This window comes from Thermococcus sp. LS1 (assembly GCF_012027395.1).
GTDB lineage: Archaea > Methanobacteriota_B > Thermococci > Thermococcales > Thermococcaceae > Thermococcus.
This window is the reverse complement of record NZ_SNUJ01000002.1, coordinates 1-54,038: the sequence shown is the minus strand read 5'-3', so window position 1 is coordinate 54,038 and position 54,038 is coordinate 1. Positions and strand designations below refer to the sequence as shown.

General features: G+C 53.4%; 63 protein-coding genes and 2 tRNA genes. 32 read left to right on the top strand and 33 right to left on the bottom strand.

Translation table 11 applies throughout. The features are described from left to right. Positions 1–553 precede the first annotated feature (553 nt). The 8 genes from E3E26_RS04710 to E3E26_RS04675 are packed head-to-tail and all read left to right on the top strand — an operon-like array spanning position 554 to position 9,945. Positions 554–802 (top strand): DNA-directed RNA polymerase subunit H, encoded by a 249-nt coding sequence (locus E3E26_RS04710; RefSeq protein WP_167900222.1) that lies wholly within the window; start codon positions 554–556, stop codon positions 800–802. A gap of 16 nt (positions 803–818) precedes the next feature. Beyond that, positions 819–4,181 carry a DNA-directed RNA polymerase subunit B gene (locus E3E26_RS04705; protein WP_167900221.1) on the top strand — a complete coding sequence of 1,121 codons (3,363 nt, stop codon included), beginning with the start codon at positions 819–821 and terminating at the stop codon, positions 4,179–4,181. Positions 4,182–4,186: 5 nt separating this feature from the next. Continuing rightward, positions 4,187–6,904: a DNA-directed RNA polymerase subunit A' gene (locus E3E26_RS04700; protein WP_167900220.1), complete on the top strand. Its 2,718-nt coding sequence runs from the start codon at positions 4,187–4,189 to the stop codon at positions 6,902–6,904. Between the two features lie 5 nt (positions 6,905–6,909). Then, a complete protein-coding gene (rpoA2, locus tag E3E26_RS04695) occupies positions 6,910–8,085 on the top strand; it encodes a DNA-directed RNA polymerase subunit A'' (protein WP_167900687.1) in 1,176 nt (391 codons plus the stop codon). Between the two features lie 13 nt (positions 8,086–8,098). Beyond that, on the top strand, positions 8,099–8,401 hold the full coding sequence (locus E3E26_RS04690) for a 50S ribosomal protein L30e (RefSeq protein WP_012571178.1): 303 nt from the start codon (positions 8,099–8,101) through the stop codon (positions 8,399–8,401). Beyond that, positions 8,401–8,838, top strand: coding sequence for a NusA-like transcription termination signal-binding factor (locus tag E3E26_RS04685; protein ID WP_167900219.1), 438 nt, complete (start codon positions 8,401–8,403; stop codon positions 8,836–8,838). The genes E3E26_RS04690 and E3E26_RS04685 overlap by 1 nt, the downstream gene beginning before the upstream one ends. A gap of 10 nt (positions 8,839–8,848) precedes the next feature. Next, positions 8,849–9,292: a 30S ribosomal protein S12 gene (locus tag E3E26_RS04680; RefSeq protein WP_012571180.1), complete on the top strand. Its 444-nt coding sequence runs from the start codon at positions 8,849–8,851 to the stop codon at positions 9,290–9,292. Positions 9,293–9,297: 5 nt separating this feature from the next. Continuing rightward, on the top strand, positions 9,298–9,945 hold the full coding sequence (locus tag E3E26_RS04675; protein WP_167900218.1) for a 30S ribosomal protein S7: 648 nt from the start codon (positions 9,298–9,300) through the stop codon (positions 9,943–9,945). A 56-nt stretch (positions 9,946–10,001) separates the two neighbouring features. On the opposite strand, the gene E3E26_RS04670 is transcribed toward E3E26_RS04675, so the two are convergent. After that, positions 10,002–11,285 (bottom strand): FAD-dependent oxidoreductase, encoded by a 1,284-nt coding sequence (locus E3E26_RS04670; RefSeq protein WP_167900217.1) that lies wholly within the window; start codon positions 11,283–11,285, stop codon positions 10,002–10,004. Positions 11,286–11,473: 188 nt separating this feature from the next. Between E3E26_RS04670 and E3E26_RS04665 the strand changes: the two genes are divergently transcribed. Then, positions 11,474–13,972 (top strand): glycoside hydrolase family 57 protein, encoded by a 2,499-nt coding sequence (locus E3E26_RS04665; protein WP_167900216.1) that lies wholly within the window; start codon positions 11,474–11,476, stop codon positions 13,970–13,972. 11 nt (positions 13,973–13,983) lie between these two features. Here E3E26_RS04665 and E3E26_RS04660 read toward each other — a convergent pair whose 3' ends face one another. Both E3E26_RS04660 and E3E26_RS04655 read right to left on the bottom strand, forming a co-directional pair. Then, on the bottom strand, positions 13,984–15,105 hold the full coding sequence (locus E3E26_RS04660; protein WP_167900215.1) for an alkaline phosphatase family protein: 1,122 nt from the start codon (positions 15,103–15,105) through the stop codon (positions 13,984–13,986). 66 nt (positions 15,106–15,171) lie between these two features. Further along, complete coding sequence (locus tag E3E26_RS04655) at positions 15,172–16,437, bottom strand: Nre family DNA repair protein (RefSeq protein ID WP_167900214.1); 1,266 nt, start codon at positions 16,435–16,437, stop codon at positions 15,172–15,174. A 111-nt stretch (positions 16,438–16,548) separates the two neighbouring features. Here E3E26_RS04655 and E3E26_RS04650 point away from each other — a divergent pair. The 4 genes from E3E26_RS04650 to E3E26_RS04635 all read left to right on the top strand — a co-directional run bounded on the left by E3E26_RS04650 (position 16,549) and on the right by E3E26_RS04635 (position 18,758). Continuing rightward, positions 16,549–16,634: transfer RNA gene (locus E3E26_RS04650), tRNA-Ser, on the top strand. Positions 16,635–16,654: 20 nt separating this feature from the next. Continuing rightward, positions 16,655–16,729 (top strand) — tRNA-Cys (locus E3E26_RS04645). Between the two features lie 475 nt (positions 16,730–17,204). Then, positions 17,205–17,408 carry a MoaD/ThiS family protein gene (locus tag E3E26_RS04640; RefSeq protein ID WP_012571186.1) on the top strand — a complete coding sequence of 68 codons (204 nt, stop codon included), beginning with the start codon at positions 17,205–17,207 and terminating at the stop codon, positions 17,406–17,408. A 432-nt stretch (positions 17,409–17,840) separates the two neighbouring features. Then, a complete protein-coding gene (locus E3E26_RS04635) occupies positions 17,841–18,758 on the top strand; it encodes a hypothetical protein (protein WP_167900213.1) in 918 nt (305 codons plus the stop codon). A 47-nt stretch (positions 18,759–18,805) separates the two neighbouring features. Here the strand turns inward: E3E26_RS04635 and E3E26_RS04630 are convergent, their stop codons facing one another. After that, positions 18,806–20,005, bottom strand: a complete 1,200-nt coding sequence (locus E3E26_RS04630; RefSeq protein ID WP_167900686.1) for a pyridoxal phosphate-dependent aminotransferase — start codon at positions 20,003–20,005, stop codon at positions 18,806–18,808. Positions 20,006–20,233: 228 nt separating this feature from the next. Between E3E26_RS04630 and E3E26_RS04625 the strand changes: the two genes are divergently transcribed. The 12 genes from E3E26_RS04625 (at position 20,234) to E3E26_RS04570 (ending at position 26,380) form a co-directional block, all read left to right on the top strand. After that, positions 20,234–20,482, top strand: a complete 249-nt coding sequence (locus E3E26_RS04625; protein WP_167900212.1) for a hypothetical protein — start codon at positions 20,234–20,236, stop codon at positions 20,480–20,482. Further along, positions 20,479–21,060: a lysine exporter LysO family protein gene (locus tag E3E26_RS04620; protein WP_167900211.1), complete on the top strand. Its 582-nt coding sequence runs from the start codon at positions 20,479–20,481 to the stop codon at positions 21,058–21,060. The genes E3E26_RS04625 and E3E26_RS04620 overlap by 4 nt, the downstream gene beginning before the upstream one ends. A 55-nt stretch (positions 21,061–21,115) precedes the next feature. Then, positions 21,116–21,301 carry an HTH domain-containing protein gene (locus E3E26_RS04615; protein WP_234394333.1) on the top strand — a complete coding sequence of 62 codons (186 nt, stop codon included), beginning with the start codon at positions 21,116–21,118 and terminating at the stop codon, positions 21,299–21,301. Between the two features lie 218 nt (positions 21,302–21,519). After that, on the top strand, positions 21,520–21,804 hold the full coding sequence (locus E3E26_RS04610; RefSeq protein ID WP_012571193.1) for a 50S ribosomal protein L44e: 285 nt from the start codon (positions 21,520–21,522) through the stop codon (positions 21,802–21,804). A gap of 3 nt (positions 21,805–21,807) precedes the next feature. Then, positions 21,808–22,005 (top strand): 30S ribosomal protein S27e, encoded by a 198-nt coding sequence (locus E3E26_RS04605; protein ID WP_012571194.1) that lies wholly within the window; start codon positions 21,808–21,810, stop codon positions 22,003–22,005. A gap of 96 nt (positions 22,006–22,101) precedes the next feature. After that, the gene (locus tag E3E26_RS04600; protein WP_167900210.1) at positions 22,102–22,929 is read left to right on the top strand and encodes a translation initiation factor IF-2 subunit alpha; all 828 of its coding nucleotides are present in this window, start codon (positions 22,102–22,104) and stop codon (positions 22,927–22,929) included. Positions 22,930–22,940: 11 nt separating this feature from the next. Next, the gene (locus tag E3E26_RS04595) at positions 22,941–23,117 is read left to right on the top strand and encodes an RNA-protein complex protein Nop10 (protein WP_012571196.1); all 177 of its coding nucleotides are present in this window, start codon (positions 22,941–22,943) and stop codon (positions 23,115–23,117) included. A gap of 4 nt (positions 23,118–23,121) precedes the next feature. Further along, positions 23,122–23,922, top strand: coding sequence for a proteasome assembly chaperone family protein (locus tag E3E26_RS04590; protein ID WP_167900209.1), 801 nt, complete (start codon positions 23,122–23,124; stop codon positions 23,920–23,922). A gap of 140 nt (positions 23,923–24,062) precedes the next feature. Then, positions 24,063–24,677, top strand: coding sequence for an energy-coupling factor ABC transporter permease (locus E3E26_RS04585; RefSeq protein WP_167900208.1), 615 nt, complete (start codon positions 24,063–24,065; stop codon positions 24,675–24,677). Next, positions 24,674–24,922 (top strand): PDGLE domain-containing protein, encoded by a 249-nt coding sequence (locus E3E26_RS04580; RefSeq protein ID WP_167900207.1) that lies wholly within the window; start codon positions 24,674–24,676, stop codon positions 24,920–24,922. The genes E3E26_RS04585 and E3E26_RS04580 overlap by 4 nt, the downstream gene beginning before the upstream one ends. Position 24,923: 1 nt before the next feature. Continuing rightward, positions 24,924–25,583, top strand: a complete 660-nt coding sequence (locus E3E26_RS04575; RefSeq protein WP_167900206.1) for a CbiQ family ECF transporter T component — start codon at positions 24,924–24,926, stop codon at positions 25,581–25,583. Beyond that, the gene (locus tag E3E26_RS04570) at positions 25,580–26,380 is read left to right on the top strand and encodes an energy-coupling factor ABC transporter ATP-binding protein (RefSeq protein WP_167900205.1); all 801 of its coding nucleotides are present in this window, start codon (positions 25,580–25,582) and stop codon (positions 26,378–26,380) included. The genes E3E26_RS04575 and E3E26_RS04570 overlap by 4 nt, the downstream gene beginning before the upstream one ends. Here the strand turns inward: E3E26_RS04570 and glmM are convergent. The 12 genes from glmM to E3E26_RS04510 form a co-directional block, all read right to left on the bottom strand. Then, positions 26,370–27,737 carry a phosphoglucosamine mutase gene (gene glmM / locus E3E26_RS04565; protein ID WP_167900204.1) on the bottom strand — a complete coding sequence of 456 codons (1,368 nt, stop codon included), beginning with the start codon at positions 27,735–27,737 and terminating at the stop codon, positions 26,370–26,372. The two genes, E3E26_RS04570 and glmM, sit on opposite strands and share 11 nt — an antisense overlap. Positions 27,738–27,750: 13 nt before the next feature. After that, a complete protein-coding gene (locus E3E26_RS04560; protein WP_167900203.1) occupies positions 27,751–30,132 on the bottom strand; it encodes a hypothetical protein in 2,382 nt (793 codons plus the stop codon). A gap of 4 nt (positions 30,133–30,136) precedes the next feature. Further along, positions 30,137–31,012: a DMT family transporter gene (locus E3E26_RS04555; protein WP_167900202.1), complete on the bottom strand. Its 876-nt coding sequence runs from the start codon at positions 31,010–31,012 to the stop codon at positions 30,137–30,139. A gap of 10 nt (positions 31,013–31,022) precedes the next feature. Then, positions 31,023–31,427 (bottom strand): hypothetical protein, encoded by a 405-nt coding sequence (locus E3E26_RS04550; RefSeq protein WP_167900201.1) that lies wholly within the window; start codon positions 31,425–31,427, stop codon positions 31,023–31,025. A 2-nt stretch (positions 31,428–31,429) separates the two neighbouring features. Beyond that, positions 31,430–32,812, bottom strand: coding sequence for a mannose-1-phosphate guanylyltransferase/mannose-6-phosphate isomerase (locus E3E26_RS04545; protein WP_167900200.1), 1,383 nt, complete (start codon positions 32,810–32,812; stop codon positions 31,430–31,432). Positions 32,813–32,887: 75 nt separating this feature from the next. Further along, on the bottom strand, positions 32,888–34,249 hold the full coding sequence (locus tag E3E26_RS04540; RefSeq protein WP_167900685.1) for an ADP-specific glucokinase: 1,362 nt from the start codon (positions 34,247–34,249) through the stop codon (positions 32,888–32,890). Between the two features lie 74 nt (positions 34,250–34,323). Beyond that, positions 34,324–34,893, bottom strand: coding sequence for a glucose-6-phosphate isomerase (gene pgiA / locus E3E26_RS04535; protein WP_167900199.1), 570 nt, complete (start codon positions 34,891–34,893; stop codon positions 34,324–34,326). Between the two features lie 65 nt (positions 34,894–34,958). Beyond that, positions 34,959–35,555 carry a site-2 protease family protein gene (locus E3E26_RS04530; protein WP_167900198.1) on the bottom strand — a complete coding sequence of 199 codons (597 nt, stop codon included), beginning with the start codon at positions 35,553–35,555 and terminating at the stop codon, positions 34,959–34,961. Continuing rightward, positions 35,552–35,731, bottom strand: coding sequence for a KH domain-containing protein (locus tag E3E26_RS04525; RefSeq protein ID WP_167900197.1), 180 nt, complete (start codon positions 35,729–35,731; stop codon positions 35,552–35,554). The genes E3E26_RS04530 and E3E26_RS04525 overlap by 4 nt, the downstream gene beginning before the upstream one ends. Before the next feature lie 49 nt (positions 35,732–35,780). Continuing rightward, positions 35,781–35,957 (bottom strand): zinc ribbon domain-containing protein, encoded by a 177-nt coding sequence (locus tag E3E26_RS04520; RefSeq protein WP_238516413.1) that lies wholly within the window; start codon positions 35,955–35,957, stop codon positions 35,781–35,783. Between the two features lie 5 nt (positions 35,958–35,962). Beyond that, on the bottom strand, positions 35,963–36,664 hold the full coding sequence (locus tag E3E26_RS04515) for a TraB domain-containing protein (protein ID WP_167900196.1): 702 nt from the start codon (positions 36,662–36,664) through the stop codon (positions 35,963–35,965). After that, complete coding sequence (locus tag E3E26_RS04510) at positions 36,661–37,596, bottom strand: ribonuclease Z (protein WP_167900195.1); 936 nt, start codon at positions 37,594–37,596, stop codon at positions 36,661–36,663. Before E3E26_RS04510 ends, E3E26_RS04515 begins: the two co-directional genes overlap by 4 nt. A gap of 89 nt (positions 37,597–37,685) precedes the next feature. Between E3E26_RS04510 and E3E26_RS04505 the strand changes: the two genes are divergently transcribed. Further along, a complete protein-coding gene (locus tag E3E26_RS04505) occupies positions 37,686–38,645 on the top strand; it encodes a tetratricopeptide repeat protein (protein ID WP_167900194.1) in 960 nt (319 codons plus the stop codon). On the opposite strand, the gene E3E26_RS04500 is transcribed toward E3E26_RS04505, so the two are convergent. Genes E3E26_RS04500 through E3E26_RS04485 form a run of 4 tightly spaced genes read right to left on the bottom strand, consistent with a single transcriptional unit; the run spans position 38,613 to position 42,262 of the window. Beyond that, complete coding sequence (locus E3E26_RS04500; protein ID WP_167900193.1) at positions 38,613–39,389, bottom strand: ABC transporter ATP-binding protein; 777 nt, start codon at positions 39,387–39,389, stop codon at positions 38,613–38,615. The two genes, E3E26_RS04505 and E3E26_RS04500, sit on opposite strands and share 33 nt — an antisense overlap. Then, positions 39,386–40,420 (bottom strand): iron ABC transporter permease, encoded by a 1,035-nt coding sequence (locus E3E26_RS04495; protein WP_167900684.1) that lies wholly within the window; start codon positions 40,418–40,420, stop codon positions 39,386–39,388. The genes E3E26_RS04500 and E3E26_RS04495 overlap by 4 nt, the downstream gene beginning before the upstream one ends. A 5-nt stretch (positions 40,421–40,425) precedes the next feature. Then, positions 40,426–41,562 (bottom strand): iron ABC transporter substrate-binding protein, encoded by a 1,137-nt coding sequence (locus tag E3E26_RS04490; RefSeq protein WP_167900192.1) that lies wholly within the window; start codon positions 41,560–41,562, stop codon positions 40,426–40,428. Position 41,563: 1 nt separating this feature from the next. Further along, positions 41,564–42,262, bottom strand: coding sequence for an FmdE family protein (locus tag E3E26_RS04485; protein ID WP_167900191.1), 699 nt, complete (start codon positions 42,260–42,262; stop codon positions 41,564–41,566). Between the two features lie 119 nt (positions 42,263–42,381). On the opposite strand from E3E26_RS04485, the gene E3E26_RS04480 reads away from it, so the two are divergent. Further along, a complete protein-coding gene (locus E3E26_RS04480; protein ID WP_167900190.1) occupies positions 42,382–42,756 on the top strand; it encodes a NifB/NifX family molybdenum-iron cluster-binding protein in 375 nt (124 codons plus the stop codon). A gap of 58 nt (positions 42,757–42,814) precedes the next feature. Next, a complete protein-coding gene (gene tdt / locus E3E26_RS04475) occupies positions 42,815–43,840 on the top strand; it encodes a tellurite-resistance/dicarboxylate transporter (RefSeq protein ID WP_167900189.1) in 1,026 nt (341 codons plus the stop codon). A gap of 337 nt (positions 43,841–44,177) precedes the next feature. Here tdt and E3E26_RS04470 read toward each other — a convergent pair whose 3' ends face one another. After that, the gene (locus E3E26_RS04470) at positions 44,178–45,065 is read right to left on the bottom strand and encodes a cation diffusion facilitator family transporter (RefSeq protein WP_167900188.1); all 888 of its coding nucleotides are present in this window, start codon (positions 45,063–45,065) and stop codon (positions 44,178–44,180) included. Between the two features lie 151 nt (positions 45,066–45,216). On the opposite strand from E3E26_RS04470, the gene hypA reads away from it, so the two are divergent. From hypA to E3E26_RS04450, 4 genes are read left to right on the top strand one after another with little or no spacing between them, the layout of a single operon-like run. After that, positions 45,217–45,636, top strand: coding sequence for a hydrogenase nickel incorporation protein HypA (hypA, locus tag E3E26_RS04465; RefSeq protein ID WP_167900187.1), 420 nt, complete (start codon positions 45,217–45,219; stop codon positions 45,634–45,636). Then, entirely contained in the window at positions 45,633–46,379 is a 747-nt protein-coding gene (locus E3E26_RS04460; RefSeq protein WP_167900186.1) for an Mrp/NBP35 family ATP-binding protein, read from the top strand. The genes hypA and E3E26_RS04460 overlap by 4 nt, the downstream gene beginning before the upstream one ends. Positions 46,380–46,404: 25 nt before the next feature. Beyond that, positions 46,405–46,881: a hydrogenase 3 maturation endopeptidase HyCI gene (locus E3E26_RS04455; protein WP_167900185.1), complete on the top strand. Its 477-nt coding sequence runs from the start codon at positions 46,405–46,407 to the stop codon at positions 46,879–46,881. After that, positions 46,882–47,115, top strand: a complete 234-nt coding sequence (locus E3E26_RS04450) for a hypothetical protein (RefSeq protein WP_167900184.1) — start codon at positions 46,882–46,884, stop codon at positions 47,113–47,115. Here the strand turns inward: E3E26_RS04450 and mobA are convergent. Genes mobA through E3E26_RS04390 form a run of 12 tightly spaced genes read right to left on the bottom strand, consistent with a single transcriptional unit; the run spans position 47,096 to position 53,920 of the window. Continuing rightward, positions 47,096–47,677: a molybdenum cofactor guanylyltransferase MobA gene (gene mobA / locus E3E26_RS04445; protein ID WP_167900183.1), complete on the bottom strand. Its 582-nt coding sequence runs from the start codon at positions 47,675–47,677 to the stop codon at positions 47,096–47,098. The two genes, E3E26_RS04450 and mobA, sit on opposite strands and share 20 nt — an antisense overlap. Further along, entirely contained in the window at positions 47,674–48,114 is a 441-nt protein-coding gene (locus E3E26_RS04440; RefSeq protein WP_167900182.1) for a nucleotidyltransferase, read from the bottom strand. The genes mobA and E3E26_RS04440 overlap by 4 nt, the downstream gene beginning before the upstream one ends. A gap of 25 nt (positions 48,115–48,139) precedes the next feature. Beyond that, positions 48,140–49,705, bottom strand: coding sequence for a proton-conducting transporter membrane subunit (locus tag E3E26_RS04435; protein WP_167900181.1), 1,566 nt, complete (start codon positions 49,703–49,705; stop codon positions 48,140–48,142). Between the two features lie 10 nt (positions 49,706–49,715). After that, positions 49,716–50,201: a Na+/H+ antiporter subunit E gene (locus tag E3E26_RS04430; RefSeq protein ID WP_167900180.1), complete on the bottom strand. Its 486-nt coding sequence runs from the start codon at positions 50,199–50,201 to the stop codon at positions 49,716–49,718. Next, positions 50,198–50,590, bottom strand: coding sequence for a sodium:proton antiporter (locus tag E3E26_RS04425; RefSeq protein ID WP_167900179.1), 393 nt, complete (start codon positions 50,588–50,590; stop codon positions 50,198–50,200). Before E3E26_RS04425 ends, E3E26_RS04430 begins: the two co-directional genes overlap by 4 nt. Further along, positions 50,587–51,360, bottom strand: a complete 774-nt coding sequence (locus E3E26_RS04420) for an MnhB domain-containing protein (RefSeq protein ID WP_167900178.1) — start codon at positions 51,358–51,360, stop codon at positions 50,587–50,589. The genes E3E26_RS04425 and E3E26_RS04420 overlap by 4 nt, the downstream gene beginning before the upstream one ends. Continuing rightward, positions 51,361–51,615 (bottom strand): hydrogenase subunit MbhD domain-containing protein, encoded by a 255-nt coding sequence (locus tag E3E26_RS04415; protein WP_167730531.1) that lies wholly within the window; start codon positions 51,613–51,615, stop codon positions 51,361–51,363. Then, on the bottom strand, positions 51,608–51,964 hold the full coding sequence (mnhG, locus tag E3E26_RS04410) for a monovalent cation/H(+) antiporter subunit G (RefSeq protein ID WP_167900177.1): 357 nt from the start codon (positions 51,962–51,964) through the stop codon (positions 51,608–51,610). The genes E3E26_RS04415 and mnhG overlap by 8 nt, the downstream gene beginning before the upstream one ends. Further along, complete coding sequence (locus E3E26_RS04405; RefSeq protein ID WP_167900176.1) at positions 51,961–52,245, bottom strand: monovalent cation/H+ antiporter complex subunit F; 285 nt, start codon at positions 52,243–52,245, stop codon at positions 51,961–51,963. The genes mnhG and E3E26_RS04405 overlap by 4 nt, the downstream gene beginning before the upstream one ends. 4 nt (positions 52,246–52,249) lie before the next feature. After that, positions 52,250–52,516, bottom strand: coding sequence for a hypothetical protein (locus tag E3E26_RS04400; protein WP_167900175.1), 267 nt, complete (start codon positions 52,514–52,516; stop codon positions 52,250–52,252). Next, entirely contained in the window at positions 52,506–53,306 is an 801-nt protein-coding gene (locus E3E26_RS04395) for an NADH-quinone oxidoreductase subunit B family protein (protein ID WP_012571232.1), read from the bottom strand. The genes E3E26_RS04400 and E3E26_RS04395 overlap by 11 nt, the downstream gene beginning before the upstream one ends. Continuing rightward, positions 53,303–53,920: an NADH-quinone oxidoreductase subunit I gene (locus E3E26_RS04390; RefSeq protein WP_167900174.1), complete on the bottom strand. Its 618-nt coding sequence runs from the start codon at positions 53,918–53,920 to the stop codon at positions 53,303–53,305. The genes E3E26_RS04395 and E3E26_RS04390 overlap by 4 nt, the downstream gene beginning before the upstream one ends. Positions 53,921–54,038: the final 118 nt, after the last annotated feature.

The following is a 54,038-nucleotide window of genomic DNA, read 5'->3' as shown; positions in this document are numbered from 1 at the left end:
CTAATGAAAGGTAACACTTCGATCAACCTTTGCTTGGCAAAGGTTGTTCGCCTGCGCGAAGTTTGATCAAATCTAGCAGGATAAAGCTTGTTTATCTACGTTGGAGTGCAAAACCCTAGTACTTCTCTAAATACTCCAATTTAAGAGCTAACTCCCGATTTAAAGCCTCAAACGCCCTCCGTTTCTTGCCAAAAACTGATCAATTTTTGGCCGTGTTTTGATTGAATATGGCAATTGATACCATAAAAAGCAAGCATGATGTCAATATTCTGCCACCAATAATGCCAAATCTCCAACAGATTCTAACCGTTTGGCCGTTTTCCCGGAAGTTTGAACCTCGAACCCACGCCGAGCCTTTATAAGTCTTTCTCAGTATTGGTGAACATACCAGTACACTAACGCCGCTTTTCGGCGCGAAAAACGGTTCTTAAACTTTTCGTAACCGATATAAACCCCTACAAGCCAGTTACCACTCGAAAAGCTTATATACCGAAACCCGCAGGTGGGAGGTAGTGGTAATCATTCTTAAAAAATGTTAAGGGGGCAATTCTCGGTGGCGGCGAAAAAAGAATTTGATATATTCACCCATGAGCTGGTTCCCGAGCACAGAATACTCAGTGAGGAGGAGAAGGCGGAGCTCCTCAGAAAGTACAGGATTAAGATTTCTCAGCTTCCGCAGATCAAGGCTTCGGACCCGGCTGTTGTCGCTCTCGGCGCTAAGCCTGGAGATGTTCTTGAGATCAAAAGGAAGAGCCCAACGGCGGGCTATTATTACTACTACCGCCTCGTGGTGGAGGACTGATTCTTGAGGTGAGACCATGAGAGGGCCGACCGTTGTAGATGTTACTCCCGACGATCTTTGGCTCGTTATGGAAGCTTACTGGAAGGAGAAGGGACTGGTTAGACAGCACCTTGACTCTTACAACGCATTCATAGACTACGGAATGCAGCAGGTTATAAACGAGTTCGGCGGCATAAAGCCGGACATTCCAGACTTCGAGGTCAAGTTCGGAAAGATTCGCCTTGGCGAGCCCGAGTTCCAGGAGGCCCAGGGGCAGAGGAAGCCGCTCTACCCAATGGACGCTCGTATAAGGAACCTGACTTACTCAGCTCCACTTTACCTCGAACTCATTCCCATCGTTAACGGCATCGCACAGGAGCCGGTTGAGGTTCGCATAGGTGAGCTCCCAATAATGCTCAAGTCAAAGGCCTGCAGGCTTTACGGCCTGAGCGATGAGGAGCTCATCAAGCTCGGCGAGGACCCGAAGGATCCCGGAGGATACTTTATCATCAACGGCTCCGAAAGGGTTATTGTCTCTATCGAAGACCTTGCCCCTAACAAGACCCTCGTCGAGAGAGACGAGAGGCAGAACAGAATTATAGCAAAGTGCTTCTCCTACAGGCACGGATACAGGGCTTTAATCACCGTTGAGAGGAGAAAGGATGGTATTCTCTACGTCAACATCCCGAACGTTCCGAGACCGGTTAAGTTCGTCTACGTCATGCGCGCCCTCGGTCTTGAGAGCGATAAGGAGATAGTTGAAGCGGTAAGCGACGACCCGAGGATACAGCAGGTCCTCTTCGACAACCTCGAAGATGCCAGCGACATAATGAGCAGGGAGGAGGCTCTGGACTACATCGGTAAGCTTGCTTTGCCGGGCCAGCCGAAGGAGTACAGGCTTAGAAGGGCCGAGCACATCATAGACAATAACCTCCTGCCTCACATGGGCGTCGAGGAGAAAGACAGGCGCGCCAAGGCCTACTACCTCGGCATGATGGCGCTTAGGGTCCTTGAGCTTTCCCTTGGCCTCCGTGGCGAGGACGACAAAGACCACTACGCCAACAAGAGGCTCAAGCTCGCCGGTGACCTCCTGAGAGATCTCTTCCGCGTCGCCTTCGGCCAGCTTGTTAAGGACATGCAGTACCAGATGACCAAGACTTACCAGAGGAAGGGCGAACGCTACACCTTTGAAAACATCCAGAGGTTCGTGAGGAACTCGATAAGACCGGACGTCCTCAGCGAGAGAATTGAACATGCCCTCGCGACCGGTGCCTGGCCTGGCGGAAGAACCGGTGTAAGCCAGCTTCTTGACAGAACCAACTACATGTCAACCCTTTCTCACCTCAGGCGTGTCACTTCTCCGCTCAGCAGGGATCAGCCCCACTTCGAAGCCCGTGATCTGCACGGAACCCACTGGGGCAGGATCTGTCCGACGGAAACGCCGGAAGGTCCAAACTGTGGTCTCGTCAAGAACCTGGCTTTGATGGCCCAGATAACCACCGGAATTCCTGAGGAGGAAGTTAGGGATTACCTTAGCAGGCTTGGCGTCGTTCCGATCGAGGAGAAGAGGCCGAGTCCAGAGCTCTGGCGTGTCTACCTCAATGGCGTTCTCATTGGAACAGTTGAGGACGGAGAGAGCCTCGTTAGCAGGATAAGAACCGACAGGAGAAGCGGAAGGATAAGCGACGTCATCAACGTGGCTATCTACCAGGATGAGGAGGTCAAGGAAATCTATGTCAACAGCGACGATGGTAGGGTGAGGAGGCCTCTTATCATAGTCGAGAACGGCGTTCCCAAGCTTACGAGAGAGCACGTCGAAGGCATAAAGAACGGAACGCTCACCTGGAGCGACTTCATAAAGATGGGCGTTATCGAGTATCTCGACGCCGAAGAGGAGGAGAACGCCTACGTTGCAACATGGCCGTGGGAAGTAACTGAAGAGCACACACACCTTGAGCTGATGCCTGCTGCCATACTTGGTATTCCAGCTTCGCTCGTTCCATATCCTGAGCACAACGCTGCCCCGCGTAACACCTACGGTGCAGGTATGGCCAAGCAGAGCCTCGGTCTCGGCTGGGCCAACTTCAGGATCCGTGTTGACACCCGCGGTCATCTCATGCACTATCCACAGGTTCCGCTCGTCAACTCAAGGATAATGAAGGCCGTCGGTTTCGAGGAGAGGCCAGCTGGTCAGAACTTCGTCGTCGCGGTGCTTAGCTACCAGGGATACAACATGGAGGATGCAGTCATAATGAACAAGGCCTCCATCGAGCGCGGCTTGGCCAGGAGCACATTCTTCAGAACCTACGAAGCTGAGGAGAAGCGTTACCTCGGTGGTCAGACCGACCGCTTTGAGGTTCCGGACCCGACCATACAGGGCTATCTTGGCGAGAAGTACTACAGACACCTCGATGAGGATGGTATAATCTTCCCCGAGTCAAAGGTTGAGGGTAAGGACGTCCTCGTCGGAAGGACCTCCCCGCCGAGGTTCCTTGAAGAGCAGAGCGGCCTCGGGGGAATAATCCTCCAGGAAAGGAGAGAAACTAGCGTCGCCGTCAGACCGAGCGAGAAGGGTATCGTTGATAAAGTCATAATCACCGAGACCGGCGACGGAACCAAGCTCGTCAAGGTCACCGTCAGGGACCTCAGGATTCCAGAGTTCGGAGACAAGTTCGCCTCAAGGCACGGTCAGAAGGGTGTTATAGGCCTCATTGTCCCGCAGGAAGACATGCCCTGGACCGAGAGCGGAATAGTGCCCGACCTCATAGTCAACCCGCACGGTATCCCATCCCGTATGACCGTCGGACAGCTCATAGAGGCCATAGGCGGAAAGGTGGCTTCACTCAAGGGAAGAAGAGTTGACGGTACCGCCTTCATTGGAGAGCCTGAGGAGAGGCTCAGGAAGGAGCTTGAGGAGCTCGGCTTCAAGCACAGCGGCAGGGAAGTCATGTACGATGGCATAACTGGAAGGCGCCTTGAGGCTGACATATTCGTCGGCGTCATCTACTACCAGAGGCTCCACCACATGGTCGCCGACAAGATGCACGCGAGGAGCAGGGGTCCGGTGCAGGTTCTCACCAAGCAGCCGACCGAGGGTAGGGCCAGGGAAGGTGGTCTCAGGTTCGGTGAGATGGAGCGTGACGTCCTCATCGGTCACGGCGCTGCAATGCTGCTCATAGAACGTCTCCTCGAGGAGAGCGACAAGACAGAGGTATGGGTCTGCGAGAGCTGTGGACATCTGGCCCTAGAGGATAAGCGCAGAGGAAAGGTCTACTGTCCAGTCTGTGGAGAGGAAGAAAAGATAAGCAAGGTAGAGATGAGCTACGCCTTCAAGCTGCTCCTCGATGAGCTGAAGGCGATGGGAATAAGGCCGTCTCTCAATATCGTTGACAGGGTGTGATTGCCATGCAGTCGATGAAAAAGGTCATCGGAAGTATTGAGTTCGGAATCCTCTCACCCCAGGAAATCAGGAAGATGAGCGCGGCCGAGATAACCGTTCCAGACACCTACGACGATGACGGTTACCCAATCGAAGGCGGCCTCATGGACAAAAGGCTGGGTGTCATTGACCCTGGACTCAGGTGTGAGACCTGTGGAGCGAGGGCTGGAGAGTGCCCCGGTCACTTCGGCCACGTTGAGCTTGCCAGGCCGATAATCCACGTCGGTTTCGCCAAGACCATCCACCGCGTCCTCGAGAGCACCTGTAGGGAGTGCGGAAGGATAAAGCTCACCGACGAGGAAATAGATGAGTACATGAGGAAGTTCGAGGTCATGGGCGACAGGAAGAAAGCCAAGGACAGGCTCATCAAGGAAATACACAAGAAAGCGAAGGAGAGAATGGTCTGCCCACACTGTGGTGCCCCGCAGTTCCCGATCAAGTTTGAGAGACCGACCATCTACTGGGAGCTCAGGAAGGACGAGGAGGGCAACGAGTACAAGCACAGAATGATGCCGAGCGAGGTCAGGGACAGGCTTGAGAAGATACCTGACAAAGACCTCCCGCTTCTCGGCCTGCACCCGGAGAAGGCCAGGCCGGAGTGGATGGTTCTCACCGTCCTTCCGGTTCCGCCGGTTACAATGAGACCGTCCATCACCCTCGAAAGCGGCATTAGGGCAGAGGACGACCTCACCCACAAGCTCGTCGACATAATCCGTATCAACAACAGACTCAAGTCCAACATCGAGGCCGGAGCTCCTCAGCTCATCATCGAGGACCTCTGGGACCTTCTCCAGTACCACGTCACTACATACATCAACAACGAGACCTCGGGAATTCCGCCGGCCAAGCACAAGAGCGGAAGGCCCCTCAAGACCCTCGCCCAGAGACTTAAGGGTAAGGAGGGCCGTTTCAGGGGCAACCTCAGCGGTAAGCGTGTCAACTTCTCTGCCCGTACCGTTATCAGCCCCGATCCTATGATAAGCATCAACGAGGTTGGTGTTCCGATAGCGGTAGCTATGGAACTCACCGTTCCCGAGAAGGTCACCGAGTTCAACTTTGAGAAGCTCAAGAAAATGGTTCTCAACGGGCCCGAGAAGTATCCTGGAGCTAACTACGTTATCGACCCCGAGGGAAGAAGAATCAGGCTTATGGAGAACAACCTCGAGCTCATCGCTGAGAAGCTCGACATAGGCTGGACGGTTGAGAGGCACCTCCTCGACGGCGACATAGTCCTCTTCAACAGGCAGCCGTCGCTGCACAGGATGTCCATCATGGCCCACCGCGTCAGAGTCATGCCCTACAAGACCTTCAGACTCAACCTTGCCGTCTGTCCACCCTACAACGCTGACTTCGACGGTGACGAGATGAACCTCCACGTGCCGCAGACGGAGGAAGCTCAGGCAGAGGCCAAGATACTCATGGAGGTCCAGAACCACATCATCTCGCCGCGTTACGGTGGCCCGCTCATAGCGGGAATACAGGATCACATCTCCGGCGGCTACCTCCTGACGCGCGAGGGAGCCTACTTCACCCGCTCAGAGGTCGAGCAGATGCTTATGTTTGCCGGCGTTGACGTGGACAAGCTCCCCAAGCCAGATAAGGTCGAGAACGGCGTTGAACTCTGGAGCGGAAAGACCATATTTTCCCTTCTCCTGCCCGAAGACCTGACCATCTGGTACAGGAACAAGCTCTGCGACGATCCAGAGCGCTGCGAGGCCCTTGAAAAGCTTATCGAGGAGAAGTTCATCCCGGACGAAGAGGAAGTGAGAAAGCTCGCCTATGATGGCTTCACATACATCCTCAACGGCAAGCTCCTCAGTGGTGTCGTTGACAAGAAGGCCTACGGAAGAGAGGATGGCAAGATACTCGACATCATCGTGAGGGAGTACGGCGTTGAGAGGGCTAGACAGTTCCTTGATCAGGTCACCAAGCTCGCCATATGGGTGATAACCCACAAGGGCTTCACGACTGCGATAGACGACGAAGACCTTCCGAGCGAGGCTCTCGACAGGATCAAGGAGATTATCCGCGAGGCTGAGGAGAGGGTTAACAGGCTCATAGAGGCCTACAAGAACGGTGAGCTCGAACCGCTGCCGGGTAAGACCCTTGAGGAGACCCTTGAGAGCAACATCATGGCCGTCCTTGCCGAGGCTCGTGACAACGCAGGTAAAGTCGCTGAGAAATACCTCGGTATGACCAACCACGCGGTCATCATGGCCAAGACCGGTGCGAGGGGTAAGATGCTCAACATCACCCAGATGGCTGCCATGCTCGGCCAGCAGTCCATCCGTGGTAAGCGTCTCTACCGTGGCTACCGCGGAAGGGTTCTGACCCACTTCAGGCCAGGTGACCTGGGAGCCAGGGCAAGGGGATTCGTCGTCAACTCCTACAAGAGCGGACTCACACCACAGGAGTACTTCTTCCACGCGATGGGTGGAAGGGAAGGTCTTGTCGATACCGCAGTCAGGACTGCCCAGAGCGGTTACATGCAGCGCAGGCTCATCAACGCCCTCCAAGACCTCAAGGTAGACTACGACGGAACCGTCAGAGATCCAACGGGCATCATCGTCCAGTTCAAGTACGGTGAGGATGGCGTTGACCCGATGAAGAGCTGGCAGGGCAAGACTGTGGATGTGGATAGGGTGATTGTGAGAACCCTGCTTAAGGTCAGGGGTAAGGGGTGAGAGAAATGGTTGCTGCCAAGACTATCAAGAGCCTCGTCGATAAGGCCGACCTCCCCGATAACATCAAGGAGGAGCTTTACAACAAGCTCATCGAGTACAACAAGAAGTACAAGCTCAAGAAGGCCGAAGTCGAGGCCATCATAGAGGAGACCGTTAAGGAGTATCAGAACGCACTCATCGAGCCTGGAGAGGCTATAGGAACCGTTGCCGCCCAGTCTATCGGTGAGCCCTCGACGCAGATGACTCTTAACACCTTCCACTACGCTGGTGTCGCAGAGATAAACGTTACCCTCGGTCTGCCGAGAATCATCGAGATTGTTGATGCCAGAAAGAACCCGTCCACTCCAATCATGACCGTCTACCTCGACGAAAAGCACAGATACGATAGGGAAAAGGCCCTCGAAGTTGCGAGGCGCATTGAGGGAACGACCCTTGAGAACCTCGCGAGGGAGATGAGCATCGACATCCTCAACTTTGAATTCATCGTTGAGATTGACCCGGAGAGGCTTGAGAAGAGTGGTCTCGACATGGAGAAGATTCAGAAGAAGCTGGAGAGCTCCTTCAAGAGCGCAGAATTCGAAGTGGACGGCTACACGCTCATTATGAGGCCCAAGAAGGTAACCAAGCTCTCTGACCTCAGAAGACTCTCCGAAAAGGTTAAAAAGCATCGCCTTAAGGGTCTCTCGGGCGTCGGAAAGACGATTATCAGGAAGGAAGGCGACGAGTACGTCATCTACACCGAGGGTTCCAACTTCAAGCAGATCCTCAAGGTTCCCGGCGTTGACCCGACGAGGACGAGGACGAACAACATCCACGAGATCGCCGAGGTGCTCGGAATTGAGGCTGCCAGAAACGCCATCATCGAGGAAATCGTCAACACGATGCGCGAGCAGGGTCTTGAGGTTGACGTCAGGCACATCATGCTCGTCGCCGATATGATGACGCTCGACGGCGTCATACTGCCTATAGGCAGGCACGGTATAGTTGGGGAGAAGGCCAGCGTGCTTGCCAGGGCCGCGTTCGAGATCACCACTCAGCACCTCTTCGAGGCCGCTGAGAGGGGTGAAACCGACCCGCTCAACGGTGTCGTTGAGAACGTCCTCATAGGACAGCCGGTTCCAGTCGGAACCGGAATCGTCAAACTGGCAATGAATCTCCCCCTGAGACCGAAAAGGGAGTAGGGAGGTGTGATTGATGGATCTAGCTTTCGAACTTAGGAAGGCTGACGAGACCGGAAAGATAATCAAGGGAGCTAAGAAGACCATCCAGCTCGCCAAGATGGGTGGAGCGAAGCTGATTATAGTGGCCAGAAACGCTAGGCCGGACATCAAGGAGGACATCTACTACTATGCCAAGCTCAGCGGCATTCCGGTTTACGAGTTCGAGGGAACCAGCGTCGAGCTCGGCACCATCCTCGGAAGGCCGCACACGGTTTCGGCTCTGGCAGTGGTAGACCCGGGTGAGAGCAAAATCCTGGCCCTCGGGGGTAAGGAGTAATGCCGCTCAAGCTCAACACTGATCAGATAAAATACATAGCCCTCTTCGAGAGCATGACGGGAGCTACAGTGCTCGACTGCCTCATTGACAGCAACAGGAACAGGCTCATCTACGTCATCAAGAAGGGCGAGATGGGACTTGCCCTCGGAAAGAAGGGAGCCAACGTCAAGCGCGTTCAGAACATGCTCGGAAAGGAGATAGAGCTAATCGAGCACTCGGAGAACCCCGAAGAGTTCCTGAGGAACATTTATAAGAGCCTCGGGGTAAAGGTTAAAAAAGTCCACATCACTGAAAAGAGGGATGGTAAGAAGGTCGCCCTCCTAGACATAGGCCCGCGCGAGAAGCCGCGCGCCATCGGAAGGGGCGGCCAGAACATCAACCTCGTGAAAGAGTTGATGGAGAGACACCACGGTATTCACGACGTGATCATAATTTGAGGTGATGCTCATGCCGGGAAAGAAGGCCCCATATGGAGAGTTCGCTGGTAGAAAGCTCAAGCTCAAGAGGAAGAAGTTCCGCTGGAGCGACATAAGGTATAAGAGAAGAGTCCTTCGCCTTAAGGAGAAGAGCGACCCGCTCGAGGGAGCCCCACAGGCCAAGGGAATCGTCCTCGAGAAGATAGCCGTCGAGGCTAAGCAGCCCAACTCCGGAATGCGTAAGGCAGTTCGTGTCCAGCTCATCAAGAACGGTAAGGTCGTTACCGCGTTCACCCCGGGTGACGGTGCTATCAACCACATCGACGAGCACGACGAGGTCATCATCGAGGGAATCGGCGGTCCAAAGGGAGGTTCTATGGGTGATATCCCAGGAATCAGGTACAAGGTCGTCAAGGTGAACAGGGTTTCCCTCAAGGAGCTCGTCAAGGGCAGAAAGGAGAAGCCGAGGAGGTGAAGGGAATGGCCAAGCCGCTCACCGAGAGGTTCTACCAGCCTAAGGAGCTCAAGGTCATGGGAAGGTGGAGCGTTGAGGACGTCGTTGTGAACGACCCCTCGCTCAGGCCCTACATCAACCTCGAGCCAAGGATTCTTCCGCACAGCCACGGAAGGCACGCCAAGAAGCCCTTCGGAAAGGCCAACGTCCACATCGTCGAGAGGCTCATCAACAAGGTCATGCGCAGCGGTGCCAGCAGCCACAAGGTCGGCGGCCACTTCATGAGGAGAGAACACCGCTCCCTCATGAGCAAGAAAATGAAGGCCTACGAGGTTGTCAAGGAGGCCTTCATGATCATCGAGAGGAGGACCAAGCAGAACCCAATTCAGGTTCTCATAAGGGCTATCGAGAACTCCGCTCCAAGGGAAGATACGACCACCATCGCATTCGGTGGAATCCGCTACCACATGGCAGTTGACGTTTCACCGCTCAGGAGACTCGACATAGCCCTCAAGAACATCGCCCTCGGTGCGAGCGCCAAGTGCTACCGCAACAAGACCAGCTACGCCCAGGCCCTTGCCGAGGAGATAATCGCTGCAGCCAACAAGGATCCGAAGAGCTTCGCCTACAGCAAGAAGGAAGAGATCGAGAGGATTGCCCAGTCCTCACGCTGAGGACTGGCTGGTTTTCTCCTTTCCTATTCTCTTGGCGTTTGTCCAAAAATTAAAAGTCAGTGGGCCAGTGCTTTTCCGAGCCACTTGGCCAGAGCCACTATCGTCAGTATTGGAGGCATTCCCGGAGCTTTTGGAAGGACACTAGCATCGCAGACGTGAAGATGTCTCACCTTCGTTTCTAAATAGCCATCCACAGCGGTTCCAACCGCCGCCGTACCACCCATGTGTGCACCCTGCGGCTTTGAGACAACGAATGAGCCCGGATCAGCTCCAATCCCCTCCAATATCTCCTTGGCCATTGCGATGCCTTCATCCAGCCGCTTCTGGTCGTCTTCGGTTACGGCCTTTGAGACGCTGCCGTCGGGATAAACCCTGCCGGTGGGATCATCTGCAGTCTTCACCATGATTCCCACAAGCTTGTCTGTAGGCATCATGAAGCCCCTCCTGCCTGCCTCCATAAACCTCACTGTCCTGTTGGCGTTTATGTGAGGGGAGATTATGAAGCCCTTCTCATCGTGGAACTCATGGTCGACGAGCGCCATTACCGGTTCCCGAATCTGGTCCAGACCTTTTGCCTTTCCATAGACGTTCACGAATATGTCGACGAAGAGGTCCCTTCCCGCGCACTCAACACCAGAGTCCAAGAGGATCGCAGGAGTGCTCAATGCGCCGGCAGCCAGTATGACATTCTCTGCCTCTATCTCAGTGTATCCCTTCCTTCCGCTTCCCCTGATGCCTCTGGCTTTCCCGTCCTCTACGATCACTTCATGGACTCTGGTTTCGTAGAGTACCTCAGCCCCATGGGCAAGGGCATCGTTCAGGTAATCCAGGGCCGTCCACTTCGCCTCCTGAAGGCATCCAAAGGTACAGGATCCGCAGCGAACGCACTTGGAGAAGTCGAGGAACTTCGGCATTGGTTCCATCTTGTAGCCCAAGTCGGCAGAAACTTCCAACATGTTCAGTGACGCCTCGGATAGGAGGCTCTTCGGAGTTGGGGCTATCTTCATCTCCCTCTCAGCTTCCCTAAATTCGCTCTCCAAGTTTATTCCCAGGTCTTTGAACTCTTCCTGGAGGCACCGGGTTCCATTTGCGCATGAAACGACAGTCGAACCACCGGCCATTATCGTCCTCCACAGAATCACCCCCTCCCTAGAAGTCCTCGGGGTTTTGTATCCTGTCGTTTCAAAATACCTGAGGGAGTCCCTAAAAGTCCCCACGTGCTCTTCATACTTTCCAGCTTCCACGATTAGAACGTTTTTACCGACCATACTCAGTTCTCTCGCTATAGTGGCTCCACCGGCCCCAGAACCAACAACCAGATACTCACAGTGCTTTTTCATAGAAACCAACTCCAAGCCCAAATTTATTAAAGAAGCGTTATTTGCTAGCCTTTTTAGGGGCCCAAAGTATATATGGGTTTGGATTCATGTTGAAATCGATTCGGTTTCAGTCGGCAATCAGACTCGCACAACTGGTAACCACGCAACAAGGTTTATTTAGTCCGAAGTGTATCCCTTTCGGTGATATCATGAGGATCATGGCGGTACTCCTCCTTGGAATCCTACTTCTTGGCCTGATCCCAGTAACCTCAACCGCAGCACTTCCGTCCGATTATGGGGTCAAAATAACTCCAACGGGATTCAGATTGCTCTCGTGGGAGGTTGATGGAACCAACGTCATCAATGCTGGCGATAGAGGGGCGCTTGGGAAGAGCCTCCCCCTCTGGGACTGGCTTCTGAGCGAACCGTGGCCCGGAAGCCTGGCCACCGGAGAGTACAAGCTGAGGGAAGATGGGGACACAATCGTAGGGACGCTTCAGACCGGATCTCTTCTCGTGGAGAAGACGTTCCAGGTTCTCGACTCCAACAGGGCTCTCCTAAACGTGACGTTCACCAACACCGGAGATTCCACATTCAAAAGTCTCGTGAACTGGAACTCCTTTGACCTCGGTTATACCATGGCATGGGCGGGTTACCTTGGAAAGCCCGGCGGTGAGCAGGAGATATGGATGGAAAACGGGCAACTTCACATCGAAGAGAAGAACTGGGTGAGACTCGGAGCAAAGGTAGAAGCCTTTGGCCTGGTGGACTTTGACGAGGACTTGATAGCGCTTGTTTTCCCGGGTGAGAAGAGTGTTGCTCTGTGGCTGGAGAGCGGAAGCTGGGGGGTTGAAACGAGGGCTGAATTCCCTCCGTTAGTTCTGGAGCCGGGAGAGAGCAAGACCTACGTATTCGAGGTGTTCGTGGGGCACATCGAAGAGCTCAAAGAGGTATATCCAGAGATATACGAGAAGCTTGAGCCGTTTCTCGAGAGGAATCGGTTTGAAATAACCTTTGACTCCCAGGCTTTTCCCATAGTAGGCGAGATTACCAACCTTACGGTGAGGGTTACCCCAAAAGAACCCCTCGACAAAACTGGCAGGTTATCAGTCTCGGTTGCGTGCGGAGAAGGAGTGTTCGAGAGAACCTACCCAGTCGACTTGAGCAAGGAAAGCAAAGTAACCCTTCAAATAACAGCCGAGAAAAGCTGCAGGATAAAAGCCGAACTTGAACTAGAGGGAGAAATCATAACAAGCGCAAGCACAACTATGAGGGCCTTCGAGAAGGGAAAGCCCCTCAAGGTAGTCTTTGTCTGGCACCACCATCAGAGCCCTGGCGTCTGGCCCAACGGAACGCTGCACGGCCCCTGGGCCCTCGTGCACACCTACGAGGACGAACTCGAACCCTACTATGACGGCGGCGCCTACTACTTCCACGCATGGATTCTCCAGAAGTACCCGGAGATTAAGATGACCTACCACCTTTCCCCTTCCCTCCTATGGCAGTGGAACCTCACGAACACCGGCTGGTGCCAGAGCTATCCTTCCTATCAGTGCTTCACGCCAGAGAGCCCCGAGGCCGAAAAAGTCAAGGAAGCGATGAGACTGTACAGAGACTTGTACGAGAAGGGCCAAATAGAGATACTCTCCAGCTACTTTGCCCACCCGATAGGTGGCTACATTGCGGAGCGCTACGGCTGGCTCGATCTTCTTGACTACGAGCTGTCCCTCGGCAAGAAAACGACTGAGGAAGTGATCGGCGTAGATGCCAGCGGGATATGGTTGTCCGAGATGGCCTTCAGTCCGAAGCTCGTTCCCCTGCTCGAGGAGCACGGGTTCGAGTACACCGTCCTCGACGACCGCTGCCATCTCAGGGTTCTCTACCCCTACTCGCCGTACCACCTCTACGCCATCGGGAACTCATCGATTAAGGTGCTCTTCAGGGATCACACAATAAGCGACGACTTCGCCTTCAACAACAACTTCCGCAGCGAGGATGAGGCAAGAGAAAAGGCCCGGAAGATAGTGGAGGAAATCTTAAGCGTTAGGGAGGTCGATCCCAACGCGGAGGTTGTAACGATAGCGGCAGACGGCGAGAACTGGATAATATTCTCCCCCAATCCCGGCTTAACTGCAAAGTACTTCGAGTACCTCCTTCAGTACCTTCAGGAGGCCCAGGAGAAGGGACTGATTGAGACGGTGACACTTGGAGAGGCCGTTAGCGAGCTCGAACCTTACAGGAATGTAACTCCCCTCGCAACCTCGTGGCTCTGTTCGTGGGACAAGTGGACGAGGGAGAAGAAATCCGTGCAGGAGTCCATGTGGAGGAGAGACGAGGAGGTCTACAACCTAACTCAGACGTACGTCGAAAAGTGCGGAAAGGACGAGACCTACGAAAAGGCCCTCTACGGTCTCGCGCAGGCCCTCGACAGCGACTTCTACTGGGCGGAGTTCTCGTATCCACCGCACGTCTACGCATGGCTCAACTGGACGGAAAACCTGGTGAAGGACGGCCTAGAAGGGTGCAGCTCCACAAACGTCACTCCAACGACCACAACAACGTCTGCAGCTATCCTTCACGACACTACCTCAGCAATTGAGACCTACTCAACATCCGAAACGGGGGAGGGGACTGGGTTCTCGACATGTGGTGTCGGGACATTATCTGCCCTTTCCCTGCTCGCCCTCCTTCTGAGAAAGAAGGAGTGAACCCCAACTTTTCATTTTATCAAACTCCTCCCTACCATGTTCCCCGGCTTTTCTACACCAAAGAACTCCAGAACCGTCGGTGCTATGTCCATGAGGCCCGGGATTTCAAGCTCAACTTTCTCGAAACCCCACAGTATCAGCGGAACCTTCACAACCGGCTCGTTCATGGAGCCGTGCATTCCCTTAACCCAGTGACTTACTCCCTTAATCCCCCTGCACATTCTGTGGGAGCAGAACCAGTAGCCAGGCTTGGCGGAGACTATCAGCTCGCCGCTCAGGGGCGTATCGAGGTGGGGTAGCTCATCGCGGAAAAAGACTTCTTTGACCCCCGGAGCCTTCCTCAGAACTTCAAAGGCTTCCTCGGCCGGGTTCGGGTCTCTGAGATAAACGTGAACTCCACCGCCAGAGGAGACGCGTAGCGTCTCGATGCCGTGCTTCCTGAGGTAGGTTTTCAGGTTCACCCAGGTGTGAACCTCTTCCTGTCCGTGGTCAGCGAAGATTATGAAGGCGTACTCTTCCTTCAGGCGCTCCCATAGGGTTCTAACTGCAGTGTCAACGGTCTCAACGGCCTTTAGAGCCCCCTCACTCAGCGGCCCATAGTCGTGGCCCATGCCGTCTATCGAAGCGAAGTGTACGAGGAGCAAATCCGGTCTGCATTCCTCGTATAGGTATATGGCCGAGTTCATGACCCAGACGTCCTTCCTCCAATCGCGACCGTGCTGGCGGTACATCCTGTCACCGGCAAAGAAGGGTGGGAAGATTCTAACGTCCGTCCCGCTGAACGGGGGCATCGTATAGCCGCTGACGGCTGCGGTTCTAACACCTTTCTGCCGCAAGAGGTCAACGATGGTCGGGGCCTTAATGACCTTGTGGGGATTAAAGGCCACCTCGTAGTCATAGAAGTTAACCTTCCGGTCAGAGAGGCGGTCGTAGTAGCCGTTCTCGACGACTCCGTGATCTTTCGGCCACACCCCCGTCATCACGCTGGTGTGAACTAAGTCCGTGAGCGTGGGAAAGATAGAGTCAACCACCGCGAACTCACCGCTTTCAGCAAGCTCGCTCAGGAAGGGCATGTGCTTCAGGTTGTAGACCCCACAGCCGTCGAGGCTTATCAGCGCGAGCTTTTTCCTCATTCCAAAACCTCCAAGCGGTGTCGGCCTGACGTGCAGTCATCATACTTCAGTGGGATGGAGTGATCGTCATCCACCGTAGTTCCCTTTGTTAATCAGGTATAAATTCTTTCCGAGCCACTCGTCTAAAGTTTTCTGCCTCGCTAAGCTGCCAAGTATGTAGCTCCTCGTGAGGTACTTCTCGAACGGATGCTCAAGGCGACGCTTTATGGCCTCTAGCGCCTCGTTCAGCGTTGAGAAGTGACCGATGAGGTTGTTCATGGCCTTTTTGACTCCCAACCTTATCTGCCAGACACCAACGGGGGCGTAGTACTCGGGGGTAACCTCGCGGAAAACTACTATCCTTGCCTGCCTCCTCCTCGCTCTCAGAGCTTCAAGAACACTCAGACGAGCCGCGTGGTAGGCTCCGGCCGTTTCCTTGACGTACTCCTTTCTTCCGCGGAAGTCCTCGTAGTCGTGGATGACGCTTGGTTCATCGCTTCCGAAGAGCGAGCCCTTGAGCCAGACCTCCAAAAGCTCGAAGGCATAGCTCTCAGGCATAAGCAGAACGGCGTAGCGGTTTCCGAGGAAGCGGTAAAAGTAGACCTCGTAGTCGTTTATCTCTGGATAGCTCAGAATTTCACGCCTCAGGTTATTCCCTATCGTGTCCTGAACGGCGGTGATGCTCCACCTTGTGGGAACAAGCCTCTTGTCAACGCCGAGAAGTCCCGCGGAGAGGAGCCTTATAATATAGTACTCGTCAAAGCCCCAGTTGTAAAGCCTCATTATTGCTTGCTCCGCCTTCAGCTCGTCGCTCACGACATAGTCGGTCCTCCTCGGAATCCGGGGATTCTCCGTGAGCTCAAAGTCCAAAAGCTCCGCCTTCGGCCCTATCGGCGGGGCAAACTCGCTTGGGAGGACTTTGAGAACGGGCTTTTTCTTCAGCAAAATCTCGCTGTCAACGGGCTTTATCGACATTGCCAGCTCCTGAACCTCGCCGAGTATTCTCCCGCTCCTCCTTACGTGGACGTCTGCTTTCGTCTCGCCCATAACCAATAGCGAGCGGTAGTAAAGGATGTCCCTTATCGTCTTGTCCTCCCACTTCATGGGACTGTCGAGGTGACTGGTATCTCCCTCAATCGGTGGCACAAGAGGGCCTATGCGAACCTTAGGATAGCCGTACTCCCCAACGAAGATGCTCGGCGGGGAAGAGCCAAAAAGGTGGCGCTTATTGAGCTTTTCCTCTACCTTCCGGGCTACCCTAAACCTCTCGAGAATCGGACAGGTGGGCCTGCCGCAGAGGAGCTTCCTGCCCTTGCAGACGGCACAGAGCTTGGAGTTGAAGAGCTGGGTCATCGAGGATAGTTACTCAGGGAAGGTATTTATGGTTTGCCGACGCTGGCATCTCGAGTACCTTCCAAAAAACTTAAAAACCCCCTCCAGCTCATATAACTCGGGCATTGGAGTGCCGCGGTAGCCTAGCCTGGTAGGGCGCCGGCCTGCTAAGCCGGTGGGCGTTGCCCACAGGGGTTCAAATCCCCTCCGCGGCGCCAAATCTTTCTCTGGGTCGAATGCCGGGATAGCCTAGAGGTGAGGCGGTGGACTGCAGATCCGCTTTACGGGGGTTCGAATCCCCCTCCCGGCTCCATAATTATACAAACTTCGCCTGCGCGAAGTTTGATCAAGGTTCGCATGTCCTTCTGGATCTGCGGTTTTAATAGGGGGTTATTCCCCCCACTCGCAATTTTCATGGTTTCACTGCAAGTATAACGCCCTCCGGACGTTAAAAAGTATGTGAAACAGGTTTCAATTCCCCTTTTGATTTAATCCCCGCTTTGGACTTTCAATACTGGGAAAACATGCAAACTCCAGTACCGGATAATTTTTGAAGAAAGTTCTTTTGGTCAAGCTTTCTCAAAGCTTCCTGTACTCTCAAACCCCCGAAGTGGGGCTTCGCCCCACGTTGGGAAACTTTTGCTTGGCAAAAGTTTCCTGGCCTCGGGAGTGGTGGCCCTCATCACCCCCCATCGGTGCCGGGCCAAACGTTCAGCCCGAAGGGAGCGTAAGCGCATCGGCCGGGAGATTTTATAAATGCTTGAAAGATATGCCTTTCGGTGGTGACGATGATCAGGGTCAAGGTTCTTGGAAGGGGAATAGAGAAGGAACTCGAGTGGAGGAAAGGCATGAAAATCGCAGATGTCCTCCGCGAAGTGGGATTCAACACAGAGAGCGCGATAGCGAAGCTCAACGGCCGCGTTGCTCTGGAGGACGAGAACGTGAAAGATGGTGACTACGTGGAGGTTATTCCTGTAGTTTCGGGCGGATAAAGCAGATTACAGAGATTTATTCAATATTTTGAACAAACTGAACTTTTTAGTTTTAGGCAATAGTTTGGCCAACGGAAGTTTTTAATTTATGTATTCTTGGAGCGAAAGTGTTATATACAACTTGCAATGATTATACCTGTCCTCTTGGAAAAGGACGAATGAAGAAATGGGCAGTAATGTTCATTATTAGGCCGTTCGTTTTGAGTGGTTTCGAGTACGTGCAGAAAGGAACAACCAGGAATTCTACACCAACTCAAAGACCTGCCAGAACACAAGTATGGAGATGTCGGAAGTTCCTGCAAGTGGGCAAATACACACTGTGGTGGATGTTTTGCACCGGATCAAGCCAGCTCTCAAAATTTCGTGGTTTGTACTAGGGATACATATGGAAGCCTGTGTGGATGGGACTGGGTGGTAAAGTGGTGATGATACATGGGCCGAAATAAAGTGGCAATTTCAATTTTAATCTTTTGTTTGCTCTTTGTCTTCTTTTTACCCAAAGGCTTACTTATTCCAGCAGATGTAAAAGATGTAGATTTTGGAGAAGTCCCGAGCTCTTTGCATTGTCCCCCAAATATCCATATTAAAACCGAGTACTATCAGTATAAGCTTAACCATTTTGTGAACTTCACCCTCATTCAGAATCAGACTCCCATGGCAAATATAACCCTGAGGGGAGTTGAGGGAAAATACCTCTGTCTTCCCGAAGGCATATTAGTTTACGCCTACTACCCTGGAAGTTCTAGGTCTTGGGCCGGAACAACTTTGGCATTGTTTGATTACAATATGAGCCTCAAATGGTGGCGTCCATTTAGTGCTTATCCACTCAGGTACACTCGGGACGGCCTCATTCTCGTTAGTTCTGCCCTATTTGGCTCTGGAGGTGAGTCCTGTGCATACCTTATGAATATCTCTACTGGAGAGACAACATTCAGATTCTGCCCCGATGTTTTGGGAGCCCATATCTCTGATGTCAGAATTATTGGTGACAAAGCTTACGTGACCGTTGGGTGGCCAGACAGAGGGTGGTCTTCCCTTAAGACTAAAGTAATCCTTTACATCGTGGAAGGGAAGAAAGTTAAGAGGAAAACAATTACAAGCATCAACGGCGAGGGCCTTGGGATTAGAGTGCGTGTAGACGCTGATGACAGCCATGTTGCGGTGGCATATTATCTTAAAAATGAGAAAGGCGAAGAAAAGAACGGAGTCTGCATTTACACGGCGGGCCATTTAATCAAAATTGCCTGCAAGAGCTTCAATGAGCGGCCATATGACGTGAAACTTGATGGAAACATAGTTTACATCAAAACATGGAACAGCGTAAAAGCCTACAAAATAATCGGCCCATGAGAACTCCCATTATTTTTCTTTCTCCAACAGAGAAAATGGAGAGGGAATCAGGAACTCAGCCTCTTCCTCATGAACGCCTCGAAGTTATCCATGGCCTCCTCGAGAATCTCGACCGGCGGCAGGAAAACTATCCTGAAGTGCCACTCACCGGCATAGCCGAAGCCTGAGCCGTGGACGAAGAGTACGTGAGCCTCGTTGAGGGCATCGAGCACGAACTCCTTGTCGTTCTTCCACTTGGAGCGCTCCTCTATCTTCGGGAAGATGTAGAATGCTCCCTGAGGCTTGACGGTGCTTATTCCCGGAATCTCGGTCAGGCGCTTGTAGATGTAGTCCCTCCTCTCCTTGAGCTTGGCCATGTACTCCTCGAGGTAGTCCATCGGGCCGGTGAGACCTGCTATCGCCGCGAACTGGGCGGGTGTGTTGGGGCACAGTCTGATCCTTGCCATTTTGTCGACAGCTTCCCGAATCTCATCGAGCTTGCCCTCGGGATCAACGTAGTAGAAATAGCCGAGACGCCAGCCTGTTGCGAAGTAAACCTTCGAGAGGCCGTTCATGACGATGACCGGGACGTCTTTGGTGAGTGAGCCCGGAGAGACGTGCTCGCCCTCGTAGGTCATGAGGTCGTATATCTCGTCGCTTATAACCGGAAGGTCATATTCACCCGCTAAATCGAGAATCTCCTTTATCGTCTTCCTCTCATAAAGCGCTCCTGTTGGGTTGTTCGGGTTGATTACAGCTATGGCCTTGGTTTTCTCGTCAATTTTCTTCCTCATGTCGTCTATGTCAGGCTGCCAGCCGTTCTCCTCAACCGTCAGGTACTCCCTGGGTACTCCCTCATAGAACTTAACGAGGCCGGTGTAAGGCGGATAGCTCGGGCTCGGCACGAGGATGTTGTCACCAGGATTGAGCAGAGCACCGAAGAGGAACTGGAGCGCCTCAGTGACTGCAGCCGTAACACGGACGTCGTCAGGGGTTATATCCACGCCGTTTTTCCTTTTCTCGCGCTCTACTATGGCCTCCCTAAGTTCGGGCAGGCCCTCGCTCGGACCGTAGTAATTATGGCCCTCCTGAATGGCCTTACAGTAGGCGTCCCTCATGTGCTTCGGCGGCTGGAAATCGTACTTTCCGGGGTCACCAATATTGAGCCTGATTACCTTTATTCCCTTCTTCTCAAGCTCCCTGGCAGGAAGAACAACGTCCCTTATGGCGTATTCAATCCCCATAGCCCTTTCGGATGCGCGAATCATGAGCACCACCGGAGAGAGTTGAAGACTTCCTCATAAAAACCTTCACATTCCCTGGTCGGGTTCAAGGGGAAAGGCCTTCGGAAAAGCTGAGGCAACTTTAAAAAGAGTGCATCCAAACTAACCCGGGCGATGACGAATAGCAAGCATACTGAGACGATGCAACATGATGACGTGAACACCCTCCGAGCCCTTCGACACGTTTATTAACCTTCAGAGAGACCTCGTTACATGAACATATTCATTCCCCTGCTTTTTGGGATATTCCTCGGTTACGTCCTGAGGAAAAAGAGCCGGAAAGTCAATGTAGACCTTCCAATGAGCGTTGCGCTACTTCTCCTCATCTTCTTCATGGGTGTTGAGGCCGGAAAAGTTGAGATAGACGCCCTCTGGCTCCTTGGCTCATCCGTGGCTTTTGCGGCGTTGACGATAGTGGGCAGCGTTGGGATTGCTCTTCTTCTGGGAGGGAGGGAAAGATGAGGTTTCTGGCCTGCGTTTTGGCCTCACTAACTATCGGAATCCTCATCGGACACTTCTACGCCCCCGACTTCGGAAACCTCTACGAGATAATGCTCTATCTCCTTATATTCATCATAGGAATAGATCTCGGGGAAAGCTTCAGGCCCAACGAGGTTAGAAAGCTTGGAAGGCTCGCCGTTAAGCTCCCCCTTGGAACGCTCCTCGGCTCTCTCCTGGGAGGGCTCGTGGCTTCTCTGATTCTCGGCATAGATTTGAGATGGGGTCTGGCAGTTTCAGCGGGCTGTGGGTGGTACAGCCTAACGGGCCCGCTCATAGCTCAGTATTCGGCCGTCTACGGAACCCTCGGCTTTCTTGCCAATCTTACTAGAGAGATATTCACAGTGCTGCTGTATCCGGTCGTTATCAGGCGGATTCCAAAAGAGCTGGCCGTGTCAATGGGTAGGGCAACTACTATGGACACGACGCTGCCAATAATGACCAAGTTCGGAGGTAGCGACGTTGCAATCATAGCCTTTGTTCACGGATTCATACTGACGGCGTTGGTTCCCTTCGTGGTCCCATTCATTCTTCAGCTTTAACCGTTAATCTTTTAAGTTCAAACACTTTAGGTTCTCTTGACAAACCCAAATGGTGATGAGAATGAGTGAGGTTGAACTCGTATTTAAAGTCCTGAAGGAAGCTGGAAAGCCCCTCAAGAGCAAAGAGATAGCAGAGCTTGCCGGAATAGATAAGAAAGAGGTCGACAAGGCGATAAAGATCCTGAAAAAAGAGGGCAAGATAATCTCGCCAAAGCGCTGCTACTACGCCCCGGCCGAGTGAGTCAGCCCGGTATTTTTCTTCCAATTTCTCTAGCAGGGTCTTTCTTTCGATTTCCTCCACTCCACTTTGAGGGTCTACTGGAATTCATCCCAGTCGATAGCAAAAACATTTTTAAAGCCTCACGATTAGCGGTGGTTGCAGGATAATCCCTCATGGCTCGGGGGTGTCCGAGGCAAGAGCGGGTAGGAGCCCACCGGGCCCTCTGTGGAGGTGAGAGAATGAAGTATCCAAAGCAGATAAGGACTTACTGTCCGTTTTGCAAGAAGCACACCATACACAAAGTCGAGAAGGTCAAGAAGAGGCCGAGGAGCGAGCTCAGCCAGGGTCAGAGAAGGTTCAGAAGGATCATGAAGGGTTACCGCGGTTTCCCGAGGCCGAACCCTGCCGGAAGGGAGAAGCCGGTCAAGAAGCTCGACCTCAGGTTCAGGTGCACCGTCTGCGGTAAGGCCCACACGAGGGGACAGGGCTTCCGCGTTAAGAAGTTCGAGCTCGTGGAGGTGTGACGCATGGCGCTCCCGAAGAACCTCATCCCGATGCCGAGGAGCAGGTTCCTCCGCGTCAAGTGCATCGACTGCGGCAACGAGCAGATCGTCTTCAGCAACCCGGCCACCACCGTCAGGTGCCTCGTCTGCGGTGCAACGCTCGTCGAGCCCACCGGAGGTAAGGGCGTTATCAAGGCCAAGATACTCGAGGTTCTCGAGTGAACACCTTTCTTTCTCTTCCCTTTCGGCCTTCTGCTAAACTTTAAAAACCTCCTTTTCGTAAATTACTCAGGCAAAGAAAATTTTGAGGTGGTTAGAATGCCGAGGAAAGCCAAGGAGTATCCTGAAGAGGGAGAGTTTGTTATCGCGACCGTCAAGAGCATCCATCCTTACGGTGCGTTTCTCAAGCTTGACGAGTACCCCGGTAAAGAGGGCTTCATGCATATAAGCGAGGTCGCCTCGACATGGGTCAAGAACATTAGGGACTATGTGAAAGAGGGTCAGAAAGTAGTTGCCAAGGTCATACGCGTTGACCCAAGTAAGGGGCACATAGACCTGAGCCTCAAGAGGGTGAACCAGCAGCAGAGGAAAGCCAAACTCCAGGAGTACAAGCGCGCCCAGAAGGCCGAGAACCTTCTCAAGATGGCCGCAGAAAAGCTCGGGAAGGACTTTGAGATGGCCTGGTGGGAGGTCTGGGTTCCTCTCGAGGAGGAGTACGGCGAAGTTTACGCCGCCTTTGAGGACGCTGCCCAGAACGGCATAGAGGTTCTCAAGGGCATCATACCCGACGAGTGGCTCGAACCGCTCAACGAGATAGTCCAGAATTACGTCGAGGTTCCCACGGTAACCATCGATGCCGAGTTCGAGATAACCGTGCCGAAGCCCAACGGCATAGAGATAATCAAGGAGGCACTCATAAGGGCCCGTGACAGGGTCAACGAAGATAAGGACATCGAAGTCAAGTTCACCTACCAGGGAGCTCCAAGATATAGGATAGACATAACCGCGCCCGACTATTACAAGGCCGAAGAGGTTCTCGAGGACATCGCTGAGGAGATACTTCGCGTTATCAAGCAGGCGGGAGGAGAGGCAACCCTCCTAAGGAAGGAGAAGCGCATCAAGAAGATAAAGAGGAGAGGCGCCTGAAGGGGATTGACATGAGGTTCCGCATAAGGAAGTGTCCCAGCTGCGGGCGCTACACCCTCAAAGAGACCTGTCCAGTCTGCGGAACCAAGACAAAGATAGCCCACCCGCCGCGCTTCTCGCCAGAGGATCCCTACGGGGAGTACAGGCGCAGACTGAAGCGCGAACAGCTGGGCATTGTAAAGAGGTGAGACCATGAAAGAGACCATGATTTATGTCTACGAGAGGCCCCAGCTGAGGGACCCTGTGTTCATCGAGGGTCTCCCTGGGATAGGCCTAGTTGGAAAGCTTGCTGCAGAACACCTGATTCAGGAGCTTGAGGCTGTCAAGTTCGCCGAGCTCTACTCGCCGCATTTCATGCACCAGGTGCTCATCAAGAAGAATTCCGTCGTTGAGTTGATGAAAAACGAGTTCTACTACTGGAAGAACCCCGAGGAGAACGGAAGAGACCTGATAATCATCACAGGCGACCAGCAGGTTCCGCCAACGGACAGCCCCGGTCACTTCGAGGTCGTTGGCAAGATGCTCGACTTCGTGAGCGAGTTTGGCACGAGGGAGATCATCACAATGGGCGGCTACCAGGTGCCGGAGCTCCAGGGAGAGCCGAAGGTTTTAGCGGCAGTAACCCACGAGGAGCTTGTTGAGTACTATAAGGCCAAGCTGGAAGGCTGTCAGGTCGAGGTTGTCTGGAGGGAGGATGAAGGCGGAGCAATAGTCGGCGCAGCTGGTCTTCTTCTTGGTATGGGCAAGCTCAGGAGCATGTACGGAATAAGCCTGCTCGGCGAAAGCCTCGGCTACATCGTTGACGCAAAGGCAGCCAAATCAGTCCTCAGCGCGGTAACTAAGATACTCGGCATCGAGCTCGACATGACGGCCCTCGATGAGCGCGCCAAGGAAACCGAGGAGATACTCCGCAAGGTTCAGGAGATGCAGAGGGCGATGCTCGAACAGACCATGCCTCCAACACCGGAGGAAGAGGACAGGGGTTACCTCTGATTTTCTTCCCTTTTTCAGGTCTCTTACTGGCTTCTGGCACATCCAACCTATGGTTAATAATACCGGGTTGGAGAAACACTTTTATATAGTGCTATCTTTTTTGACTTTGATAACACCCCCGGGCCAAGGAGGGAGATAAATTGCACATACCAGACGGGCTGTTGAGCACGCCGGTTATAATAGTGACTTACGCAGTAACCATAGCGGGCGTTCTGTACTCAATTAAAAAGCTCAGAGACTTTCCGGAGGACAAAATACCTCTCCTCGGCCTCTTTGCGGCTGGGATCTTCGCGGCCCAGATGGTCAACTTCCCGATAATCGGAGGAGTCAGTGGACATCTGCTCGGAGCGACGCTCGTTGCCATACTGCTCGGCCCCTATGCGGCTGTGATAGTTATGACTGCGGTGTTGCTCATCCAGACATTGCTCTTCGGCGACGGTGGAATAACTGCCATCGGAGCGAACATCCTCAACATGGGTCTTATCGGGGCGTTCGTTGGCTACGCCATCTACACCAAGCTGAAGAACATCAATGAGGTTTTCGCCATGGGCTTTGCCGCGTGGCTTTCGGTGCTCCTGGGAGCAACGATGACTGCTATCGAGATAGGCCTCAGCCAGAGCCTGCCCTTCGCCAAGGTTCTCACCCTGATGATAAGCTATCATGCCATAATCGGCATCGGTGAGGCCGTACTCACTATACTCATCGTCCAGGCCGTTAGGATGAAGCTTCCCGAGATAGAGGGGGTGACCGCATGAGGGCGATAGTGAAGGGACTCATCGTCATAGCCGTTATATTGGCCATAGTCCTTCCGCTGGCCTCGAGCAATCCCGATGGTTTAGAGGCCACCATGGAAAAGGTCGGCCTCGAAGAGAATCCCATCTACCACGCCCCCCTCGATTATGGCGAAAGCTGGGCTCAGAGCTTCGCCATGGGGCTCCTCGGAATAACCTTGACCTTCGTGGTTGGCTACGGCTTAGCAAAGCTCGCCAAGGGTGCCTGAAGTGTACCTGCCGTTCATTTTTATTTACGCGATTGGTGTCGTTACCCGAAAAAGCTTGAGTGAGTTAGCTTATTTTGCCCTCCTGTTCCTTGCTGTAGCCATTATGATGAGGCCTAAGAAGAGAGTTCTCCTCAACCTCGGATTCCTCCTCGGGTTTGAGGGGCTGCTCTTCATCCTTGCCCTCTTCAATCCTGGAAGACCAATTCTCGATACTCCCATAGGGCCGATAACCCACGAGGGGCTTTATTCCTTCTTCCTTCTCCTCGGGAAGGCCTTTCTATCCGCGGGAACCGCCGTAGTGATAACCAGCTCGGTCGGCTTTTCGAGGATACTCGCAGAGATGGAGACCCTGAAGTTTCCGAGGATACTCATCCTGACGCTCGCGTTCACATACCGCTACCTCGACCTCTTTGCAGAGGAAGCCGAGAGGATGAAGCGGGCCCTTGATTCCAGGGCATTTGGAATCGGGAGAAAGGAATACTACCGGAAACTTGGAGCACTCATAGGCGAGATTTTTGTGAGGGCATACCTTAGAAACGGGAGAATTTATAAGGCAATGCTCTCAAGGGGCTTTGGCGAGTTCCCAAGGCTCGAAGAACCACGTCCAAACCCCTCAATCGGACTGCTGATGCTCCTCGCCATCGGGGGTCTGCTGATATGATAGAGCTGAGAAACGTTCACTTTTCGTACGCAGGAAGAGAGGTTCTGAGGGGTGTGAACCTCACCATCAAAGGGGGAGAAATTTTCGGGATTCTCGGACCCAATGGGGCTGGAAAGAGCACGCTTGTTCTTCATCTCAACGGCATACTGAAGCCGAAGAAGGGAGAGGTGATTATAGACGGCCTCGATCCCGCTAAGAACCCCAAGGAGGTTCGAAGGAAGGTTGGCATCGTCTTTCAGGACCCAAACGACCAGCTGTTCTCGCCGACTGTCTTCGAGGACGTTGCCTTCGGCCCCTACAACCTCGGTCTCCGTGGGGAGAAGCTGAGGGAAAGAGTCCTGTGGGCACTGAGACAGGTGGGTATGGAGGGCTACGCAGAGAGGGAAACTAAAGACCTCAGCTTCGGCGAAAAGAAGAGGGTAGCAATAGCCACGATCCTTGCGATGGAACCCGAAATCATCGTCTTTGACGAGCCCTTCGCCAACCTTGATTTCAGGGGAAAACGGCTCCTCGGGGAGCTGATAAGGGGAATGAAGGAGGAAGGGAAGACGGTAATCCTGGCCTCCCACGAGGCAGAATATCTGACCCTCTGCGACAGGATAGTCCTGATGGACAGTGGGAAAATAATAACCGTCGGAACGCCTGAGGAAATACTCGGTAATCCCAGGCTCCTTAGAGAGCACAACCTTGATGTCCCATCCATCGCGGAGCTGTTCCTGAGCTTGGGGCTGAAGGTTCCAAGGAACGTTGAAGAGGCAAGAAAAATACTCGAAGAATGGAGAAGGACTACTCCATAGCCTTCTCCAAAAGCTCCAGGCCAAGGTCAAGGTATTCCCTTGCCTTTTCTTCGCTCTTCGCCTCGCTGAAAACCCTTATTATCGGCTCCGTTCCGCTGGCCCTGACCAATACCCAGCCGTCGTCGAAGAGTATCTTGGTTCCGTCAGTTGTATCGATGGTGTAACCTCTCTCCCTGGCCAACTCAGCCACTTTAGCGACTATCGCCTTCCTATCGCCTTCGATGTGCCTTTTCGTCTTGAACTGGTAGTACCTGGGGAGTTCATCTATAAGCTCGCTGAACTTCTTACCGCTTTTCGCGAATATCTCCACGATTTTTGCCGCTGTCATGGCCCCGTCCCTGCCGAGGACAAAGTCTGGAAAGATTACGCCGCCGTTCTCCTCGCCACCTATGGTTCCGTCGTGCTCCAACAAAGCCCTCGCCACTATAAGGTCACCAACCTTCGTGCGCATTACCTCGGCATTGTTCCTCTTGGCTATGTCATCAAGCAGATAGGAGGTAGCGACGGTTGTGACAAGCAGCCCGCCGCCGTTTTCTCTGAGAACAGCGTCGGCAACCAGCGCAAAGGTCTTATCACCCTGAACAAAGTTGCCGTTCTCGTCGATGAAAACGGCCCTGTCGGCATCCCCGTCCTGAGCCACTCCAAAGTCCGCCCCGAGAGCCTTGACAACCTTCATGAAGTCCTTAAGATTTTCCTCGTTGGGCTCAGGATTTCTCGCAGGGAAGTGGCCGTCTGGATGGGCGTTTACGCTGACGACCTTACAGCCCAGCTCCCTGAGCAGGTAGGGTAAAGTGAGCGAGCCGGCACCGTTGGACGTATCGACGACTACGAATGGTCTCCTCTTCCTTATTGCCTCAACGTCCACCCTCGATTTTATGGCGTCGAGATAGGGCCTTATTATGTCCTCCTTCCGGACCTCTCCGATTTCGTCCCACTTAGCCCTGTCGAAGTCCTCGTTGAAGAACAGCTCCTCAACTACCGCCTCTCTCTCCTTCTTCAAGCCCATGCCGTTGGGCTCGAGGAGCTTTATGCCGTTGTATTCAGGCGGGTTGTGGCTTGCAGTTATTGCCGCTCCGCCGTCGGCCTTGAAGTACCTGCAGGCGAACTGTATGGCGGGAGTTGGGGCGACTCCGACATCGATAACGTCACATCCAACGCTGAGGAGACCGCTTATTAAAGCCTCCTTGAGCATCTCACCGCTAACGCGGGTGTCCCTGCCGACAACTACCAGCGGCTTCTCCCTTCCTTCCCTCTTCAGCATCGTTCCGAAGGCCATACCCATCCTAAGCGCGAACTCAGGGGTTATCTTCTCATTGGCGATCCCCCTGACGCCGAAGGTTCCAAACAGCTTTCCCATGTCTTTCACCTCCTCAATCAACCCTCATTCCAACGACCTTAAGCGACTTAACCTCCTCAGACTCCAAAGCCTTAACCATCTCCTCGAAAACTGTGTAGCAGGAGTTTATGGAGCCCAAGTTGGGGCAGGGTGCGGTTCCTTTTCCATCCTTTGAGAGGAGTCTCAGGGTCTTATCGATGGGGAAGGCGACTATGTAGAAAGTGGGGTCATCGCCATCTAACAGTTCCGTCCTCATGACCGCCCCCTCAAGGCTCTCCAGCAGCCCGGGGAGGATCATGGCACCTATGATAGTCGATATGGCTCCTGGATGTCCCGCACCGCTAAGCGTCCAGAAGTCCACTGAGACTTCCCTAGGCTCAAGCCCGCGGGCCTTCAGTGCATCCCTTATCCTAAGGACTACCTTGTGGAGCGGACTGTACGGGAAGTAGAGGAACGAGAAAGGTACCATACCCACCAGGAAGCAGTTGTTCTCCGTTTCCCTGCCGCACGCGAAGCCCGTCACTATCTTTCTGACCTTGGGGTCGTAACCACTTACAGAGAACTGGAGCGGCCCAACGCTCTTGACCGTCAGCCCCTGCCGGTATCTCTTCATCCTGAACTCCTCGCAGTCGAAGGGATTCGAGAGGTCATAGATTCCCCTCGCCCTTCCTACCCACCTGTTGTGGGCGATAACGTAGTGAATAACGGGGTTTGACTGGATCGAACCCAAAGCAACAACCGCTATCTTGAGCTTTTTCTCATGGGGAGGATTTTTCTGGGCATAGAGTCCCAGGATTTTCTCCAGGGCGCGAACCGAGATGATGGGAACCAGCAGTGGCAGGGGGTACTCGACCGCTCCTTCGGGAAGCTCCTCGTTGTATCCAAGGATATGAAGGACCACATGGGGGTCCTCGTTATCTCTCTCGCAGAAGTCCGGGTGACAAACCGAATAGAAAAGCGCCTCGGAAAGGCCGGACTCCCTTAGGTCGTTTATGAAGTCAACGATAATCCCGACAAGCTCCTCCTTGTGGTTCACGGCCTCCCGTATAGCATCTGCGCTCACTTCAAACCTGACATCCACCTTAAGCTTTTCCACGCCGAGTGACTGTCGGACTTCTTCGAGAACGTGTGCAAGTATTGTCGGGGAGTACCCAACCTGTCCGGAACCGAACACCTCCTCAAAAATACCCTCGAGGTCAACGTTCTCTTCTTTAACTTCGATGGCGAGTTTTAGGGCGTAGGGAAACGTTCCCAGAATTGGAACTGGAGATCCGGAGACACTCGTAAGGCCCTTCTTAGCGGCTTCTTCTGGCAGGAGAAGGGGAGGGATTAGGTTCATTATCCCGCCGAGTGAATCGTAGCTCTCCACTATAACCAGCCTTCCATCGTCACTCTTCCCCACGCCATATATCTCGCTGTCGGGGTATGGAACCTTTCCGGCGAGACCAACGCCCGCTATCATAGCCGCCACTCGATCGGTTGAAAGGCTCCGGAAGTAAGTGTTCTTTGGGATTTCCTTGGGCTTGAATTTCCTCAAAACGTTTTCTATTGCCGATATTAGGGAAAAGCTCCTCGGTATATCTCCATACTCGAATCCTGTCAGGAATATCACGATGTCGTAGTCGTCAAGGAGGTGCTTACCCAAAGACTCCACCCCCAGCTCATATGACTTCATGAAAAACGCCGCGAAAAGGCCCAAAGGTAGCCAGAGAACCAGCGTTAAAGGCACGTACCACCAATCCACACTCCCCACGGAGCCGCCAAGCTGGGTTATAGAAGAGAAGGCAATTCCCATTGATACTAGAAGGGTTATTATAAGACCCGAAACGATAAACGTCTCGTTGCTGAGCCTTCTCACCTTTCTGAGGCTCTGGGAGAGATTTACGACGTGCTCCATTTCCTCTGGCCTTTCTCTTGGTAGAATGAGATGGGTCTCTGAAACTTCAACGAAGAGCCTGTACATAAAGTATATGAAAAACGCAAAGAGATTGACTTCAACAATCACAAGGATGTAGGAGTAAAAGAGCAGCAGCGTCCCGTCGTCTAGTAACCTTACTGCCATCGCAGAGAGGACGAGAAGGAGACCCCCAATAATGAGCGCCTTTATGAAGTTTCTGAAATCAACAAACACATTAAGGAGCTTTAGAACAGATTTTCCGGTTCTCTCCAGGAGGCGGGCGTACACCCAACCGTAAACCCCTGAGGCCATGAAGATAAGGGGAATAAGTGAAATCAAAATCAGGGATGCCCAGTAGGGGGTGGGAAGGATAGAGAGTATGCTCCCGGTCACCTCAAGAGGGGAAGGTTCCACGGCAAGAATTGCAAGGATTATGCCTAGTATTCCAATGAGCACGTTTCTGAAGGTATCGTCGATCAGGGTAAAAAGTTCAAAGCTCTTTTCAAACTCTCCCTCCATCCTATCACCCCGCCGAAACCACAAGGGCGTTAGCTATGACAACACCTATCACGGCGGCCACCTTATAAGGTGTGATGTTCTCACTGGCCGATTTGATAATTGCCCCAAGGAGAACTATGATTGCAGGATAAGAAAGAACCACGACTGTAACCTCTGTTGCACCACCGATGCCAAGTGCTGCGAAGCGCATTACATGGGCTAGAGACAAGGAAAATCCCGCAAAAACAACCGCCCTCCAGAGAGAAAATCCCGAGAATGTTCTCCACGGAAAGCCCCTAAGAAAGAGCATGGCAGCGAGTGCTGCACCCTGCCCTATAAGTACCCCTGTTATGGGAAACGTCATTTCCTCAGCGAGCGATAGATAACGTAGCATAACCGCGGTAAGAGCCGCTATAGACCCCGCTCCCATTCCGAGAAGCACTGCAGTCGTGGAGCCTACAAATGACTTGGTGGATTCCACATGAAGCAGGAGCATTGAGAGGGCCGCTATAACTGCACCCAAGGCAAGCTTGGGACTGATGATCTCATGTATAAGCAAGAGAGCCAGAAAAGCCGTCAGTATCGGCTCGGAGGCTGAGGAGGCTGTGGAAGCAACCGAGGCTCCTCCAAGCTCGACAGCCTTGAAGTACGCTATCCTGGAGAGGAAAAACTGAAGTAGACCGACGATCAAGTAAAGCAACGTCTGGTCACGCGTTATCGCGTAGTGCTTTGAGGAGAGCTCATGGACGGAAAAGGGCACCAGAACTATCAGTCCCCAGAACATGGCTTCGATTAGAGTGTCCCAGAAATCCCTACCCCTGGCAAACTCAATTCTCATCAGTATGTTCCCCACCGCGAGGAGGAGGGCCGAAAGAAAAGAAAAAACGAACCAGGTTTCCACGTTCGACACCTCACGTTAGTGCATTTGCAAACTGGGTTATCATGGACACGAAAATGTAGAGTGCGTAAACGAAAATTCCTGCCTGTACGAGTGCAATCGCAGCTTTCAGGAGTTTCTTACCCTCAGGCAGCAAAGGAACCGGAAGGCCCATCACAACGGCGACGAAGAGGTACATCACCGCGTTCCGTATGGCAGAATAATCTATCGGAACTGGAATCTCAGGGTAGTTGACTGTAACCTCCTGTCCCTGGACGGTGAATGTTATTTCGGCGTTTTGAAGACCAACTACGAGGATGTAAGACATTATCAGGATGAAGAGCATCGTGGGAAGCAAGCTGAGGGAAAACGATGAGACAGTACTGCTGAGCTTTTCCCATCCATCGCCGCAACTTTTGGCTTTTTCCTTCTCGGTCAAAATCACTCCCTCCCGAAGTCGTCATCAAAGCGGACTATATCATCTTCACCAAGGTATTCTCCTATCTGCGTTTCAATGACCTCAAGGACGACCTTTCCGGGGTTCTCAAGCCTGTGAACTACGCCCGCGGGAATGAAAGTGCTCTCCCCCGGTCTGAGGAGTATCTCCTCACCGTCAATGAAAACCTTAGCCGTTCCCCTCACCACGACCCAGTGCTCGCTCCTGTGATAGTGCATCTGCAGGGAAAGCTTTTTGCCAGGCAGAACTGTCAGGCGCTTTATCTTGTAGCGCTCGCCCTCCTCGAGGATGGTGTAGCTTCCCCAGGGGCGATAAGCGGTTCTATGAACAAAGACCCTCTCATCACCCTTCTCCTTGAGCCTTTTGTAAACCTTCCTGACTTTCTGACTATCACCGCGATGGGCGACGAGGAGGGCATCGCCAGTGTCAATGATTATCAAATCCTCGACACCAACTGTAGCGGTCAAACGCTCCGTCATTATGAGGTTGTTCCTCGAATCGATGCCGACGTGATAGCCCTTCCTTCCCCGTATCTTCACAGCGTTGCCGTTTTCGTCCTTCTCGAGAACCTCGTAGATAGCGTCGAAGCTCCCGAGATCATTCCAGTAGACGTTGAGAGGGACGACGGCGGCTTTATCGGTTTTCTCCATTATCCCGTAGTCAACGGAGATATCCCGAACCCGTTCGTAGGCTTCCCGGATAGTTGCAGCCTCTTCAAAAGCAGAGTAGATTTCGGGAGCTAGCTTCTTCACTTCATCAATGAAGAGCTCAGTATCGAACATAAACATGCCGCTGTTCCAGTAATAGCCTTCCTCAACGTAGCGTTTGGCAGTCTCCAAATCCGGCTTCTCCTTGAACTCCGCAACGCGGTAGCCATCTTCAAGCCTTTCCCCCGGCTTTATGTAGCCATAGCCGGTGTGCGGCCTCGTTGGTTTTATCCCAAAGGTTACGAGGTAATCATGAGCAAGCCTCTCGGCACTCTTGAAGGCTTTCTCGTAGTTCTTATCCGCTTCTATCAGGTGATCTGACGGGAGGACCGCCACAATAGAGTCTCTGAAGATTTCTTCGATTCTCATTATTCCCCAGTAAATGGCGGGGAGGGTGTTCTTTCCCACGGGCTCAAGGAGGAGATTCTCTTCTGGGAGCTCCAGGCCGAGTTCTCTTAAATCGTCAAGGACACGAAACTTGTACTTCTTATTAGTCACGATGAATATTTCGTTTGGTTTTGAGAACATCAACGCCCTCTGAACCGTTTTCTGAAAGAGGGAATAGTCATCAAACATCCTCATGAACTGCTTTGGCATCAGCTCCCTGCTCAGGGGCCAGAGACGTGTCCCCTTACCACCGGCAAGAATCAGGGTCTTCATTGAGCACCACCCTAGTTTAGCTCTGAATTCCTTTAGCATTCAAAGTTTTTAACTTTAGGGGGAAAGAAGGAAAACTCAGCGAAGGGCGAATTCCCCGATGAAGGCGGAACTGGAAATCGTGTCACCAATGCCAACTGTGCTCTTGGGCTTGGTGACTATCTTGGTCGGGACAAATGCGAGCTGGTAGTCGTCGACTTTAGCAATGCCATCCTCCATGCCATACTCCCCAACGAGAGCCCCCTCGACGGCTCTGGCCTTCTCGTTAACTGGAACGTCCATGGCCTTAACCACGTCGTCTATGTCTCTAACGTCACCAAATTTAGCCCTGGCTGCAGCGGCTAGGGCCGCAAAGAGCAGGGCATCGCGCACGTGAGCTCCTTCGTGGGCGGTTAAAGCCAAGTAATAGCCGTAGGTGTGGAAGTGTATCCTCTCAACGCCGGTCTTCTCCGCCAGCTTGAGCATGGCCTCCGTAACAGCTATTGGATCAACAGGGTCGTTTGCAAGAAGCTTCTCCGCTATGGCTTTCTCGCCAAGAACCTCCATTATCGAGGCCAGCTCGACCTCATTCAGGCCAACGCTCGTGAACTTGCCCAGAATCTCGACGAGTCTCTTTCTGACGGTCTCGTCCGGCGTGAAGGCGAACTCCAGGTGAACGGGAATTCCCCTCTCGCCAAGCACCTCAAGGTGCCTCTCAAGCTCTTCAAAGGGTTCTTTGTAGTTCTCCTTCGTCAAAGCTTGGAGTCCGCTTATTATCGCCAGCTCGGCCTTTCCAGCTATCTCCTCGAAGGCTTCCCTAAACTCAGGCCTTATGTAGACGTTTGGATTGTAGTCATCAGCGGATCCTATGAAGCGGTTCTCCCTCGGGGCCTCGAAGTCGAAGACCTTGAATCCGCGCGGGAACTCATAGATGTAGTGGATAAGGTTCTCCTCGTCGCCGGTGAACTCCCTGGGGTGGAGGAGCTTGAGCTTTCCATCCTCGAGCTTCGGCACATAAATCGGCCCGTCCTTGAACAGGTTCGCCTGGAGCTTTGATATCTGCGGAACGTGCGCTATAACTGGAACACCGTAAACACCACCGAGGATGTTGGCCATTATTCCGACCTGGCCGCCCATCCTGAGTTCGTCCCAGCCCCAGTTCTTCATGTAGAGCCTGACCGTGCAGCTCTCGACGAAGAGTTCGGCGGCCTTTCCCCTCCGAACACTCCAGAGGATTCCACCGAGAAGATGATGAACCTTCGTTATCCTCCCGGGAAGCTCCTCAGAAAATCGGAAAACCTCTTCCTTTCCAACCTTCTCCACCCTCTCCTCAAGATCTTTTGAATCGAGGTACTTTATCGCGTCGATGTTGGTATTGTAAGCAAGAAGAACGCCGCCGACTTTTCCGATTTTATCCTTGACGCGCTGAAAAGCCGATGAGTAGAGAGCGTCCCACATCATGTATATCACCGGGAGTGATGTAACTCCTGAAAGTTAATAAGGGTTGCGGTGAACGTTAAAAATTAAGAAGAGGCTCATGCTTTCCACTTGGGATTGTCAACAACCTTAACTTCACCGCCCTCCTCAATCACAAGCTTTGAGAAGCCCTTCTCCTTTATTGAGCCGTAGTCATGGCCGGCATCGGCCGGATATATCGCCAGGAATATAAATGGCTCATCCCCAGTGTTCACCGTCCTGTGGGCCCAGTATGGTGGGACGTAGACGACCGTTCCAGGCTCCATTGGGACCCACTCAGCCTTTCCTTCTGGCGTCTGGAGAAGCATACCGCCTCTACCTTTGATGGCGTAGTATATCTCCGCCCTGTCGGCCTTGGCATGGTAGTGACCCTTCGTGAAGAAAAATTCCTTTCCGACCTTACCCGGGTAGAGAACAGTGGTGGCAAAGTTAAGGTCACCGTCCTTCTCCTCCTGCTCTATTGCGTAGACTTCATAAACAATAGGATCCTCCCTGAGGAGCTCGTTGTATGCCTCTTCATCGATGAAGTATCCCTTGAGGTCGCTGAGCCTTCTCACGAGCTTCTTGGCACCGGGGATAACGCCGGTTTCAAGGTCAATCTTAACACCAATCGGGGCTTTGTACTCCATTTTGATCACCACTCTAAAGTAGTTCCAGGCCTATTTAATCTTTCGCTTCTATATCACTGGGAGTGTTATATAAAGGCCCTAAGCAGATAGGCCACACCTATGGCTATCGCCCAGTAACCGGTGTTCCAACGGAGCACCTTCCAGCCGTCGAGCGGAGGAACTGGAAGGAGGTTGAAGAAGGCCAGCCAGAGGTTCACGCTCGCGGTTGTCCTGAGAACCCACCACGGCGTTGTGAGCGGCGTGACCGCCCTCATCATGACTATGGCCACTATGCCTACCACTATGTTCATCAGCGGGCCGACGAGGCTTATCTTTCCATGTGCTTCCTTATCCTCCCAGTACTGGTAGGGCGCGTAGATATAAACCGCCCCCAGGGCTGCAAATATCCACACTCTCCCTGTTAAGAGCTTCGTGATTATACCAAAGAGAAGGGCCATCACTATTCCAGTGTCCCACCGCTTATAGTAGGCAACATAGCCGTAGCGCCTGGCCATGCTTCTATGAGCGAGTTCGTGGAATATAAAGGCCGTCAGAACCGCCACTACAACGTAGGGGATGTTATAGGGGTCAAAGTTGGAAAATAGCAAGACGAGGACGAGGAAAGAGATGGCTAGGTCTTCCAGCTCCCTTCGGTGGAAACGCTCCCCGAGGGAGGGATTCATTTACTTTTCACCTCAATCTTCTTGCCGATAACAAGCTCGGCGGCTTTCACTGCAGCACCGCCGCTGCCAACGGCTATCCTTACCTGATCCTCTGGAACATAGACGACTATCTTGTCGTCGAGCTCCTCTACCTCCAAGATCTTAACGTTAAGCATCTTCTCCAGCCTGTCCTTCATGGTGAATCCCCAAGAATGCTCAGCGGTTCCAAATATAAAAGTAACGAAATCAGTCGAAGTCCCAGATGGTTCTTCCTTTGTAGAACATCATCACATAGCCGCAGTTCTTGCAGATGACTATCTTGACTTTATGGGCAGTAAAGCCCCACTTGCTGTCGAGCTTTCCTTCCTCAACTTTGAAATCTGTCCCTCCGCAGAGGGGACATTTAAGGTGCCTGTGTTCCATGTCGATCACCGATAGTAGTTCCAACTTGAAGATATAAATGCTTTTTCCTTTGCAGAGTTTAGCAGATGCTCTATGCCTGGTTTGTGGCCGAGGCCAACTACCGCCACAACCTTCGGCTTCTTAACGCCTTGAGCCTTCAGGGAGTCGACGATCGAGATTAGATTTCTCGCCATGACTTCGTTGCGCTCTTCCACAAGAACGCGGTAGAGATATGGGTAACGCTGCCTGAACTGTATCATCATAACTTTGTAGTCTGCCATAACATCGGGAGAGCTCCCAGAGACCCCAACAGGCAAAAAGACGCTCAAAGCCTCAAGCGCCATCAGGAGCTTCTCGCGCGATGGGGCCGCGGCTATCTTCGCTAAGATGACGTTGATGTCCTCGTCGATGAGGTATAACGGGACGCCGAGGGTTTGGGCGGCGCTTATCGCGGCCTTCATTTCCTCTCCCGGCTTCATGCCGAACTCTTCTCCAAGCTTCTCCTCGACCTTAGCCAGAACATAGTTTATAAGCCCTCTCTTTCCGTAGCGGAAGGATTCCTCCAGCGTCAGCTCTCTGTTCTGCCTCATTGCCAGAAAGCGGGCCCTGTCGAGCTCTATCGCAACTGCATGAGGTTTCTCAGAGAGGATGGTACTTATTACCTCCTCTCTACTCTTTGGGGAGACATGCATGGTCCCGATAAGCTTGACGTAGCGCAGGTAGCTCATTGCCAATCCTCCAGAAGGTTTCTCATCTCCCAGCGTCCGGATTTGAAAGTCAGAACGTCGAAGTCCTTAGGGACTACAAAGGGGACATCGCACAATTCCCTCGCCTTTGCCACGTATTCGTCATAAGTATAGCGGAACGCCCTGTGGAAGAGTGCCAGAAGCTTCACTTTGGCCTTTTTGGCTATCTCACAGGCCTCACCAACAGTGGTGTGGTAGCCCTCCCCCCTATCCTCCGCCCTCAGATAGGTCGCCTCGTGGATGAGCAGGTCGGCGTTTTCGGCGAAGAGCCTCACCCTCTCGCACGGCTCGGTATCGCCGGTGTAAACCACCTTAACACCCTTCCTCCTCGGTCCGGTAACGTCCTCCAGGCGGATTATTCGGCCGTTCCACTCGATTTGACCCTGCTTCTCAAGCTTCCCCAGAATAGGTCCCTCACTCAGGCCGTATTCTGCGAGCTTCTCAGGGAGGAACTTCCCTCGCTTATCCTTTTCCTTGAAGACATAGCCCAGAGCCGGAATTCCATGCTCAACTTTGAAGCTCCAGATTTCGTAATCGCTAAACTTGAGCCTTACCTCACCTATCTCATGGACGTGTATATCAAAGCCGGGCCTGAAGAAGCCGCTGTTGAGGAAATTCTGGATGAACTGGGAGGTGTACTTCGGCCCGTAGATATGGAGGGGCTTTTCCCTGTCCCAGAGATTCATAGTCTGTATCAGTGCAGCCAAGCCGAGGTAGTGGTCGCCGTGGAAGTGCGTGATGAATATCTTCTCGACTTTCATGGGGCTGAGCTTGGCAGTGCTCATCTGCCTCATCGTGCCTTCTCCAACATCGAAGAGGATAATCTCACCTTTGTAGCGGAGCGCTATGGCCGGGACGTTCCTCTCGCGGTTAGGCATTATGCCGCCGGTGCCGAGAAATATCACTTCAAGCATGGTTTTATCTCCGCGGGAGAGGTTAAAAAGTTAGCAGTGGCCAAACCGTTAAATAGGTCTGGGCAAACTAATTTTTGAGGTGTACCGAGATGGAGGAAATTCTAAAGGCAATTGAGGAGAAGGACTGCAAAAAAGTGGCGAACCTCCTCTACTACAAGGTGGACGGGCTGAGCGATGAGGAGCTCACGGAGGTCCTCGAAAAAGCTGAAAAGCTCGCCCTTGAGTGTAAGGACCCCGAACTCTACAAGCTCATCGTTTACTACTTCCACGAGCTGCTCGGTGTGGATAAGATAAGCGAGTTCGAGAAGATGGCCGAGGAGGAAGACACCTTCGAAGCCAAATTCCAGCTTGCTGACCTCTACTACCTTCTTGGCGAGCTTGAGAAGAGCCTCGACCTCTACAGGGCTCTCCTGGAGGAAGAGACCGAGAAAGGCAATAAAGAGAACATAGCAAAGATCTACTACAACATGGCCCTCATCCACGAGGAGCTCCAGGAGTACGAGAAGGCAATCGAGCTCATGGAAAAGGCCGCGGAGATTTACAGAGAGCTCGGAAATGAGGAGGAGATTCTCCACATAGCGGTCTACAGGGCATACGTAACCTTCGAGATGGGGGAGCCTTACAGGGCCAAGGCCATGCTCGCGGAGGTCATCCCCAAAGCTATGGGCAACAACAAACTCCTGGCCGAGATACACCTCTCCTACGAGGAGATATTCGAGGACGACGAGAACTATGATGCCGCCCTGCAGGAGTGCCTCTACGCCCTGTTGAGGGCCAGGGGTACAGAGTACTACGACGTGGCATTCGACGCGCTCATCGACGTCATCTGGCAGCTGATGCTCGAGGATGACTTCGAGACTGTTTATCTCCACATGGACATGTTCGCCAACGCTCTGCCGGAGCTCAAGGAGTTCTTCGAAGGTGTTAAGGCCATAGCCCTCTACAAGGATGGCAAGGTTGACATGGAAGAGGCCAGAAAAGTCATCGAGAAGGTCAAAGACAGAAGACTGCTTGACTTACTTGAATTCCTCGGAGAGGCCGAGATGTGAGAGGGGAACGACCACTGGGATTCCCCTTATTTCTTCCACCTCAACTTTTACGCCGTAGACCTCTTCGAAGAGCTCTGGCTTGAGGATTTTCCTCCCACCGTCGGCTATTATTTCTCCATTCTTCATGAAGACGAAGCGCTCGGCGAAGCGAAGGGCTAAGTTGACGTCGTGCATAACGACTATAGAAGTTCCTCCCGAGAGCGCGAAATCCCGGGCTATCTCCATCACCTCGAGCTGGCTCTTCAGGTCGAGGTTATTGGTCGGCTCGTCCATCATGAGGATTCTCGGCTCCTGAGCTAACGCTCTCGCTATACTGACTTTCTGCAGCTCGCCGCCGCTCAGTCTGTTGGTCGGCTTCAGGGCGAGGTGAGATATACCGAGCTTTTCGAGGGTTTTCCTCACAACCTCAATATCCCTCTTCGAGGGCCGCAGCCCCATGTAAGGCCTCCTGCCGAGGAGAACCGTGTCAAAGACAGTCATAAAGCCAGGTTCGCATCTCTGGGGAACATATGCTAAAACCCTGGCGAGCTCGTTTCTGGGATAGCTCCCGATGGGTCTCTCCAGAACCTCAACACCCTCACAGTGAAGGATTCCCGCGATGCATCTCAGGAGCGTGCTCTTTCCAGCGCCGTTCGGTCCGAGGATTGCTATGAACTCGCCCTCCTCGACCTCGAGGTCTATTCCCCTCAGCACCTCGGAGCCGTTGTAGGTGAAACGCAGGTTTCTGACTTTTACTGCCTTCATCGCCGCCCCTCCATCCTTATGAGGAGGTATATGAATGTCGGCGCACCGAGGAAGGAGGTTACAACGCCAACGGGCAGGATCATCGGTGAGAAAGCCAGCCTCGCAACTGTATCCGCCGCGAGGAGGAGTAGAGCCCCGGTTAGAGCAGAAAGGGGAATGAGGAAGCGGTAGTCACCGCCGACGATAAGCCTGATGGCGTGGGGAGCTATTAAGCCGACGAAGCCTATTACCCCAACGAAGGCCACGCTGATTGCCGTTATCAGTGCAGCCAAAAACGTCGAGATAAGCCTGACCCTCTCGACCTCTACACCGACCGACTTTGCAACATCATCTCCCATCGCCGAGGCGTTAAGGTCCCAGCGCTTGATAACGAAGTATAGGAAAACCGGAATGAAAACGGCAAACATTATTCCATCTTCCCTCCACGTCGCCCTGCCAAGATCGCCGAAGCTCCAGTAGACCATTGCAGCCAGCTGGAGCTCGTCGGCGAAGTATTGGACGAGTGTCGTTAGGGCCACAAAGAGGGAGCTCATGGCCACTCCGGCGAGAATTATGGCCTCAGGACTGAGGCCTTTGAGTTTGGCGAGGGCAAGGATAACCGCGGTAGCACTTATCGCCCCGAGAAAGGCGAAGATAACCACCGCGTAGGGATTGCTGAGCGAAATCCTGCCCGAGCTTTCCGCGTAGCCCGCTCCGAGGAGTATCGCCAGGGAGGCGCCAAACATCGCCCCGTGTGAAACGCCTATCGTGAACGGAGTGGCGAGAGGGTTCCTGAGGAAGCCCTGCATGACCGCTCCGGCTATGGCCAGAGAAGCCCCCACAAGAATAGCAGCAACGATTCTCGGCAGGCGGATGTTCCAGACGACGAGATGGGCGCTCCCGCTCCCACCACCGAGAAGAGCATTCATCACCTCTCCAATCGTGAGGCTGTAGGCACCATGGGCGAGGGAGTACATGCTAACGAGGACGAGAAGAAGAAAGAGGGAAAGGCCAACGAGCAGCTTTTTGGCAACGTAGCCCTCGTAGTCCATGGCCATCACGGTGAAGTAGGCAGTGAGTACTTAACGGTTCCGTTGGCGAGGTCGATCTTTCCGAAACCACCGAACTTCTCGGCCATGACGCTGTAGACGGGCTTCCCGAGAAGGAAGGTGTATATCTCGTCGGCCTTCTCGGCGGGGTCTATGTCTTCAAAGCGCTCTGGATAGAGGACTTTTCCGATGAAGTAGGCGTCCGCTAAAGCGGTTCCGATGTTGGTGGTGTAGAAATTGTACGGAAGGATTCCGTAGACGTTGCCCTCTCTGACGGCCTTAAGGGAGTTGTAGAAATCCGGGTCTTTCTGGTAGTCATCGAGGACGAGCTTAAGGCCGCCCTCATCGATGAAGATGTAGTCTGGGTTCCACTCAAGGAGCTGCTCCTTGTCGATGAATGTGTGCCCGTCACCGAGCTCATCAGCGACGTTCTTGGCGTGAACAACCACAAAAGGTGGATATTTGGCTTCGGTGCTCTCTATGCCGTGTGCTCCCTTGTAGCCTATTCCACCGACGTAAACAGCTGGACTCTCAACGTTCTCGGTGCGCTTCATGAGGTCGTCCTGGATGGATTTGATAAAGTTTATAACCTCCTCCGCGCGCTTCTCCTTTCCGAGGATTTTACCTGCCAGCTCGAGGGACTTAAAGAGCTCCTCGTCGTCGAAGGTAGCCAACTGGCCGTAGCTGAGGACTACAACTGGGACGCCTGTCTTCTCTTGGATGTCGTCAGCGGTCTTGGCGTCAACGTAGGTGATGAATATCACGTCAGGTTTGAGCTTAACCAGTGCTTCCAAATCGGGAAGCTTTCCGGGGCCACCTGGCCCTATGGTGGGCAGCTCCTTGAGCTCGGGATGGGCTATTATGTAGGGCCTGCCGTAGTTGTAGCGCTTCTCGAAGTCCTCGACTCCAATCACCATGTCGCTAGCGTTGAGATAGACCATCAGCCTCAAAGCTCCGGGTCCAGCGGCTACAACCTTGGTGACATGAGCCGGAACCTCAACGGTTCTTCCGAGCAGATCCGTCACAGTTACGTAAGCCGAACCGGTCTCTGTAGTGGCAGTATTGGTTGGATTTTCCGTCGTGCCTATGCACCCGCTTACAGAGACAACCAGCAGAACGAGAAGCAGAGCCAGAACCTTCCTCATTTCAGCACCCCCTAAAGCCGTTGACCTCGACTATGCCTCTGCCGATGATGGCGTGATACTTCTCATGAGCGCATCTCATGCAGAGGGGCTCCTCGTTGATGTAAACGATCCTCGTGGACATGACCAGCTCGCCACAGCGGGAGCAGCGGACGCTCTCAACTATTGGCGCCTGTTCGATTGGCGGAACCTTGACGCGCTCGATTTTGAACTCTTCTTTTGGCAGGTAAAGCATGGTTTTAGCAATCGATTCCCAGAGCTCCCAGAGGCGCCTCCGCTCTTCCGGGGTTCCTTTCCGTTCCTTAACGACCTTATTGAAGAGCTCGGTCGTGCCCGGTGGATAATATTTCCTCAGCTTCTCAGCATCGGCGTAGACCCTAACGCCCTCCCATGTGGAGCGCTTGACGAGAGTCAGGGCGGTCTTGCCGAGGTCGATGTATATCAGGGAGTTATTTCCCAGCGTGCAGCCTGTAGCTACCTGGACGCCGTCAGTAAAGCAGCTGTTGACCTCGACTATGGCAAGAATGGACTCATCGACGCTTCCAGAATAGTCAAGCCTTCCGACGCCTAGTTCCTCCATCGCTATCAGTGAAGCCCTTATTCCGAGGGCGAGGTATGGACAGATATGGCCGTGAAACTCGCGGGCGTATTCAAGGATTTTCTCTGTATCCTTCTCCTCCACGAGACGGTTGAGCGCGAGCATGGTATCACCAACGACAGTGAAGGTAACACGCTTTTAATCATTTTTGAACCCGGGTGTTATCAACCTTTGATTGCGGCAGGTTTTTAATGAATGAGTTTTCATGGATTAGTGGTGATACCATGAGGATAGCCGTGCCGATAAAGGACGATAGCGGCCTTGAGAGCGAGGTCTGCGAGCACTTCGGAAGGGCCAGATACTTCGTTTTCATTGACATTGAAGACGGAGAAGTCAAAGGTTCAGAGGTTGTAGAGGTACCCTTTAAGGACCATGAGCCTGGCGACCTGCCCGCCTTTATTAAGGAGCACGGGGGAAAAGTCGTCCTTGCCTACGGCATGGGGAGGAGGGCCATCGCCTACTTCAACGCCATGGGAATAGAGGTCGTCACAGGCGCAAGTGGAAGGGTGAACGACCTCGTGGAGGCCTTCCTAAGGGGAACGCTGAAAGTAGACTCCAACTGGAGAAGCAAAGGCGATTTCGGACAGCACGAGTTCTGAACTTTCAGTTACGGCAAGGTTTATATATGAAATTTTTTTCATCTATTTTGGTGATGGCATGAGACTGAACGTGAAAGACTTCGCCCCAAGCTGGTTCGCGAGCGTCATGGGCACAGGAGCTTTGGCGCTGGTAAGCAAAGCTTACTCCTCAAAGCTCCCAATCCTCGAAAGTTTCGCCGAGTTCCTCGTTTATCTTAACACCGTCCTCTTCTTCGTTCTGCTGATTCCGTGGGTTCTCAGATGGATCAAATACAGGGAGAACGCTCTGGCGGATCTGCACCATCCAGTCCTCGGCAATTTCTACGGGACGATAGCCATTGCAATGCTCGTGCTCTCCGCGGACTACCTCACAATCCTCGGGAATACAAGTGTGGCATGGGCCTTCTGGCTCGCCGGGACACCGCTGACGATATTCTTCGCCCTGCTGATTCCATACCTTGTCTTCACGAGCGAAGGCGTAGATACCAAGGCCATAACACCCGCCTGGTTCATTCCGCCGGTGGGGCTGATAGTCATCCCGATAAGCGGGGCGAAGCTCATGACGCTCGCCTCTGGAACTGCGAGAGAAGTTATGGCCTTCATCGACTACTTCGCCTGGGGCGCTGGGTTCTTCCTGTATTTAGCACTCTTCGCCATCGTGATGTACAGACTCATAACCCACGAGCCGATGCCCTGCGGCATAGCGCCCTCAATATGGATAAACCTCGGTCCGATAGGGGCTGGAACCTCAACCCTCTACGCCCTCGTTAAAGCTTCCGACTTCATAACCGTCAAGGAACCGCTCTTAACTTTCGGCCTGTTCTTCTGGGGCTTCGGCGTCTGGTGGTTCATCATGGCAGTCCTACTGACCCTCCACTACATCAGAAAGCTCAACCTGCCATACAGCCTGGCCTGGTGGGCCTTCATATTCCCCTTTGGAGCCTACGTGAGTGCCATATACAACGTTGGGACGACGTTCGGAATAGGTGCAACCGTTAACTTTGGCTTCGCCCTGTACTGGCTGCTCCTAGCGATGTGGCTCATCACGGGGATTAAAACTATCGTGCACGTACTTTCCAGCCCCAAGCCAGGAGACAAGGTATAAGTAGTTCCCTCCCAAGTTCAGAAACATGGAGAACCAAAGTGGCGCTCGCACTTTCCCTGCTTTCACCCTTTTTCGCCGAGGTGCTCAGCGGCTTCACTCCCCCTCTGGATGCCATCAATCCATTGGCGTTCCTTTCCTCTGGGCATACTACGGTGGTGACGTTCTTCTCGTGAGAGAGGCCTGGATGAGGTGGGGAAGGGGCCACCTCAGGCTCATGCTCCTCGGAGCTGTTTACGGTACAGGTGAGTCGAGTCCATCCTCGGGATAGCGACCTTTGCATACCTTCTCAAGAAGAGAAAGGAAATGGTCCAAGCACAGCCCGAAGGCAAGGAAACGCTTAACTCCTGCATATCACGCCGTCATCACCGCAGCGGTTCACTTCGAGCTGGACCGTTACATGGGTCACGCCGTATTTCCTCAGCCTCTCCTCGACCTCGTCGATTATGCGCTGAGCTTCGCTCACGGGCATGTCGTTAACCTCGACGTGGCACTCGAAGTGTATCTCCTTCTCTCCAATGCGCCATGCATGGAAGTGGTGAGCATTTTTAACGCCAGGGATCGACTCGATTTCTGCCTTTATTGCATCGAAGTCGAGTTCGGGCGATGCCTCCATGAGAACCTCGACGCTCTCCTTAAGTATCTCATAGCCCTCGCGGAGGATGTAGAGGGAGATGAACACGGTGACAAGGGGGTCTATCCAGACGAGGTCGTAGTATCTTATGGCCAGACCGCCGGCCACCACAGCCACCGAAGACAGCGTGTCGCTCACAAGATGAAGGTAAGCGGAGCGAACGTTGATGCTCTCGTGGGCGTGCTCGTGGAGGAGGAGAACGGAGAGAAGGTTTGCCAGAAGTCCAATAACTGCCACCACAAGCATGAGGCCCGTGTCTATTGGATTGGGATCCCTGAAGCGCTTGTAGGCCTCCACGAGCAGGAAGAGGGCAACGCCGACGAGGACGGCAGAGTTGACAAAGGCGACGAGTATCTCAGCCCTCTTGTAGCCGAAGGTGTACTTCTCGTTCTTTTCACGCTCGCCGATTCTTATCGCTATGTAGCTCGCCAGGAGGCTCATAGCGTCGCTGAAGTTGTGGAGCGAGTCGCTCAGGAGAGCTAAACTTCCGGAAAGAATTCCACCTATGACCTCAGCTATCGTAATGACAAAGTTCAGGATTATGGAGAAGACCATACGGGATTTCATGGCCCCGTGGGAGTGGTGGTGTCCCATTTCTCTCCCTGAGAGGGGTCTTATTGGAGACTTAAAAGCCTTTTGAGGCCAGAATTGGGAAGTTTTAATCCCGGATAGGGGAAGATATAAACATAGGGTTAAAAACTCAACCCTTTTTAAGGATAGCACTGAAAAAGTTGGTGGTGATACCATGCACGAGTGGGCTCTGGCTGATGGAATAGTTAGAACCGCCCTCGACTACGCTCAAAGAGAAGGTGCAAAAAAGCTTCTGGCAATTCAAGTAGTCCTCGGAGAGCTCCAGGACGTTAACGCCGAGATAGTAGAGTTTGCCATGAAGGAGCTTCTCAAGGGCACCATCGGAGAGGGTGCGGAGATAGAGTTCGTCGAGGAAGAGGCAGTCTTCAAGTGCCGCGACTGCGGTCACGAGTGGAAGCTCAAGGAAGTGAAGGGAAGCTTCGATGAGCGCATCAAAGAGGACATCCACTTCATCCCTGAGGTAGTTCACGCCTTCTTGGCCTGTCCGAAGTGCGGCAGCAGGGACTTCGAAGTCGTACAGGGTAGGGGAGTTTACATAAGCGGGATAAAAATCGAGAAGGAGGGAGATGCATGATAGCCATAGATCCCCGCGTCAAGGGCATAGAGGCTCGCCTTGAAAATGTGAAGCGCATCATTCCCGTCGTCAGTGGCAAGGGCGGCGTTGGAAAGTCGCTGGTTTCAACAACGCTCGCCCTCGTTCTAGCGGAGAAGGGCTATAAGGTCGGCCTCCTCGACCTCGACTTCCACGGCGCGAGCGACCACGTAATCCTCGGCTTCGAGCCGGAGGACTTCCCTGAGGAGGACAAAGGCGTCGTCCCGCCGACGGTTCACGGAATAAAGTTCATGAGCATCGTCTACTACTCGGAGGATAAACCAACACCCATGAGGGGCATGGAGATAAGCGATGCGCTCATTGAGCTCCTCACTATAACCCGCTGGGACGAGCTGGACTACCTCATCATCGACATGCCGCCGGGCCTCGGCGACCAGTTCCTCGATGTCCTTCGCTTCCTTAAGAGGGGCGAGTTCCTGGTTGTGGCAACACCTTCAAAGCTCTCCCTCAACATCGTCAGGAAGCTCCTCACCCTCCTGAAGGAGAGGGACTACAAGGTTCTCGGTATCGTCGAGAACATGAAACTCCATTCGGAGCAACGGGGCGATGAGAAGGACATAGAGGCCCTTGCAGAGGAGTTCAGCTTGCCCTACCTGGCCGGCATCCCGCTCTACGACGACCTTGAGGAGAAAATAGGGAAGCCCGAGGAACTCCTCAGGACGGAGTTTGCAGAGAGGATAAGGGAAGTTGCGGGGAAGCTTTAATCTTACTTTATTTTGGGGTGGGACTATGGAGCTCGAAGAACTCTTCCAGAACGCTAAACGTATCGTTATCTGCGGCATAGGGAACGAACTTAGGGGAGACGACGCCTTTGGTGTCTTTGTGGCGGAGATACTGGCGGAGCTTGTCAAAAGCCCGAACGTCTTAGTCATCAACTGCGGTGAAGTGCCCGAGAGCTACACCGGAAAGATAGCAGAGTTCAAGCCTGATCTGGTTATCTTCGTCGATGCCGTTGACTTCGGTGGGGAGCACGGAGAGCTCGTAGTCGCCGATCCAGAGGGAACACTCGGTGAGGCTGTTTCGACCCATAGTCTGCCCCTCAAATTCTTAGTCCAGTACCTCAAAACGAGAGTAAATGCAAAGTTCGTCCTCATAGGCTGCCAGCCACGCTCGCTCGGTCTTTTCGAGGAGCCGAGCGAGGTGATAAGAGAGAGGGCTGAGATGCTGGCACAGGCGATTGCAGATTCGCTTAACGGGGGCGAATGAATGGACTGGAACATCCTGTGGATGATTGCAGGTGTCCTCTCACTCTTGGCCTTCGTTCTTGATATCAGAGCAGAGGAGAGCCGATACGAGACCCTAAAAGACCTGTTTCTCGGCATCGGCTTCCTCGCGTGGTACTGGGGATGGTTCATTGTTGGACTGGTGTTCGTTGCAGCTGCAGGGATAATCTACCTGCCCGAGGCAAAGAAGTGGTGGATTAGAAAGAGGCATGGGTAAGCTTCCTTAAATCCTCCTTCCTGTTCACGTTGAAGAAGCTCTCGCGCCACCTCTCCGGAAGCTCCTCTATCGGCAGGTAGCAGGTGTCGACTCTCTCTATGGCTTTCCTTATCATGTAGTCTCCGCTCTTAATCTGTTCCTCAAGGATTTTTCTGAATCCCTCAGAGTAAGCCGCGTGGAGGGGTTCTATGTATCCATTACTCCAGCGCGGAACGCAGACTGCTTTCCCACTTTTCCTGAATTCACGAATTATGTAATCAACGAATTCTGGGACTATCAGGGGCATGTCGCCAGCCACCACGAAGGCATCATCGAGGCTCAATGCAGTGTAGATGCCGCCTATGGGACCGACCATCAGCTCGTCAACGATGACCTCGTAGCCGAACTTTTTCAGACGTTCTGCATTCTCGGGAGAAGCCACAAGGACGATCCCATCTATTTCTTTGGTGGCTTCAAGGGCTTCGACGGCGTAAAGAACAAGCGGCTTCCCGTCTATCCTGAAGAGCAGCTTATTGCCGCCGAAGCGTCTGCCCCTCCCCCCGGCCAAAACTGCTCCTATCATTGCTCCTCCCTTTTCTCCTCATCCACTGGGATGTACTCGATGGTGCTTATGTACTTCACGTACTCCATAGTCTTCTTCGGATTTAGCATCTCTCTGAGCAGGTTCTGGAAGTAGTTGTCCCTGTCGTAGGCAATCTCGTGGGCCTTGGCAACGTCGAGGAAGGACGAGTGGAAGTTCTCCGCCTCTTCCCTCGTGTAGAGCTCAAAGGCTATGAAGTGGCCGTATTCCTCCTCAACGGGCTCCTTGATGTTTTCTATAAAGTCCGCCACCCGGTTGATCTTGACCGGGTCGTAGGGTTCATCGATTATAACCAGCACATCAATCTCATCAAGCCCTCCCTTCAGATGTGCCCCGTAGAAGACCACGGAGAGCAGATTGTCGCCGTAGAATTCCCTTATCCGCTGAAGAAGACTCTGCTTTGCCGCCTCAATGCTCATTCCAACACCTCCAAAAATTGAGAGGTTAGAGGAGTTTTAATCTTGACGCATACTCCAGGGCGGTCTGGATGTAAAGCCTGTAGTCCATCGTCTGGGCCGCGGCAGGTTCGATGTAGTGCTGGAGTATCACCGGCGCGGCGAGGCCTATCACAACAACCGCAGCCGCCAGCAGGAGCACCACGAATGCCATGCTCATAGATTCTCCCACTACCACTTCTCTGGACGGCTTGCCAAGCCATACTCTGTAGAGGACGCGCATGTAAGCAACGAGCGCAATAACTGAGCTGACGACTATGACCATTGCCAGGGCAAGGCTCCTCTCCATCAGCGCATCGAAGAGCAGTAACTTGCTGAAGAAGACGTTGAGCGGTGGGATCCCCACGAGGCTCAGCGTTGCTATTGCCAGGCTGAAGGTGGCGACTGGCATCTGCCTGCCAAGACCGGTCAAATCGCCGATGTCCCTGGAGCCAGCGGCGTGGATGAACATCCCAGCGGCGAGGAAGAGGAGGGCCTTGGCGATGGCATGGTTAATGATATGGAAAAGTGCCGCCTGGAGTCCAAGCTGGGTGCCGAGGCCAACGGCCATGAACAGGTAGCCCATGTGCATTATCGTGGAGTAAGCAATGAGCTTCTTCACGTCGCGCTGGACGTTCATCATAAGGGCACCGAAGAGTGCCGAGACTGCACCGAGGGCAATGAGCACCGTTCCAAGGGTACCAACTACTTTCGCCAAGCCCGGCGCGAGTTCGCCGCCGTAGACGGTGTAGAGGAACCTGATGAGTGAGTAGACACCGACGTTGACGACTAATCCAGAGAGTACGGCCGAGATTGGACTCGGCGCTGCTGGGTGCGCTTCTGGAAGCCAGAAGTGGTTCGGGACTATTGCGGCCTTTATGAGGAACGCCCAGGTTGCCAAGGCCAAGGCAACACCCGAGGCAACCACGATATCCCCAACTGGAGCACCAGTTAGAGGGAAGTCCATTCCGTGAACCTTTGCCGTCAAATCGGCAAGATTAACCGTGCCGAAGGCGCCGTAGAGTATTCCAAGCGCGAGGAAGTACATGGTGGTTCCTATGGCGCCTATGAATGCGTACTTAAGGGCAGCGTGCACGGCATCCCTCCTTCCCCTGTAGAACGCCACGAGGGCATACGCTGCGATGCTTGTGACTTCTATCATGACGAAGAGGTTGAAGGCGTCGCCCGTGAGGAGAACGCCGAGTAAACCTGCCTCAAGGCCGAGGTAGAGCGTGTAGTACCACTCTAAGCCCTCCTCGTGCTCCAGGTAGCGGTAGCTGTAAATCGCAATCAGGAACATCAGCGCAGCAGTAACCAGGGTTATGAGAGCGCCAGTCCTGTCAACCTCGTAGATTATGCCTATTGGAGCCACCCACTTACCAAAGGTGTAAATCAGGGGCTTATCCGAAGAGTAGGCCAGCTGGAAGAGCTTAAAGGCACTGATTAAAGTTAAACCTGTTCCCAATAGGGCATACGCTTGGATTATCTTCCTGTTGCCCTTGATAATAATCGACGTGAGGGGAAGTCCAAAGGCAAACAGTACTGGAATGATTGGTGTCAGTCCGACCACATCCATGCCTCTCACCTCACTCGAATATTCTCTTCGCGAACCTCTCAAAGTCCGCCGAGATTTCTCCCTTAGCCTTCTCAGGGTCCAGAGTCGTCACGTCAATCCAGTTCACGTAGAGGTAGTTCTCGTCCATGTCTACTACGACCGTTCCAGGGGTGTTGGTTATCGAGTTCGCCACGAGGGTCTTGGCGTAGCTCGTCTCGACACCAATAGGCACCTTCACTATTCCGGGGTTGTAGTTGCCGGTGATAATCCTGATTATGACGTCTATGTGGGACTTCGTCTCTGCCACGAGCATATACCAGAGGAAGTAGGCGAGTCCCCACAGCCACCTCACTGGATTTATGGCCTTGGCATCATTCTGAACAACGTATTTCCCCATCAGCAGCCCCACTCCTATTGCCACAACCGCTCCAGTGAACAGGTCGTAGGGACTGCTTGAACCAGTGAAGATTATGTACGTGATGAACGCGAGCAGGGCCGTTGGAATGACCCCCCTCATTCCTCACCACCCCTCTTCGCTATCTCCCTCACGTCGAGCGTGCCGTAGAGGCGGTAGAGCTGTATCGCCAGCACCGCGAGGAGCATGTTCACCGCCATTCCTATGACGACGGCGGTTATGACGAGCGCCTGCGGAAGTGGATCAACGGCAGAGCTCACGAACCCTTCCAACGCTTCCTTTGAGAGCGATGGCAGTATCGGTGGGGCGATTGGATAGGTGAGGCGGTAGCCTATGAGAACGACCATGACGTTGACGGCATCGCCGAGTATCGTGAGGGATATGATTTTCTTCAGCATGTTCGGCCTAGCGATTATGCCGTACAGCGATACCGCCAGCGTGAGCAGTAAGACGACCCAGAGGTAAGCCCACAGGAACTCTGAAGTGCTCATTTCTTCACCCCCAGGATTTTCTTGAACTTCTCCTCTGGTATGCTCAGGAGGAGGAATACCGCCGTGAATCCAGCGCCAACAGCCAGGAACTCGAAGAAGTTGTAGTAGATTAGGGAACCACCGATAAGCTGGCCTCCAATCTCAGCCGGGAATATTGGCTGGTTCTGCATGATGAAGCCGTCGCTGAGGAGCGGAACCAGAGCAACCAGAGCTATGCCAAGCAGTCCGATGGAACGAAGGATTAAAGCCCTGGTTTTGTCCATGCCGTGGCCTTCCAGAGTGTATTTTGAGTATGCCGCTATTATGAGGAGTGGTGCCACAGCCAATGCTGAACCGCCCTGGAAGCCTCCTCCGGGCGTTAAGTGACCGTGCAGAGCAATCGAGGCTGAGACGGCAAGGATCATGACGACGATGACTTTAGTAACGTCCTTTACTATTGGCGTCAGCTCGGTTGGAGCGCTTTCAACATTCTTGACTTCTTTCTCCTGCTCCCTGGTGAGCCTGAAGACGGTTAGGCTGCCTATTATTGCGAGGAAGAACACCGCGGTCTCGAAAAGCGTATCAATGCCACGGTAGTCCCAGAGGATTGAGGTAACAACTTCAGGACTCCTGGCAGAGTAATCCCCGAAATAGCTATTTTTAAGGTAAAACTCGCCAAGGGGTCTAACTCCGGTACTCTCACCGAAGACCTGGAGGGAGACAACAGCGTAAGTCATGAGCGCGGCGAAGGTCAGGATTATAACCGCCGTGATGAGGCCCTTGCCCCTCATTCACACCACCTCATACCTCTCGGTCTTGCTGATGGCGAATATCAGCAGGGCAGAGTATATTCCCACGGCTATCGCTATGTAGGCGAGAACTATGTCCGGTGCCATTAGGATGTAGAAGGCTATGGCGTAGGCTATGGCCTGGACGGAGGAAAAGCCCACTGCCTTAAGCAGATCCCTCTCCATAACCGCTAGATAGCTGGCTATGAATCCCAGGATGAGGGCGAGGCTGAGGATGAGCAGGTGAACTTCAATCACTCTCTCTCACCTCCCCGAGGTGGTCCACTTTGGGCTCCCACTCCACGAGCTTGGCCCTGTGGGCGGCGTATGCCAAAGCGTGGCTTCCAGCGGGTGAGGCAAGGAGCACTATCACCCCGGTGATGAAGCTCGCCCCCGCTATGGCGTACCTGTTGGGCAGGAAGTCAGCGCCAAGGGCAAGCAGGGCAACGCCGAAGAGCGGAACCGCTGCACCGCCGATGATGCCCACGGTCGCAGCGTGCAGCCTAACGTAGAAGTTCGGGAAGCGGAGTAATCCCAACGCCCCGAAGAAATCGCAGAGGGCGCCTATGACTATCAGAAGCGCTCCTATGTAGAACAGAACGCTCATGCTCCCACCTCCTTGCTCACCAGGTGCTTGGCGATGTAGATATCCAGCAGATAGCCCCACAGTGCCAGAATTATCGCCCCGCTCACTAAGTAAACGCTCTTGAAGTAAACCGCAAGGATGGCCATGAACGCTGCCACATCGAAGGAGAGACAGTCAACGGCGAGGATTATATCCGCTATCGTTGGCCCCTTGAAGGCTCTGACGGCATAGATGATGAAAGCCAGCAGATAAACCGGTATCACAAACTTCATCAGCAGGAAGAACTGGGACTCAAGGCTCATACCCTCACCTCCTCACTATCTTGAGCTTGGCGTCCGCCCCAAGCTCCTGGGCGACCTTTAAGAGGAGCTTCCTATCGTCTTCGGGCAGCCTTTCCACTGGTATCAGTATCAGGTCGCTTATAGACAGGTCTATCTCGTTTCCCTTTGCCCCGAGGCTCTCCTTGATTATCTCGACGGTTTTCTCATTTAGCGTTCCTATTTCCTCTAACACGGCCATGTCGCCGGCGAAGTGCGCCATCGCCTTCGAGACGTAAGGTGGATTAACGTACACCAGCTTTAACAAGTGCCAGGTGCCTCTTTTCGTAGGCATCCTTCAACCTCCAGTACTCGTTTTCGAGGAACCTTATCGCGAACTTCACACGGGAGTCCTTCTCCCTCAGGAAGTAGCCGATGACCAGCTCGTGGAGCCTCTCCCTCGGGTTCTCGCTCTCCTGGGCCTTCTCCACAAGGGCCATGAAGTCCTCGAGAACCTTCTCCCTGTCGAAGTACCCCACGACGCGCCTCAGGGATTCTCTGAGCGTCAGGTAAATCCTCTCCTCAATCGGTCTCTCTGGAAGAACGAACTCAATCTCGTCTGCATAGTAGTACTCGCCCTTCATCTTCTTCTCCTTCAGGCCGAGGAGCTGAGCCAGTCCGTAGAGTATCTCCTCCGGACTCGGCGGGCATCCTGGTATGTACATGTCGGGCTTTTTCCCGTACTCCGCTAAAAGAACCTCTATTCCGCCCGTCCTGAGCCTGTCGCTTCCCCTCTCCGGGTTCGGGTTGTAGATTGGGTAACCGTTGTAGAATATACCCCCGCTGGACGCGCAGGTGCCTATGGCCACAACTATCCTCGGCTTCGGCGGCATCGCCTCGTAGGCGGCTTTGACAGCGTAGTAAGTCTGCCTCGTGAGTGGGCCTGAAACGAGGAGGGCATCGGCATGTCTTGGACTCGGCACGAGCTTTATTCCGAGCCTCTCGGCGTCGTAGTAGGGCGTGAGCACGTCGAGTATCTCTATGTCGCAGCCGTTGCAACTCCCACTGTCAACGTGGAAGACCCAAACGGACTTCAACCCGCTCATCTCCTCTCACCCATCACCTTTGAGCCTCTCGGATAGAGGGAAAGGAGAAGGCTATCCGCATAGGGCCCTTGAACCGCTAAGGTCTTGGCGCTTTCCTCCATCCTGCACTCCCTGCAGAGAAAAGCCCTCTCAGCTATGCCGTGCTGGTCAATGACTTCCTTCGGCAGAATCTGGAACATCTTCTGTATCTGCCTCTCGGTGAACTCCTCGTACCGCCCACAGCGCGGGCATCTGTAGAGCTTGTGGTCAACAACCTCGATGAGGTCCTCCTTGTTCGGCGTCGCTATCTCAAACCTCGTTGTGCCCTGCATCGCACCGGTTGGACAGACCTCGACGCAGCGGTGGCACCTTATGCAGCGCGCGGCGTTGAAGACGATTCTCTTCCTCCCGTTCTCGAAGTCCCACTCTATCGTGAGCGCGTCTGGTGGACAGGCCCTAACACAGGCACCACAGCCAATGCAGAGGTTGGGGTCTATGTGGGGTATGCCCCTGTATTCCGGCGGCTTTTCGATATCAACAAAAGGATAAGGAGTCGTGACGGGAGCCTTCTTAACGTCCTCCTCGGGCCGCTTCCAGAACTTGAGCCTGTCGGTGAATGAAATCGCCTGGGCCATCAGGCCACCTCCTTGCCCTTCTGTATTGAGAGCATGTTGAACTGCTGCTCGTTCAGGGTCTGGGCCTTTCCGGTCTCAACGTCCACTATCTGGACCCTCTCCGTACAGGAGTAGCACG

Excerpts from the sequence above, each read along its gene's own strand:
- E3E26_RS04690 (WP_012571178.1), top strand. The coding sequence starts at position 8,099 with ATGGATCTAGCTTTCGAACTTAGGAAGGCTGACGAGACCGGAAAGATA.
- E3E26_RS04530 (WP_167900198.1), bottom strand. The coding sequence starts at position 35,555 with ATGAATCCCTCCCTCGGGGAGCGTTTCCACCGAAGGGAGCTGGAAGAC.
- E3E26_RS04405 (WP_167900176.1), bottom strand. The coding sequence starts at position 52,245 with ATGAGCCTTGAGTCCCAGTTCTTCCTGCTGATGAAGTTTGTGATACCG.
- E3E26_RS04520 (WP_238516413.1), bottom strand. The coding sequence starts at position 35,957 with ATGGAACACAGGCACCTTAAATGTCCCCTCTGCGGAGGGACAGATTTC.
- E3E26_RS04570 (WP_167900205.1), top strand. The coding sequence starts at position 25,580 with ATGATAGAGCTGAGAAACGTTCACTTTTCGTACGCAGGAAGAGAGGTT.
- E3E26_RS04630 (WP_167900686.1), bottom strand. The coding sequence starts at position 20,005 with ATGATTCGCGCATCCGAAAGGGCTATGGGGATTGAATACGCCATAAGG.
- E3E26_RS04580 (WP_167900207.1), top strand. The coding sequence starts at position 24,674 with ATGAGGGCGATAGTGAAGGGACTCATCGTCATAGCCGTTATATTGGCC.
- hypA (WP_167900187.1), top strand. The coding sequence starts at position 45,217 with ATGCACGAGTGGGCTCTGGCTGATGGAATAGTTAGAACCGCCCTCGAC.
- E3E26_RS04500 (WP_167900193.1), bottom strand. The coding sequence starts at position 39,389 with ATGAAGGCAGTAAAAGTCAGAAACCTGCGTTTCACCTACAACGGCTCC.
- E3E26_RS04545 (WP_167900200.1), bottom strand. The coding sequence starts at position 32,812 with ATGAAGACCCTGATTCTTGCCGGTGGTAAGGGGACACGTCTCTGGCCC.
- E3E26_RS04470 (WP_167900188.1), bottom strand. The coding sequence starts at position 45,065 with ATGGGACACCACCACTCCCACGGGGCCATGAAATCCCGTATGGTCTTC.
- E3E26_RS04615 (WP_234394333.1), top strand. The coding sequence starts at position 21,116 with ATGAGAATGAGTGAGGTTGAACTCGTATTTAAAGTCCTGAAGGAAGCT.
- E3E26_RS04490 (WP_167900192.1), bottom strand. The coding sequence starts at position 41,562 with ATGAGGAAGGTTCTGGCTCTGCTTCTCGTTCTGCTGGTTGTCTCTGTA.
- E3E26_RS04505 (WP_167900194.1), top strand. The coding sequence starts at position 37,686 with ATGGAGGAAATTCTAAAGGCAATTGAGGAGAAGGACTGCAAAAAAGTG.
- E3E26_RS04610 (WP_012571193.1), top strand. The coding sequence starts at position 21,520 with ATGAAGTATCCAAAGCAGATAAGGACTTACTGTCCGTTTTGCAAGAAG.
- E3E26_RS04700 (WP_167900220.1), top strand. The coding sequence starts at position 4,187 with ATGCAGTCGATGAAAAAGGTCATCGGAAGTATTGAGTTCGGAATCCTC.
- E3E26_RS04510 (WP_167900195.1), bottom strand. The coding sequence starts at position 37,596 with ATGCTTGAAGTGATATTTCTCGGCACCGGCGGCATAATGCCTAACCGC.
- E3E26_RS04390 (WP_167900174.1), bottom strand. The coding sequence starts at position 53,920 with ATGGCCCAGGCGATTTCATTCACCGACAGGCTCAAGTTCTGGAAGCGG.
- E3E26_RS04665 (WP_167900216.1), top strand. The coding sequence starts at position 11,474 with ATGAGGATCATGGCGGTACTCCTCCTTGGAATCCTACTTCTTGGCCTG.
- mnhG (WP_167900177.1), bottom strand. The coding sequence starts at position 51,964 with ATGAGCGTTCTGTTCTACATAGGAGCGCTTCTGATAGTCATAGGCGCC.
- E3E26_RS04660 (WP_167900215.1), bottom strand. The coding sequence starts at position 15,105 with ATGAGGAAAAAGCTCGCGCTGATAAGCCTCGACGGCTGTGGGGTCTAC.
- E3E26_RS04480 (WP_167900190.1), top strand. The coding sequence starts at position 42,382 with ATGAGGATAGCCGTGCCGATAAAGGACGATAGCGGCCTTGAGAGCGAG.
- E3E26_RS04540 (WP_167900685.1), bottom strand. The coding sequence starts at position 34,249 with ATGATGTGGGACGCTCTCTACTCATCGGCTTTTCAGCGCGTCAAGGAT.
- E3E26_RS04425 (WP_167900179.1), bottom strand. The coding sequence starts at position 50,590 with ATGAGCACTTCAGAGTTCCTGTGGGCTTACCTCTGGGTCGTCTTACTG.
- E3E26_RS04525 (WP_167900197.1), bottom strand. The coding sequence starts at position 35,731 with ATGAAGGACAGGCTGGAGAAGATGCTTAACGTTAAGATCTTGGAGGTA.
- E3E26_RS04635 (WP_167900213.1), top strand. The coding sequence starts at position 17,841 with ATGGGCCGAAATAAAGTGGCAATTTCAATTTTAATCTTTTGTTTGCTC.
- rpoA2 (WP_167900687.1), top strand. The coding sequence starts at position 6,910 with ATGGTTGCTGCCAAGACTATCAAGAGCCTCGTCGATAAGGCCGACCTC.
- E3E26_RS04705 (WP_167900221.1), top strand. The coding sequence starts at position 819 with ATGAGAGGGCCGACCGTTGTAGATGTTACTCCCGACGATCTTTGGCTC.
- E3E26_RS04675 (WP_167900218.1), top strand. The coding sequence starts at position 9,298 with ATGGCCAAGCCGCTCACCGAGAGGTTCTACCAGCCTAAGGAGCTCAAG.
- E3E26_RS04395 (WP_012571232.1), bottom strand. The coding sequence starts at position 53,306 with ATGAGCGGGTTGAAGTCCGTTTGGGTCTTCCACGTTGACAGTGGGAGT.
- E3E26_RS04600 (WP_167900210.1), top strand. The coding sequence starts at position 22,102 with ATGCCGAGGAAAGCCAAGGAGTATCCTGAAGAGGGAGAGTTTGTTATC.
- E3E26_RS04450 (WP_167900184.1), top strand. The coding sequence starts at position 46,882 with ATGGACTGGAACATCCTGTGGATGATTGCAGGTGTCCTCTCACTCTTG.
- E3E26_RS04455 (WP_167900185.1), top strand. The coding sequence starts at position 46,405 with ATGGAGCTCGAAGAACTCTTCCAGAACGCTAAACGTATCGTTATCTGC.
- E3E26_RS04670 (WP_167900217.1), bottom strand. The coding sequence starts at position 11,285 with ATGAAAAAGCACTGTGAGTATCTGGTTGTTGGTTCTGGGGCCGGTGGA.
- E3E26_RS04680 (WP_012571180.1), top strand. The coding sequence starts at position 8,849 with ATGCCGGGAAAGAAGGCCCCATATGGAGAGTTCGCTGGTAGAAAGCTC.
- E3E26_RS04685 (WP_167900219.1), top strand. The coding sequence starts at position 8,401 with ATGCCGCTCAAGCTCAACACTGATCAGATAAAATACATAGCCCTCTTC.
- E3E26_RS04655 (WP_167900214.1), bottom strand. The coding sequence starts at position 16,437 with ATGACCCAGCTCTTCAACTCCAAGCTCTGTGCCGTCTGCAAGGGCAGG.
- E3E26_RS04485 (WP_167900191.1), bottom strand. The coding sequence starts at position 42,262 with ATGCTCGCGCTCAACCGTCTCGTGGAGGAGAAGGATACAGAGAAAATC.
- E3E26_RS04495 (WP_167900684.1), bottom strand. The coding sequence starts at position 40,420 with ATGGACTACGAGGGCTACGTTGCCAAAAAGCTGCTCGTTGGCCTTTCC.
- mobA (WP_167900183.1), bottom strand. The coding sequence starts at position 47,677 with ATGATAGGAGCAGTTTTGGCCGGGGGGAGGGGCAGACGCTTCGGCGGC.
- E3E26_RS04515 (WP_167900196.1), bottom strand. The coding sequence starts at position 36,664 with ATGAGCTACCTGCGCTACGTCAAGCTTATCGGGACCATGCATGTCTCC.
- E3E26_RS04560 (WP_167900203.1), bottom strand. The coding sequence starts at position 30,132 with ATGGAGGGAGAGTTTGAAAAGAGCTTTGAACTTTTTACCCTGATCGAC.
- pgiA (WP_167900199.1), bottom strand. The coding sequence starts at position 34,893 with ATGGAGTACAAAGCCCCGATTGGTGTTAAGATTGACCTTGAAACCGGC.
- E3E26_RS04460 (WP_167900186.1), top strand. The coding sequence starts at position 45,633 with ATGATAGCCATAGATCCCCGCGTCAAGGGCATAGAGGCTCGCCTTGAA.
- E3E26_RS04620 (WP_167900211.1), top strand. The coding sequence starts at position 20,479 with ATGAGGTTTCTGGCCTGCGTTTTGGCCTCACTAACTATCGGAATCCTC.
- E3E26_RS04435 (WP_167900181.1), bottom strand. The coding sequence starts at position 49,705 with ATGGATGTGGTCGGACTGACACCAATCATTCCAGTACTGTTTGCCTTT.
- E3E26_RS04420 (WP_167900178.1), bottom strand. The coding sequence starts at position 51,360 with ATGAGGGGCAAGGGCCTCATCACGGCGGTTATAATCCTGACCTTCGCC.
- E3E26_RS04590 (WP_167900209.1), top strand. The coding sequence starts at position 23,122 with ATGAAAGAGACCATGATTTATGTCTACGAGAGGCCCCAGCTGAGGGAC.
- tdt (WP_167900189.1), top strand. The coding sequence starts at position 42,815 with ATGAGACTGAACGTGAAAGACTTCGCCCCAAGCTGGTTCGCGAGCGTC.
- E3E26_RS04640 (WP_012571186.1), top strand. The coding sequence starts at position 17,205 with ATGATCAGGGTCAAGGTTCTTGGAAGGGGAATAGAGAAGGAACTCGAG.
- E3E26_RS04430 (WP_167900180.1), bottom strand. The coding sequence starts at position 50,201 with ATGAGGGGGGTCATTCCAACGGCCCTGCTCGCGTTCATCACGTACATA.
- E3E26_RS04625 (WP_167900212.1), top strand. The coding sequence starts at position 20,234 with ATGAACATATTCATTCCCCTGCTTTTTGGGATATTCCTCGGTTACGTC.
- glmM (WP_167900204.1), bottom strand. The coding sequence starts at position 27,737 with ATGGGAAAGCTGTTTGGAACCTTCGGCGTCAGGGGGATCGCCAATGAG.
- E3E26_RS04595 (WP_012571196.1), top strand. The coding sequence starts at position 22,941 with ATGAGGTTCCGCATAAGGAAGTGTCCCAGCTGCGGGCGCTACACCCTC.
- E3E26_RS04440 (WP_167900182.1), bottom strand. The coding sequence starts at position 48,114 with ATGAGCATTGAGGCGGCAAAGCAGAGTCTTCTTCAGCGGATAAGGGAA.
- E3E26_RS04605 (WP_012571194.1), top strand. The coding sequence starts at position 21,808 with ATGGCGCTCCCGAAGAACCTCATCCCGATGCCGAGGAGCAGGTTCCTC.